General features: G+C 41.1%; 41 protein-coding genes, 1 tRNA gene and 1 pseudogene (1 of these 43 running past the window's edge). 20 read left to right on the top strand and 23 right to left on the bottom strand.

From position 1 onward, the window contains the following. The 5 genes from H6G08_RS24290 to H6G08_RS24270 all read right to left on the bottom strand — a co-directional run. Nucleotides 1–1,457: the 5' portion of an ABC transporter permease subunit gene (locus tag H6G08_RS24290; protein WP_190547603.1), read on the bottom strand. 31 nt of this gene lie to the left of the window's left edge; 1,457 of the gene's 1,488 nt are visible here — the first part of the coding sequence; the start codon lies at nucleotides 1,455–1,457; the stop codon falls past the left edge of the window. A 454-nt stretch (nucleotides 1,458–1,911) separates the two neighbouring features. Then, a complete protein-coding gene (locus tag H6G08_RS24285; protein WP_190547601.1) occupies nucleotides 1,912–2,523 on the bottom strand; it encodes a hypothetical protein in 612 nt (203 codons plus the stop codon). Nucleotides 2,524–2,611: 88 nt separating this feature from the next. Then, nucleotides 2,612–2,980 (bottom strand): DUF5615 family PIN-like protein, encoded by a 369-nt coding sequence (locus H6G08_RS24280; RefSeq protein ID WP_190547600.1) that lies wholly within the window; start codon nucleotides 2,978–2,980, stop codon nucleotides 2,612–2,614. Further along, nucleotides 2,977–3,207, bottom strand: a complete 231-nt coding sequence (locus H6G08_RS24275; RefSeq protein WP_190547598.1) for a DUF433 domain-containing protein — start codon at nucleotides 3,205–3,207, stop codon at nucleotides 2,977–2,979. The genes H6G08_RS24280 and H6G08_RS24275 overlap by 4 nt, the downstream gene beginning before the upstream one ends. Before the next feature lie 101 nt (nucleotides 3,208–3,308). Beyond that, the gene (locus H6G08_RS24270; protein WP_190547595.1) at nucleotides 3,309–5,906 is read right to left on the bottom strand and encodes a M1 family metallopeptidase; all 2,598 of its coding nucleotides are present in this window, start codon (nucleotides 5,904–5,906) and stop codon (nucleotides 3,309–3,311) included. Nucleotides 5,907–6,526: 620 nt separating this feature from the next. Between H6G08_RS24270 and H6G08_RS24265 the strand changes: the two genes are divergently transcribed. Next, nucleotides 6,527–8,221 carry a DUF3352 domain-containing protein gene (locus H6G08_RS24265; RefSeq protein WP_190547593.1) on the top strand — a complete coding sequence of 565 codons (1,695 nt, stop codon included), beginning with the start codon at nucleotides 6,527–6,529 and terminating at the stop codon, nucleotides 8,219–8,221. Between the two features lie 393 nt (nucleotides 8,222–8,614). Continuing rightward, nucleotides 8,615–9,402, top strand: a pseudogene (locus H6G08_RS38740) (Uma2 family endonuclease). A gap of 60 nt (nucleotides 9,403–9,462) precedes the next feature. On the opposite strand, the gene mscL reads toward H6G08_RS38740, so the two are convergent. Then, a complete protein-coding gene (gene mscL / locus H6G08_RS24250) occupies nucleotides 9,463–9,894 on the bottom strand; it encodes a large conductance mechanosensitive channel protein MscL (RefSeq protein WP_190547591.1) in 432 nt (143 codons plus the stop codon). A 353-nt stretch (nucleotides 9,895–10,247) separates the two neighbouring features. Between mscL and H6G08_RS24245 the strand changes: the two genes are divergently transcribed. Genes H6G08_RS24245 through H6G08_RS24235 form a run of 3 tightly spaced genes read left to right on the top strand, consistent with a single transcriptional unit; the run spans nucleotide 10,248 to nucleotide 12,712 of the window. Continuing rightward, nucleotides 10,248–11,168 carry a class I SAM-dependent methyltransferase gene (locus H6G08_RS24245; protein ID WP_190547589.1) on the top strand — a complete coding sequence of 307 codons (921 nt, stop codon included), beginning with the start codon at nucleotides 10,248–10,250 and terminating at the stop codon, nucleotides 11,166–11,168. Beyond that, complete coding sequence (locus H6G08_RS24240) at nucleotides 11,161–12,117, top strand: PrsW family intramembrane metalloprotease (RefSeq protein ID WP_190547587.1); 957 nt, start codon at nucleotides 11,161–11,163, stop codon at nucleotides 12,115–12,117. Before H6G08_RS24245 ends, H6G08_RS24240 begins: the two co-directional genes overlap by 8 nt. A 37-nt stretch (nucleotides 12,118–12,154) precedes the next feature. Beyond that, complete coding sequence (locus H6G08_RS24235; protein ID WP_190547585.1) at nucleotides 12,155–12,712, top strand: Uma2 family endonuclease; 558 nt, start codon at nucleotides 12,155–12,157, stop codon at nucleotides 12,710–12,712. A gap of 337 nt (nucleotides 12,713–13,049) precedes the next feature. On the opposite strand, the gene H6G08_RS24230 is transcribed toward H6G08_RS24235, so the two are convergent. From H6G08_RS24230 to psbD, 6 genes are all read right to left on the bottom strand, one after another. Then, nucleotides 13,050–13,736, bottom strand: a complete 687-nt coding sequence (locus H6G08_RS24230; RefSeq protein ID WP_190547583.1) for a J domain-containing protein — start codon at nucleotides 13,734–13,736, stop codon at nucleotides 13,050–13,052. Between the two features lie 16 nt (nucleotides 13,737–13,752). Continuing rightward, nucleotides 13,753–14,715 carry a cysteine synthase A gene (gene cysK, locus H6G08_RS24225; protein WP_190547581.1) on the bottom strand — a complete coding sequence of 321 codons (963 nt, stop codon included), beginning with the start codon at nucleotides 14,713–14,715 and terminating at the stop codon, nucleotides 13,753–13,755. A gap of 102 nt (nucleotides 14,716–14,817) precedes the next feature. Continuing rightward, nucleotides 14,818–15,255, bottom strand: coding sequence for an RrF2 family transcriptional regulator (locus tag H6G08_RS24220; RefSeq protein WP_190547579.1), 438 nt, complete (start codon nucleotides 15,253–15,255; stop codon nucleotides 14,818–14,820). A 409-nt stretch (nucleotides 15,256–15,664) separates the two neighbouring features. Continuing rightward, the gene (locus H6G08_RS24215) at nucleotides 15,665–17,401 is read right to left on the bottom strand and encodes an iron uptake porin (protein ID WP_190547577.1); all 1,737 of its coding nucleotides are present in this window, start codon (nucleotides 17,399–17,401) and stop codon (nucleotides 15,665–15,667) included. A 425-nt stretch (nucleotides 17,402–17,826) separates the two neighbouring features. Continuing rightward, complete coding sequence (locus H6G08_RS24210; protein ID WP_190547569.1) at nucleotides 17,827–18,108, bottom strand: 4a-hydroxytetrahydrobiopterin dehydratase; 282 nt, start codon at nucleotides 18,106–18,108, stop codon at nucleotides 17,827–17,829. Between the two features lie 733 nt (nucleotides 18,109–18,841). Continuing rightward, the gene (gene psbD / locus H6G08_RS24205; RefSeq protein WP_096643895.1) at nucleotides 18,842–19,897 is read right to left on the bottom strand and encodes a photosystem II reaction center subunit D2; all 1,056 of its coding nucleotides are present in this window, start codon (nucleotides 19,895–19,897) and stop codon (nucleotides 18,842–18,844) included. A 416-nt stretch (nucleotides 19,898–20,313) separates the two neighbouring features. On the opposite strand from psbD, the gene H6G08_RS24200 reads away from it, so the two are divergent. From H6G08_RS24200 to H6G08_RS24180, 5 genes are all read left to right on the top strand, one after another. Further along, a complete protein-coding gene (locus H6G08_RS24200; RefSeq protein WP_096646489.1) occupies nucleotides 20,314–20,586 on the top strand; it encodes a UPF0367 protein family in 273 nt (90 codons plus the stop codon). A 13-nt stretch (nucleotides 20,587–20,599) separates the two neighbouring features. Continuing rightward, nucleotides 20,600–21,277 carry an ABC transporter ATP-binding protein gene (locus H6G08_RS24195; protein WP_190547567.1) on the top strand — a complete coding sequence of 226 codons (678 nt, stop codon included), beginning with the start codon at nucleotides 20,600–20,602 and terminating at the stop codon, nucleotides 21,275–21,277. A gap of 361 nt (nucleotides 21,278–21,638) precedes the next feature. Further along, the gene (locus tag H6G08_RS24190; RefSeq protein ID WP_190547565.1) at nucleotides 21,639–22,190 is read left to right on the top strand and encodes an NYN domain-containing protein; all 552 of its coding nucleotides are present in this window, start codon (nucleotides 21,639–21,641) and stop codon (nucleotides 22,188–22,190) included. 152 nt (nucleotides 22,191–22,342) lie between these two features. Beyond that, a tRNA-Asn gene (locus H6G08_RS24185) sits at nucleotides 22,343–22,414 on the top strand. A gap of 23 nt (nucleotides 22,415–22,437) precedes the next feature. After that, the gene (locus tag H6G08_RS24180) at nucleotides 22,438–23,631 is read left to right on the top strand and encodes an aminotransferase class V-fold PLP-dependent enzyme (protein ID WP_190547623.1); all 1,194 of its coding nucleotides are present in this window, start codon (nucleotides 22,438–22,440) and stop codon (nucleotides 23,629–23,631) included. Between the two features lie 142 nt (nucleotides 23,632–23,773). Here the strand turns inward: H6G08_RS24180 and H6G08_RS24175 are convergent, their stop codons facing one another. Next, entirely contained in the window at nucleotides 23,774–25,969 is a 2,196-nt protein-coding gene (locus H6G08_RS24175) for a CHASE2 domain-containing serine/threonine-protein kinase (protein ID WP_190547563.1), read from the bottom strand. 525 nt (nucleotides 25,970–26,494) lie between these two features. Between H6G08_RS24175 and H6G08_RS24170 the strand changes: the two genes are divergently transcribed. From H6G08_RS24170 to truB, 3 genes are all read left to right on the top strand, one after another. After that, nucleotides 26,495–27,412, top strand: a complete 918-nt coding sequence (locus tag H6G08_RS24170) for a DMT family transporter (RefSeq protein WP_190547621.1) — start codon at nucleotides 26,495–26,497, stop codon at nucleotides 27,410–27,412. 332 nt (nucleotides 27,413–27,744) lie between these two features. After that, complete coding sequence (locus H6G08_RS24165) at nucleotides 27,745–29,499, top strand: alpha/beta hydrolase (protein ID WP_190547561.1); 1,755 nt, start codon at nucleotides 27,745–27,747, stop codon at nucleotides 29,497–29,499. 612 nt (nucleotides 29,500–30,111) lie between these two features. Continuing rightward, a complete protein-coding gene (gene truB, locus H6G08_RS24160; protein ID WP_190547559.1) occupies nucleotides 30,112–30,984 on the top strand; it encodes a tRNA pseudouridine(55) synthase TruB in 873 nt (290 codons plus the stop codon). A gap of 271 nt (nucleotides 30,985–31,255) precedes the next feature. Here the strand turns inward: truB and H6G08_RS24155 are convergent, their stop codons facing one another. The 8 genes from H6G08_RS24155 to priA form a co-directional block, all read right to left on the bottom strand. Beyond that, entirely contained in the window at nucleotides 31,256–31,552 is a 297-nt protein-coding gene (locus tag H6G08_RS24155; protein WP_096646497.1) for a hypothetical protein, read from the bottom strand. Between the two features lie 291 nt (nucleotides 31,553–31,843). Beyond that, on the bottom strand, nucleotides 31,844–33,973 hold the full coding sequence (locus tag H6G08_RS24150; RefSeq protein ID WP_190547557.1) for a TonB-dependent receptor plug domain-containing protein: 2,130 nt from the start codon (nucleotides 33,971–33,973) through the stop codon (nucleotides 31,844–31,846). Nucleotides 33,974–34,746: 773 nt separating this feature from the next. Next, entirely contained in the window at nucleotides 34,747–35,349 is a 603-nt protein-coding gene (gene kdpC, locus H6G08_RS24145) for a K(+)-transporting ATPase subunit C (protein ID WP_190547555.1), read from the bottom strand. 52 nt (nucleotides 35,350–35,401) lie between these two features. Beyond that, nucleotides 35,402–35,656, bottom strand: a complete 255-nt coding sequence (locus H6G08_RS24140) for a potassium-transporting ATPase subunit F (RefSeq protein WP_190547553.1) — start codon at nucleotides 35,654–35,656, stop codon at nucleotides 35,402–35,404. A gap of 37 nt (nucleotides 35,657–35,693) precedes the next feature. Then, nucleotides 35,694–37,799: a potassium-transporting ATPase subunit KdpB gene (gene kdpB, locus H6G08_RS24135; RefSeq protein WP_190547551.1), complete on the bottom strand. Its 2,106-nt coding sequence runs from the start codon at nucleotides 37,797–37,799 to the stop codon at nucleotides 35,694–35,696. A 172-nt stretch (nucleotides 37,800–37,971) separates the two neighbouring features. Further along, nucleotides 37,972–39,672, bottom strand: coding sequence for a potassium-transporting ATPase subunit KdpA (gene kdpA / locus H6G08_RS24130; protein WP_190547549.1), 1,701 nt, complete (start codon nucleotides 39,670–39,672; stop codon nucleotides 37,972–37,974). Between the two features lie 222 nt (nucleotides 39,673–39,894). Beyond that, nucleotides 39,895–40,026 carry a hypothetical protein gene (locus H6G08_RS38285; protein WP_277877851.1) on the bottom strand — a complete coding sequence of 44 codons (132 nt, stop codon included), beginning with the start codon at nucleotides 40,024–40,026 and terminating at the stop codon, nucleotides 39,895–39,897. A gap of 605 nt (nucleotides 40,027–40,631) precedes the next feature. Beyond that, nucleotides 40,632–43,181, bottom strand: coding sequence for a primosomal protein N' (priA, locus tag H6G08_RS24125; protein WP_190547547.1), 2,550 nt, complete (start codon nucleotides 43,179–43,181; stop codon nucleotides 40,632–40,634). Nucleotides 43,182–44,012: 831 nt separating this feature from the next. Here priA and H6G08_RS24120 point away from each other — a divergent pair. From H6G08_RS24120 to H6G08_RS24090, 7 genes are all read left to right on the top strand, one after another. Further along, a complete protein-coding gene (locus H6G08_RS24120) occupies nucleotides 44,013–45,149 on the top strand; it encodes an RpoD/SigA family RNA polymerase sigma factor (protein ID WP_190547545.1) in 1,137 nt (378 codons plus the stop codon). 156 nt (nucleotides 45,150–45,305) lie between these two features. Beyond that, nucleotides 45,306–45,797 carry a GNAT family N-acetyltransferase gene (locus H6G08_RS24115; protein WP_190547543.1) on the top strand — a complete coding sequence of 164 codons (492 nt, stop codon included), beginning with the start codon at nucleotides 45,306–45,308 and terminating at the stop codon, nucleotides 45,795–45,797. A gap of 303 nt (nucleotides 45,798–46,100) precedes the next feature. Beyond that, the gene (petJ, locus tag H6G08_RS24110) at nucleotides 46,101–46,439 is read left to right on the top strand and encodes a cytochrome c6 PetJ (protein ID WP_190547541.1); all 339 of its coding nucleotides are present in this window, start codon (nucleotides 46,101–46,103) and stop codon (nucleotides 46,437–46,439) included. 502 nt (nucleotides 46,440–46,941) lie between these two features. After that, nucleotides 46,942–47,871: a tetratricopeptide repeat protein gene (locus H6G08_RS24105; protein WP_190547540.1), complete on the top strand. Its 930-nt coding sequence runs from the start codon at nucleotides 46,942–46,944 to the stop codon at nucleotides 47,869–47,871. Between the two features lie 124 nt (nucleotides 47,872–47,995). Next, entirely contained in the window at nucleotides 47,996–49,162 is a 1,167-nt protein-coding gene (locus H6G08_RS24100; protein ID WP_190547538.1) for an anhydro-N-acetylmuramic acid kinase, read from the top strand. Nucleotides 49,163–49,365: 203 nt separating this feature from the next. Next, nucleotides 49,366–49,815, top strand: coding sequence for a hypothetical protein (locus H6G08_RS24095; protein WP_190547536.1), 450 nt, complete (start codon nucleotides 49,366–49,368; stop codon nucleotides 49,813–49,815). Nucleotides 49,816–50,238: 423 nt separating this feature from the next. Further along, entirely contained in the window at nucleotides 50,239–54,702 is a 4,464-nt protein-coding gene (locus tag H6G08_RS24090; RefSeq protein ID WP_190547533.1) for a condensation domain-containing protein, read from the top strand. Between the two features lie 177 nt (nucleotides 54,703–54,879). On the opposite strand, the gene H6G08_RS24085 is transcribed toward H6G08_RS24090, so the two are convergent. Next, a complete protein-coding gene (locus H6G08_RS24085; protein WP_190547532.1) occupies nucleotides 54,880–56,193 on the bottom strand; it encodes a TldD/PmbA family protein in 1,314 nt (437 codons plus the stop codon). 275 nt (nucleotides 56,194–56,468) lie between these two features. Next, on the bottom strand, nucleotides 56,469–57,332 hold the full coding sequence (locus H6G08_RS24080; RefSeq protein WP_190547530.1) for a Tab2/Atab2 family RNA-binding protein: 864 nt from the start codon (nucleotides 57,330–57,332) through the stop codon (nucleotides 56,469–56,471). Between the last annotated feature and the right edge of the window lie 339 nt (nucleotides 57,333–57,671).

Raw genomic sequence — 57,671 nt, 5'->3', positions numbered from 1 at the left:
ACCGATGCACTCCAAGTTAGACCCATAACTAAAACATAGTAGATTAACCCAGCAAATAGCAGTGGTTCAAAATAAATATATTTATTTGCGCCGACAATTTGGGCGCTGCGTAATATTTCCACTACACCAATTGTTGAGACTAAAGCCGAATCTTTCAATAGTCCAATAGTTTCATTTACTAAGGCGGGGAGAATATTTTTCAAGGCTTGGGGGAGAATAATATCCCACATCATTAATCGGTAAGGAACGCCCATCGACATCGCCGCTTCAGCTTGTCCTTTATCTACAGCTTGGATTCCCCCCCTGATGGTTTCCGACATATAAGCGCCGGAATTGAGTGTAAAAGTTAACACCCCTGCTTGTAATGCTGAGATATCATAGCCTGTCAGCTGGGGTGTGGCGTAGTAAACCAAAGCTAATTGTAATAATAAAGGTGTGCCGCGAAATACTGAGGTGTAAGCATTAGCTAGCCAAGTTAGGGGTTTGATTCCGGTAATTTTGCACAACGAGAGAACTGTACCCCAAATTAACCCAAGGAATACGGAGAAGAGTGTAAATAATAAAGTTAAGGGTATACCTTTGAGGATAAAGGGAATTTCCGGGAGAATGCGGGTAAAGTCGAGATTTAACCCAGTTTTAGCAGGTGAGGATAAAGTGGGGGCTGAGGTACTTTGGGTAAACCACTTGGTAACTAATTTTTCGAGTTCGCCATTATCTTTCATTTGTTGCAAACCTTGATTAAAAGGTTTTACCAACGCCGAACCCTTGGGAAATGCGATCGCGGAACCACTAGCTTCTTCGGAAGAAATGACGTTAAACTCTAATTCTGGGTTAGCTTGAGCGAATCCCCTAGCCACAGTATCCTCAATAATGGCTGCATCAATTCGCCCTGATTTAATTTCTTGAATAATTTCCGGGACTTTATTTAATTGTTTTAGTTGAATTCCTGTAACTTTTTCGGCGATTTTTTTCGCATTTTGTTCTTGAATAGTTCCCAATTGTACGCCAACTTTTTTGCCAGCTAAATCTGGCGGCTGTTTGAGATTGCTATTTTTAGGAGCGACAATGGTATCTTTAGCTTCGTAATAAATTAGAGAAAAATCGACATTTTTCTTGCGTTCTGGAGTTGGAGTCATCCCCGCCATGACAAAATCGGCGCGATTGGCTTGGAGTGCGGGAATTAAGCCATTAAAATCCGATTCCATGATTTTGAGTTTAAACCCCAGCTTTTGCGCCAGATTTTTGGCAATATCTACATCAAAGCCAACAATTTGCCTTTCACCGCCTTGAGTATCATAAAATTCATAAGGCGGATAATCGGGGGAAGTCACCATCGTTAGGGTATCTTTACCTAAAGGTGAAGCTGCTTTGAGAGAATGACTTTGACCTGCAATGATGGTGATCAATAGCATGGCTGCAAACAGCATCGTTAACAGCCGGAATTTTCTTCTTTGCATCAGAATTACTCTGGTAAACCTCTACATCAAACAATTTAGATGTTACTCATAAACATCGAACTAGATTTACTCAAGGTTTCCCAGACTCATAAATATTATTGAGTGCGGAATACACCGAAATGAGAACTCAATATCAGCTTTTGAGTGCGGAATACACCGAAATGAGAACTCAAACCCCAGTTTGAGAACTCAATATCAGCTTTTGAGTGCGGAATACACCGAAATGAGAACTCAAACCCCAGTTTGAGAACTAAATATCAACTTTTGAGTGCGGAATACACTGAAATGAGAACTCAAACCCCAGTTTGAGAACTAAATTTGCAGTTTGAGAACTCAAACCCCAGTTTGAGAACTAAATTCTACTATTGAGTAAACAAATCGCTTGATGAGAAAGCAAACTGTAGTTTGAGAATACTGACAGGTTAGGGAACTCTAAAAAATAAATTATGTTAATTTACCAACGCCCAACGTAGCGGGTAAGTGTCTCTTTCTCTTCAACCTTCGCACCCTCCCGTATCAGCATTTCTTCCGTCCATAAAGGTTCGCTATAGTACACGGCATTGGGATCATCTCCAGACCAAGGAGGAGGAGGCTCGTTTGTCTTACCATCTCTACAGTCTTCATGAGTAAACGGTTTTTCGTTCCACTTCATGCTCAGGACTTGGTAAAATGTAGAATCTGTTGCATCAACAAACTCACCTTGTTCGTTGAAAATTTCAACTAAGCTAGTATCGTTATCCCAAGCATCATCACTGATGCCTAAGTGAAATAAAAAAAAGAAACTTTGTTCATTAATGGGAACTTTTACAAGAAATAGATAAGCAAAATTCCACTGAGAATACCAGAGATGACGAGCAAAAGCATCAGAAACAGATTGAGGAACATTTTGGTTGATTCTCTCGATTTCTACTTCTAAAGGGCTGAGTTCACCTATTGTAACGCTTGCTATTCTCTCAAAAGGTGGAGAGAAGCCCTCGCGTTTGCTATACCAAACCATTTCAGATAAATTCTCATATTGTTCTTCGTAAAACTGCCGAACCATCAACCTTTGTGTGTCCAAATCCATTTCTATAAATCCTTAAGGACTAAGTTCAGTAATGTCACAATCAAGAGGTTAAGACATAAGATATAAATTAGGAACTACGCATTATAAATCAACGTCTGATTGGTAAAATCCTTACCCTAGATTGGGCTTGGTCAACGGTAACTAAAGCACCATTATTTAATTCAGATTCAAACTGGCGTAAGGCAGAAATTATCAGATTTTCCATACTCGTAGGTAAAATATCTTGAGTCCGTACTTGAATCACACTTGGTGTACCGACTCCTGTTGCTGCTAACAGAGAACCAAAATCTAAATCATGGGTAAAGATAATGTATCCTCTGATTCTCGCCCATTCCATAATTACCGTATCTTTTTCACGAGAGTCCCCGACATTAGACCAGTGAACAGCTTCAATATCGTATTTCTCAAAAACCCTTACCCAATCAGGGGAAAGGTTCATATCAATCAATATTTTCATGCACTTTTCAGGGGAACTTCAATTTCTTCAGACCGCCAAGCAGCATATGCAAGTGCTTCATATATATCTGCTTCTTCTAAGTAGGGATATGCTGCGAGGATATCACTGGGGGTATGTCCTGAAGCCATTAAACCAACGATCGCACCAACGGTGACACGCATCCCTCGAATACAAGGTTTACCACCCATGACTTCTGGATTGCGGGTAATTCTGGTGAGGTTTTGCATAACTATTACAGCAGATTACAACTTGGGGAGGTACAGATAATTATAAGGGCACAACAATGTTGTACCCCTATGTGTTTAATTGATGAATTGTGCAGATTTAATTACGATGCAGAACTCTTAGATTTAGCTTCTAAATTTTCTAAGCGGCTGCGCAATTCCTGATTTTGTTGCTTGACTTGATCGAGTTCTTCACGCAAATTCCGCAGCGCATTTTCTGTACCAATATTACCTTGGACTCGCGTAATCTCTTCATCAGCATAGCGCCGCACTCGCCCATCTGGGGTTTGATCGGCAAGCGATCGCAATATCCCAATCGCTTTAGGTGTCTCCATTTGTCCTAAGGCGATAACTACTGCTACTTGGGTTAAGAAGAAGCTTTCTTTAGCTAGTTCGCCTAATCTTTCTAAAATCCGTTCTAAATTGACGGGATTTTGCCCGACAGAGATTTTGCCTAAGGCGCGGATGGTGGCGAGGCGTAAGGCTTGGGGGACGCCGGGTTTGGTGTATTCTAAGAGCAAGTTTAAGGCTGCTTCTGAGGTTTTGAGTTCGGCTAAACCTGCGATCGCGCCACTGCGAACTACTTCATTCCAGCCTTGTCTTTCTTCTAAAACCGATTTCAGCAGTTTCAGGACTTTTTCTTCTCTGGGTTTTTCGTCTAGGTTAGCAGATGCGATCGCGCCAATTGCGCGACAAGCTGCTGATTCTACATAGTAACTGCGATCGCCATCTTGAACTAAGCCTTTGATAGCCTTATAGCTTTCCGCAGTTTTGGTTTTTGCTAGCGCATCAACTACAGCGCGGCGTACATAAGGACTTTTATCTTCCAACCCAACGACTAACCCATCAAAGGCTTGATCCAATTTAATTTCGGCTAATTGTTTGGCGACTTCAACCCGCACACCCCAAAATCCATCATTTTTTAACGCCGCAGATAAAGCTTTTGTGGCTTCTAAACCGCCTTTTTTGGCTAAGGCTTCAGCCGCATAAATCCGCGAAAGTGGATCGGGATCGAATTCTAATTGAGCTTTTAATTCGGGAATTGGATATTCTAAAGTAACAGTTTTGAGGTAATTATTTCCGACATCAAAGCTAATAAATTGGGGTTTGGTTTCGAGGGGGAAATAAAAACTTTGTTCCCGTTCGTTTACCCTAACTGTAAAGGTTTTGATTTGGGGAGATGTACCCGCTTCGCTATAACCAAAGCCAATGGGAATTTTTAAGTCAAATAACTCTTTACTTTGATTATTTTTGGCTTGGGTTTGAGTTACTGTCACTTTCGCTAAATTTGCATCGCCATCCCAAGAGTAAGCAACTTTAAAATCAGGATGACCGCCACGATAAACATATTGGTCAAAGAGGAAGGCTAAATTTCTGCCGGTGGCTTTTTCAATTGCTCTTAATAAGTCTACTGTTTCGACAGTTTTATGAGCATTATCTTGGACAAAAGTATGAATAGCAGACCAAAACAATTCTTCTCCTAATTCCGCCCGAATCATGTGATAAACACAAGAACCTTTTTCATAAATATGGCGGTCATAAAGTTCAATTGCTTCGCGATAAACGTGAGTTACCATTGGTCGGCGATAACGTCCGCTATCTTCACTAATGTAACTCCGCGCTTCTAATAAGCGATAATATGCTGCTTCTTGACTACCATATTCTTTTTCTGTCCACATTACCTCAGAATAAGAAGCCATTCCTTCTTTAATCCAAGCATGTGACCAATGTTTAATTACTAGTAAATCGCCAAACCATTGGTGTGCTAATTCGTGAACTACTAAGCTTTCGGTGTTGCGATTATCTAATGCAGCGCGTTCATCTATTAAACAGCGATCGGTTAATAAGGTTGTAGAAGTATTCTCCATCCCGCCGAAAATAAAATCATCGACGCAAACCTGCGCATATTTCGGAAAAGCATATTTATAACCATACTTTTCACTTAAAAATTCGATCATGCGGGGAGTTTTGCCCATGCTGCGTTTCGCATCTGCTTCTCTACCCTTTTCTACATAATAGGTGACGGGTTTACCTTGCCATTCATCGCGAATTTCGGCAAAGTCACCAATGGCTAATGTCATTAAATAGGTAGGATGGATTTCTTGCTGCGACCAATGGTAAATTTTATACTTATCATCATCCTTGGTTTCTATGAGTTCGCCGTTAGAAATCGCTATTAAATGTTTAGGAACGCGGACGCGAATTTCTGAGGTTGAAAGTTGTCCGGGATAGTCGAAGCAGGGAAACCAAAAACGAGAATCTTCGTCTTCTCCTTGTGTCCAGACTTGGGTAGGCTTGTTGGGGTAGTGTTTGTCTGGTTGAATAAAGTAGATACCGCGTTGGGGTTTTTCTACAGAATAGGCGATCGCAATTAATAATCGCTTACCCACCTCAGTCGGCGTTGCCAGCTTGATTACTAGCTTTTCGCCATCGTAGTCAAACTTTTGCTCTACCTCATCCACCTGCACAGATTGAATATTCAAGTTGACAGCATCCAAAGTCAGACTATCAATTCCATTGCGGATAGGCGACAAGCGAATGCTGCAACTGCCAGAATAACTTTGGTTAGGAATATCCAAACTTAGATCTAAAAAAATATGCTCTACTTGTCCAGGGCGATCGGGATTGTAATGAGGTTTTGCGCCTGGTAACTCAAAAGATCTGTGACCGTTATTTTCTGTATCGAAATAAAAATTGGACATTGATGCCTACTAACCTTATATCTTGATAAGTCTGTTGGATGTGGTGAAAAATAGCGAGATTGGGTAGCTTTCCCAAATCAACTCAGCAATGTGGAAGGATTATCCTTTAGGGTTTGAGCATCGGAATCGATTAAAAGCGGTGAAAAACTTCATCTCCTTGTGGGTAGTTCTCGTCCCACCGCTTTAGACATCGGATATGCAGCATTGGTTATTTCTTCCCCATGCCCCATGCCCCATGCCCCATGCCCTATTCCCATCCCTCTCCCACATTTGCTTGCCCTGATGTAAGCTGATAACCTGCACTTTGTTGACATCAGCACAAGAGTCTCTTCTTGCTTAATGCCATTTAAGTACAAATGCTCCCAAGTATTTTTATAGCTTAGGACAGTTTGCTAAATACTAGCAGTAGATTTTTTAAGTGGAACAATATACTATTTACGGATTTAGTTCTCATTCTGTTGTAGTAATTCTAGGAATGGTTTAAAACTGTTGGTGTATCGTAATACTAACTTTGTCAGTGAATACCGCCAAGCTAGTAAAACTTATAAATACTTCCAAAAACTCTACAATGACGTTTTTACAAGCCTTCAGCACGATTGAAGGAAGAGAGGATAATTACAATGCCTGCAAGTAAATCAAAGATTTTAATTCCTGTTATCAGTGCGGCTGTAGTCGTCACAGGGGGTATAGCTGCCTATATGTTTCTTAAAGGCGGCCCCATTGGCGATGGTGCGGGCGCTCTCGGCAGTGCTAAAGTAGTACCGTCTTCTGCGATCGTGGCTACTTACATTACCACCGACCCCCAAGCTTGGGCGAAGTTGCAACAGTTTGGTACTCCCGAAGCTCAACAGTTACTTAATAAAGGTTTAGAGTCTTTCAACAAAGATGTATTTAAAGATAGTAATATTTCTTATGAAAAAGATATAAAACCTTGGGTTGGTGGGGTGATGGTGGCGATGTTACCACCCAATCCAGTTAAACCCGCACAATTTAATCCGCCAACTGGGGCACCGACTCAACCCAGCAAGTTACAATCAGAACCTAAAGTTCTCTTTGTAGTTGGGATTAAAGATAAAATTGCTGCTTTAAATTTTGGTAACAAATTAAAAGCGCAAAAAGGAATTAAAATCCAAGAAACTGATTACAAAGGCGAAAAGATTACAGAAACCTCTGAATCAGAAAATAGTAAACCTACATATAGTGTAGTTTTAAATAATAGCCAAATAGTATTAGCGCCAGAAAAACAAACTATAGAACAGGCTATAGACACCTATAAAGGTCAGGCTTCTTTTGCGAGTAAAGAAGGTGCAAATAGCATTCTCAGCAAAGGAGTAGATGTTAAAAATACCCTAGCCCAAATTTATATCCCAGACTATGCGGGGATGGTAAAACAGTTAGCGGCGGCGAATCCCCAAGGAACCCAACTACCACCCCAAACCCTGAAGCAATTAGAGCAGGTAAAATCGATGGTGGCGGGTGTGGGTGTAGATGATGCAGGTTTGCGCCTAAAAGCGATCGCCAATTTAGATCCGCAACTCAACAAATTCCAGTATCAAAATACGCCAGCCAAGATAGTCGGACAATTTCCCGCCGATACCTTAGCTTTAGTTAGCGGACAAGGTATCAGCCGCGCTTGGACAACCGTACTCGAACAGTCAAAAGATTATCCCGAATTTAACCAAGCAGTCGCCCAAGTTCGCCAACAACTCAAATCCACCGTCGATTTAGATTTAGATAAAGAAGTTCTCGGCTGGATGGATGGAGAATTTGCTGTTGGTGCGATTCCCTCAAATCAAGGAATCTTAGCCAGCGTTGGTTTTGGCGGCGCGTTATTATTTGACACAAGCGATCGCAAAACCGCAGAAAGCACCCTCAGCAAACTCGACGATCTGATCAAAAAGCAAACCCTAACAGTTGCGCAAAAAGATATCGGCGGTAAAAAAGTCACCGAATGGCAAACCCCCCAAGGTGCTTTACTAGCACATGGATGGTTAGATCAAGATACAGTATTTGTAGCCCTTGGTAGTCCCATCGCCGATGCGATCGCTGGTAATAAAACTCAAACCCTAGAAAACAGCGACAATTTTAAAGCCGTCACAGGTTCCCTACAAAAACCCAATGGTGGATACTTCTACTTAGATATGGACAAAACCATGACCATATTTAATCGTTTTGCAGCATTTCAACCCGTACCACCAGAAGCCAACGCAATTTTAAATTCCATTCGTGGTTTAGGTGTAACTGCTACCAGCCCTGATAAATCTGTCAGCCAAGTAGAAATGTTATTAGCACTCAAACCAAAAACCACAAAATAGGAAATCGGGAATAGGGAATGACAAAGTCAATTTGTATTCGTTCATTCCCTAATACCTCCTTCCGGCACTAAAATTCTCTCTCTTTTCTTCCTTCGTGTCCTTCGTGTCTTCGCGGTTAATACATTTTGCTATTCTGCCATTGAGAAGAAAATGATACATCATAGGAAATCGGGAATAGGGAATGACAAAGTCAATTTGTATTCGTTCATTCCCTAATACCTCCTTCCGGCACTAAAATTCTCTCTCTTTTCTTCCTTCGTGTCCTTCGTGTCTTCGCGGTTAATACATTTTGCTATTCTGCCATTGAGAAGAAAATGATACATCTACAACATATGAGCGATCGCACCACCATCACAGCGTTAAAATAAACCCATAAATCGCAACGCCATCACCATGTCCCTCGCCAAAGAATTAGACACCGTTCAAGATAGGCAAGAAGATGTTATTCTTCCTCCAGGTGACTTATACAGCGATGAACCTCCCTTTGAAAGTGACTTACATCTAGAGCAAATAATTCTACTTTTCAAATGTCTGGAATGGTTATGGCGAGACAGAACAGATTTCTACGCCGCAGGAAATCTAACTATTTATTACAGCTTACAGCAGTTTTCACCTATTTGAACCACATCTGTGGTAGGGGCACGGCATCGAAAATCTTGTGGTACATACAATAATTTTACTGGTGCCGTGCCCCTACAGCGTGGTCTATTTACCTGAAAATTGCTGTAAATAAACTCAAAACCGAGAACTTCCGAGGCCCAGATTTCTTTGTTGTCCTAGACACCGAACGTAAAACCCGTAAAAGCTGGGTATTGTGGGAAGAAGACGGTAAATATCCTAACTTTATTCTCGAAATTCTTTCCGAATCAACAGCAAATACCGACAAAGATTTAAAGAAAAAGATTTATCAAAATACCTTTCGCACCCCTGATTATTTTTGGTTTGATCCCTACACCTTAGAATTTGCTGGGTTTCATTTAGTTGATTGTCAATATCAACCCCTAGAACCAAATCCTCAAGGACATTTGTGGAGTCAAAAGCTAGGTTTATATTTAGGAATTTATCAGGGACTATTACGATTTTTCACCACAGATGAAAAGCTAGTACCAACCCCAGAAGAAACCGCAGAGAAATTAGCCGCTAAACTGCGAGAATTAAATATAGATCCAGACACAATTTAACAATTAAAAAAATACAATATATGCATCTGTATGGGTGGGAAAATCCCACCCTTGACAATTTTAAACCTGCGGATAACGAGATTCTAAAGTCTCTGTTAACCTATCTAATGCCCCAGTCAGTCTTTCTTGCGCCATCAGGTTGGCATCTGGTGGTGGCGGTTCAGCCGCAACTTCTTCTTTTCTTTTGAATTTTTGTAAAGCTTGAATTGCTAAAAACAAGACAAAAGCAATAATTACAAAATCGACAATCGAGCCGAGAAACTTACCGATCGCAATTCCCGATCCAATAGTCATTGTTCTCCAATCTTTGCCAGCCACAGCAACTAAAGGATTAATTAATGGCATGATCACATCCTCAACAAAGGATGTAACAATTTTGCCAAAAGCACCACCGATAATTACCGCGATCGCTAAATCAACCACATTGCCTTTGAGGGCAAATTCTTGAAAATCTTTTAAAAAACCGCTAGCTCTTCTTCTTGTTCTTACCATAGTTTTCCTTGAAACTATTAGGAAGTAGCTTCTAGTTCTATAAAAATGGCATTGATATATGCCACATTAAATAAAACAGATTTTGCTAAATATTGAGTATTTTACCAAGCATAATATTCATATATTTACTAATGTCATCGCAAATAAAAAAAACTTTGCAACACATGAATCATCAGTATAAGTGCAAAATTTTACATTCCTAATTATGTATATATTTCATCCTGTTTTCAGACAGATATTATGTTGTTAATTGAACAGTCGCCATAGGTATTTATATAATTGCAGCTGCTGCTAGACTGGTGCACAGCAAGTATGTCATAAGTTAAAAAGGCTGTTGAGCATAAATTAATCCTATGACTGCTGCTGTAAATAACCCTCCTGGTTTAGCTTCCCGCTTGGTAAATGGCGTACTCGCAATTAAGCCTTTAGCCAACCTAGCCAAGCACCGCGCCAGACAGATGATGATTAAACGTGCCGAGAAAATGGGCGTACCTTGGACGCAGGAAGTAGCACAACTCCAAGCCCTTGATTGGACAAATGAATTAGCTAAAATCGAAAATCCCCAGCTTTCCTACCCAGACTACTACCTCACCTCATTTCACGCCTATGAAACCGGTAATATGAGTTGGCAAGCTGCATTTGAAGTAGAACCTGCGGCTTATGCTGTTCACGCGAAAATCTGGCAAGGTGCTGAGGCGCAAGGTGATGTCAAATTGCGCCAAAATTACCACAATATCTTGAAAAATCAAATCCCGAACCCACCGCAAGATATTTTAGATATCGGGTGCAGTGTGGGAATGAGTACCTTTGCTCTCCAAGAACTGTATCCCCAAGCCAAACTCACCGGTTTAGATTTATCGCCCTACTTCTTAGCTGTAGCCGAATATCGATCGCAACAACGTCACTCAAATATTAACTGGGTTCATGCACCAGCCGAAACCACAGGATTGCCAGATGCTTCCTTTGATTTAGTTTCCATTTTTCTAGTTTGTCACGAATTACCCCAGTCGCCCACCAAGCAAATTTTTGCCGAAGCGCGGCGGTTACTGCGTCCCGATGGACATATAGGAATTATGGATATGAATCCTCAATCAGAAGCCTTTGTGAAAATGCCACCTTATATTTTGACGCTACTGAAAAGTACTGAACCTTATTTAGATGAGTACTTCAACTTAGATATTGCCCAAGCCTTAGTGGAAGCTGGTTTCCAAACTCCCACAATTACCACTAACAGTCCCCGTCATCGTACAGTCATTGCTCAAGTAAGTGGTTGAGTTTTTAGTACTGCTGTCGTCAGCAGTCATTCCACCACTAATACTGCTTTTTTACTATCGCTACCGTATTTTTACTGCCCCACCATTCTTCAGATTACTGTTGTTATTTTTCTGTGGGGCAATATCTGGAATTATCGCTCTCAATTTACAAATAGGCTTTGAATATGTCGCCAATCTGGTTGTGAATTGGCGACGAATCACTTATTCAATTCCGGGTATTGCTTTACGGCAAATTATAGAAATTGGGCCGATTGAAGAAGGTTGTAAGTTTTTAGCAGTTATTATCCCTACCTACTATTTCCAACGTCGGTATAAATTACGCCCTAGCACTATTTTCCTCTTTACCATAGTTGTAGCTTTAGGATTCACCGCCCAAGAAAACTGGATTTACCTGTATTACAACACAGCATCAATTCTCGATCGCAGTATTGGTACACCAGTTCATGCGCTGTTCTCTGCGCCTTGGGGTTACGCCTTAGCCATGAGGTTGAATCATCGCAGAAATAGCTTGTTAACAGCTTGGCTAAATTCTGTGTTTTGTCACGCCCTAGTCAATGTTTTATCTAGTACGTGGCGCTATTTACCTCCTGTACAGTTCCTTAGCTATGGCTTTTTTCCCTTTCTGTTGTGGATGTTTTGGCGAATGGAACAATTACTGCGAAGAGTGGAAGGTAAATCGCCAATTCAACTTATATCCGCCCATACACCCCATATTCGTTACTGGCAGATGGGTTTAGCGGGATTTGCGCTAATTTTAGGGGGAAATGCCATTTTTGGGCTATTTCTTTTAGGGAGAAAACTCAGTCCCCTAAATTGGCAGGATTTTCTCGATCCGATAGTCCTGTGGTATACAGTAACCAGGTTATTCATCAATTTAAACTTTGCCGCGATCGCCTGGTTGATTTATCGTTATTTACGCCGACAAGCCCGACGACGATATTTATCATAATGCTTTTAAAATAGATGAAAATGGCTTAGGGGGTGATATGCAAACAACTCCAGTACGTTGGACAACTGCCGATCTAGAGTTATTTGCAGGCGATCGCAAAAATCGCTACGAGATTATTGATGGAGAATTATTCGTGACTAGATCGCCTCACTGGGAGCATCAAGCAGTATGTATTAACATTGGTACAGTTCTGAAAATTTGGTCAGATGAAACTGGTTTAGGACAACCTGCGATCGCACCTGGAATTATTTTCTCTGATGCTGACAATGTGATTCCTGATGTAGTTTGGGCGAGTAATGAACGCTTAGAAAGTTTGCTAGATGAAGCCGGACACCTCACAGGCGCACCAGAGTTAGTAGTAGAGGTTCTATCTCCTGGTGAGAAAAACGAGAAACGCGATCGAGAGTCAAAGCTAAAGCTTTATTCAGTACAGGGAGTTCAAGAATATTGGATTTGCGATCGCATCCAGAAAAAAGTAGAAGTTTATCGTCGCGAACAGGCAATTTTAAAGCTAGCATACACCTTATTTAGCGAAGATGAATTGACCAGTCCTTTACTACCAGGCTTTCGCTGCTTAGTAAGTAAATTCTTTTAATTCAATTTAATAGCCATAGCCAGATAAATTAGAACCTCAAACTAATACCAATTTGCCAAAAGAATGCGACAAAATGTAGGGGCATGGCACTGCCATGACCTCTAGAATATCTATATATTTCGCTAACATTATTTAACTTGATATAAATAAGGGAACTCCAGAAAATAAATTATCCCAAATTGTAGGGGCGGGGTTACCCCGCCCCTACGAGTTGCGGGCTTAGTAAGTTCATGATTGGGATGTTTTTTTATTTGGAAGTTCCTAAAACCTGACAATAAAAAGCTTTCAAATCTGTCAACAGTCAACAGTCAACAGTCAACAATCAACTATTGCTTATCTATTTCACAGCCGCTTGTGCTTCGTAATGTAATCTCCTCGCAATGCGGAAGAGTTCTTGCCCCGTGTGCAAATAATGCTCATCATAATTTAGGGGAAAATAAGCTAACTCTTCCAAACCATCAGCTACTTGATTCAAGCTGTAATAAAGATGCGCTGCTGTCCTCGCTAAACTCGGCGGATTCGGTAGAGAACGAAATGCTAATTGCGCTTGTTTGAGGTCATCTTTACAACTAGTTAAGTAATCTTGAAATTCTTCTAACAACTCATCATCAAAAGGATCTGCGGCTAGTTCATCAATTTGTTCTTCTAAAGAGTTAAGAATGTCAGAAAGTATATCGTTAACTGGTTGATAAACTAAGCGCAGCCACTCTTCAATTAATTCATCAGCATCTTTTCCAGCGTGTTTTGTCGCTTGGTAATGTCTTTGTGCGGATGCTGTACGCTGTTGGCGGCTATTTAATTTTTGCTCGCTATCTTTAAGCTGTTGGTCGTAATTTGAGCGGGTTTCCGTATCGCTTAAAACTTCATAAGCCGCATTAATTCGGATAATCTGCTCTTTATCTGCTGTTTCCTGATTACTGTCAGGATGAAATAATTTCACCTGGCGGCGATAAGCTTGCTTAATCTCCGCCAGGCTAGCATTGGGACTAACTTGAAGAATTTCGTAGTGGTTAGAATCGACCATTAATCCAAATTGATAGCTAGCTGATGCTAGCGGCTATTCTGTCCTCCAAATCTTGAAATAATGGCGTAGTTAAATACCTTTCTCCAAAACTTGGCTGAATGACGACAATTAAACGCCCTTCGTTTTCTTGGCGTTGGGCAACTTTGACTGCGGCACATAAGGCGGCACCACTGGAAATCCCAGATAGTAAGCCTTCTTCTCTAGCTAAACGCCGACCATAAGCGATCGCTTCTTCATCGGTGACTGTAATCACTTCATCAATCAATTCTAGCTTCAGCACTTGGGGAATAAAACCTGCACCAATTCCTTGAATTTTATGTGCCCCAGGTTTACCCCCAGATAATACTGGGCTATTACTTGGTTCAACTGCGATCGCCTGAAAACTCGGCTTACGGGCTTTGATTACTTCTGCTACACCTGTAATCGTACCACCTGTACCTACCCCCGCCACAATCATATCTACCTGACCATCAGTATCTTCCCAGATTTCCTCGGCGGTAGTTTCTCGATGTATTTTAGCATTCGCCGGATTGCGGAACTGCTGCAACATATAAGCATGGGGCGTTTTATTCACTATTTCCTGCGCCCGACGAATTGCTCCACTCATACCTTCAATTCCTGGTGTCAGTTCCAGTTCCGCCCCATAAGCGCGCAACATTGCCCGTCTTTCCCCACTCATAGTTTCGGGCATTGTCAAAATTAACCGATAACCCTTAGCCGCAGCTGCCATTGCCAATGCAATTCCTGTATTCCCGGAAGTAGGTTCCACTAATATAGTTTTTTGCGGAGTAATTAACCCTTCTTGTTCCGCAGCATTAATCATGCTGACTCCAATTCTGTCTTTCACCGATGCAGAAGGGTTCAGACTTTCTAACTTCACCACAATTTGCGCCACACACCCTTCCGCTTGGGGAATCCGGTTTAATTTGACTAAAGGTGTACGACCAACAAGTTCTGTAATGTTACTAACAATTCGCATAATTATTCCTTATTTAGTTATGAGTCAATGGTCAATTGTCAATGGTCAATAGTAAGAATTAATTATTCCTTGGACTATGGACTTTTGACTGTGGACTTTTGATTAAATGTAGTACATAATATCCAACTGCCGCCGGGAATCTCGTTTTTCACAAAGATCCTGCAGCGAATATTTTTGAAACACTGAGTTTGCCGCCTGACAAGCTTCTTGCCAGATTTCTGCGATTACGCCACTATCTACAGTCCTGGGATTAATGTCTATTTGAGTAGTCTGGACATCTAACCCTTCTAAACATTCTAAAATTTCAAAAATCGTGATTTTCTTAGGTTCTCGTGCCAAGAAATAGCCACCTTTAGAGCCTCGTTGACTTTTGATGATACCACCGCGTCTCAAGGTTGCTAGCAGCTGTTCCAAATAGCGATCGGGTATATTTTGTTGCGCAGCGATTTGCCGAATTTGCATTGGTTCGCCGCTCTGATAATGACTCGCCATCTCGATTAAGGCTAAGATTGCGTATTCAGACTTACAGGATATTTCCACAGGCAGCAATTAAGAATGAAGAATAAAGCATGAAGGATCAATAATTTTCATACTTCATACATTTCTAGTATACTCCGGTTCTTCACTGGGGTTTATGTAGACTATCCAGTTTTTGCAAAAAAGTCTTTGTGAAGTTGAAATTGGTCAATTCGGATGAAAGCAGCAAGGTATTTTAAAAAAGAAGGCGACAGATGGTAGGGGCATGGCTATGCCATGCCCTCTAAAATATCTTGATGTGCCGCAAACATTATTTAAATTGCTATAAACTTCACTTATCGTCGGATTTTAGCTGTGCTAAACCCTCATCGCACAAATGTCTGTAAGCATAAAAAACCCCACCTCATGGCGGGGTTTAATGAAATTCAAATTCTCATGTACACAGATGGAAATCAGAGCCAGACTCTAGATTCTAGAAAGTAAATGTGGTTCTGAGTGTACCGATGAATGCATTTTCTTCATCGCTGTTTTGACCAGGTGCTCTCAACCAGATAATACCGGGAGTAACGGAGATATTATCGGAAACGCGATATTTGTAGAAGCCTTCAACATGAATTGGGAGAGTACCAGGAGCACCAGCACGGCGAGCATAGGGTTCAGCACCCGCAAAAATACCTAGTACGTTACCTCTCTTACCGAAGTCAGGTAAGGATATACCACCACCATAGCTCCAAGCTTCAAAGTCGTTACCAGCACCTTGCTGGTTGATATCGTGGAACGAGACGAAACCACTAATGGACAATTTGTCACTAGGTCTGAATGCTGCAGAAATACCGTAAGAGTTACTGTTAGCAGCAGCATCTATCTGGTTGGCTTGACGAGTACCAACGACACCACCAATTGGTGAATCACCGCTAGCAGTATTGATACCACTATCAAATAATGCACTACCAGCAGAGTGATAACCGTGAACGTAGGTAGCAGCTAAGGCTAGGCGATCGCCTACAGCAAAGTTCAACTGTCCCAAAGCCGCATAGTTACCGTTGAATAAACCTGTATTCACACCAGGATTATTTGCATCAGAAGCCAAGTAACCTACAGTGATAGAACTGGGTTTGAAGATGGTACCACCACTGCTAAAAGGTATGTTCAGCGCTATACCTGCACCACCACCGATGCGATAAATTGGGCTTTCAGATGCAAAGGTAGACAATGCACCGTTACCACCATCGGTTTTGTCAAAGAAGTAGGGGTTGTTGACAGCAGCATAATGGCTATGACGACCACCAGCAGCCGCAATGTAAACTTGAGCAGGGCCAACGGGAGCTTCGTAGGTCAAGCGGTCAATTCTAACAGCGTTGTTACCAGTGCTACCTACTTGATAGGTTTGTGTACCTTCTCTTGTATTTACAGAAGCGTTATTTTGATCTCTGATATCAAAAAGTCCCGCATTACCAGCAGCCAAACGAGTTGTCAACTTGTCTCTACCAGTGAAGCTGGTTTCCAATCCTAAACGGACTCTATTTTGGAAGACTGTATTGTTGGCAGAGCCAGTGTTACCACCAAAAGCATCACTAACAGCGAACACAGCTTCACCAACTAGCTTGGTGGTTGTAGAGAACTGATTAGCTTCTAATTCAGCAGTACGCGCTTCTAAGGAATCAACGCGACCGCGTAAGGTTGCTAGTTCAGCAGAAAATTCTTCTTGCAACCGTTGTAAGGTGGCTAAATCTTGTTTGGTTACCAAGTCAGCTGTTGCTGTCGCAATTAGTTCGTTAACCCGATCCAAACAAGCATTCAAACCAGCTGCAAATTCGTAACGGGTTAAAGCACGGTTTCCGCGATAAGTACCATTGGGATAACCTGCGATACAACCGTAGCGCTCAACCAAGGACTGTAATGCTTGGAATGCCCAGTCAGTTGGTTGAACATCAGAAAATTGCGAAACTGATGTGACTTGAGCCTGATTGTTGCTAGCACCCTCTTTGCTGTAGCGGTTAACTTGCTCGAGAACTTTAGCATCATCGCTTGTAGGAGCGGCTTGAGCTATAATTTCTGCAGGCTTTTGGGCTAATTCAGGCGCAGCTTGCTTATCGGATGCTACTTCTGTTGTAGTAGCAGGAGCTGCTATGGCTGTTGTTGAAACGAGCAGTGTTGCTCCTAAAACTGCTGGACTAATAGCCAGGGATTTCCATAGAATATTAGACATTTTTTCTCTTCTCCTCACACCTTGTATAGATAATTGTGTTCGTTGCACCTATTTTCAATATGCGACATCTTAAATTGGGATTTTCGATGAGGCATAGTTGCCACTAATACAATTCTAGTTTTTGCGCAGCTAATAACTAAGTTAACTGATGTTAAATATTGATGTAATTAACTTATGCAAAAACACACCTCTATTAGCATATCATTATAAAACATTTCACACACATGGCAACATCAAAACGATCGCCTCAAAAACTGTCACACACACAAGCTAATACATGAAAACAGAAAGTAGGGATAGAAAATTTACTAAAATCCCGATTTACTTAAGTAATCCGTAGCAATTACGTACCTGAGAATGCATAAAAGCTATTGATTGTCTCCTATCTTTCGTATGTTTTTCACTCAACTTTCTCGCAAAAATTACTAATTTATTTGCGAAATTACTGCGGCTAAATCAAAGTCTTTTTGAGTTAGTCCACCAGCGTCGTGTGTAGTTACTTGGATTTTCACCCTGTTGTAAGAGATCTCTATATCTGGATGATGTCCTGCAGACTCAGAAGGTTCCACTAATTTATTAACAAATTCAATTGCCTGGATAAAATCCTGAAATTTACGGGTAATTTCTAATTTCTTGTCTGCCACTGTCCACCCTGACAGTAAGCTTGCTTGGGTTTCAATTTCTTTCTCAGTGAGTAGCTGCGCCATATTCAGCAATTCCTTTGGTAATATATATTACTTTTTATTTAGCAATTACTACTGGTACTTGTACAGCATCTTATATGAAGATTTTATCTATGCTGATGCGATCGCTTTGAGGATTTAATAATTTTACCCCCTTCTAAAAACTATCCGCTCTGATTTAGATCGGTAGATCTAAGTCAGAGCGGTCTAGTCGGGTCTTCAGGTTGCAACCAGACTGCCGGAAGGAACTCCGTGCATCAGCCTAGCTACTTGAGCTACACTTAGTATCTTTCAGATAACTAAGGCTAACTTTTAGAGAACAGCCCCGGCGCACAGCCGGCTAACTGCAACCTGATGACCCATGCGTTTACTACTTTCTATCATGGGCATCACCTCCTTGTTGCCTAAGCGGTCTTAGTTTCAATAAGGCAGAGCATTTTGCTCTGGGTTTTTACCTTTACTCAATATAGCACATAAATTTCTGGTGAAATATCTTCAGGCTACTTACAGAATAATTAATTTTGTTAGTTGCACAGACTACCAAGGGACTTCTTACTCAAAAAATATACTATTGCCTTCTTAGCAAGGGGGCAGGGAGCAGGGAGCAGGGGGAGAGAGAATATATTCTCGGAGTATGTTGGATAATTTATTTTCTGTAAATCCTTAAATCTGAATAACTCAAGGACATAAAAATCCCCCACCATTTATCAGGTGAGGGAGTATCAAGACTAATTAAAGCTTAATTAATCTCAGATGATTACAGAGCGTTACCACGAGGCAGTACTTCTTCAGGGAAGACAAATTGCTCATGGGGCTGGTCTTGAGGTGCCATCCAAGCACGGATACCCTCGTTCAGCAAAATGTTTTTGGTATAGAATGTTTCAAATTCTGGGTCTTCAGCAGCCCGTAATTCTTGGGATACGAAGTCGTAAGCTCGTAGGTTGAGGGCGATACCGACAATACCCACTGCTGCCATCCACAGTCCGGTTACTGGTACAAACAACATAAAGAAGTGTAACCAGCGTTTGTTGGAGAAAGCAATCCCGAAAATCTGTGACCAGAAGCGGTTTGCTGTCACCATTGAATAGGTTTCTTCTGATTGGGTGGGGTTGAAGGCGCGGAAGGTGTTTGCTGCTTCGCCGTCTTCAAATAGGGTATTTTCTACTGTTGCACCGTGAATCGCACAAAGTAATGCACCGCCCAACACACCTGCTACACCCATCATGTGGAAGGGGTTGAGGGTGAAGTTATGGAAACCTTGTACAAACAGGATGAAACGGAAAATTCCGGCTACACCAAAGCTGGGTGCAAAGAACCAGCTAGATTGTCCCAAGGGGTACATCAAGAAGACGCTGACGAATACCGCGATGGGTGCAGAGAATGCTAAAGCGTTATAAGGGCGAATTCCCACTAGACGGGCAATTTCAAATTGGCGTAACATGAAGCCGATTAAACCAAAGGCTCCGTGTAGCGCTACGAATGGCCATAAACCGCCAAGTTGACACCACCGGGTAAAGTTTCCTTGGGCTTCTGGGCCCCAGAGCAATAATAGGGAATGTCCCAAACTGTCTGCTGGAGTGGATACGGCTACGGTGATAAAGTTACAGCCTTCTAAATAAGAAGATGCTAAACCGTGGGTGTACCATGACGTGACGAAGGTTGTGCCTGTTAACCAACCACCTAGTGCTAGGAAAGCGCAGGGGAATAATAAAATCCCTGACCAACCTACAAACACGAAGCGATCGCGCTTCAACCAGTCGTCTAGAACGTCAAACCACCCTCTACTGGGGGCGCGTCCAACTGCGATGGTCATTAGAGGAAATCTCCAAAAATTTATAAGTACAGGTTTTTACTTCTGTATTATAGATCGCTATTATTCTTTAGCTTTCCATAGACAGAAAGTTTACTGGGTTGTCAATCCAGTTTACAATTTTTTACTGACTCTAATCATATTAAGTGCAAATCTCTAATTTTTCTAGGTTAAATTTAATTTTTTTTAACAATTCGTATCGGGCATTGGGCATGGGGCATTGGGCATTGGAGCCAGGGGGACAACTAAACAACTGTACAGATAAGGGTTATCGCGTCTCTGACCACTGACAATTGACAATTGTACAGACGCGATTAATCGCGTCTCTATTGACCATTGACTATTGACTTTGGACTCTACACCAGTATCCTGACAGCTAGCGCTAGAATGAGTCCTACAGTTAAATTGTTTAATGCTAAATGTTTACCATCGACTTAACCGTCAGAAACACTGCTTATCCATTATCAGTGCAACGTAAGTCAGCAGAGGATGCTGAGGCTGTTTACCAGTTAATTTTGGCAGCGATGCGGTCTGGTAACCCTGACATTGTGGAACTAATATGTGAGGGCAAAACAGAGAAGAAAATTGCTGTTCGTGCTAGTGAAATTTCTGGGGTGCAGATTCTTCAGAAAGATGGTGTCACCACTAGTAGTGGTAGACCACCAGGTTTTGTGGCTCTAACTAGTGAGTGAGCAGGTGAGATAAATGGCGGAAGTGGGTATTGCGGTTCGCGATCTACAGTTCAATTGGCCTAGTGGTGCAAAAGCCATTAAATCTTGCTCTTTAGAAGTGCCTAGAGGCGAATTTTGGATGCTTTTGGGTACTAATGGTAGCGGGAAATCAACATTACTCAGATTGTTAGCAGGATTATTAGCTCCCACTTCGGGCGAAATTCGGGTGTTGCATCCCGTTGGCTTTGTGTTCCAAAATCCCGATCATCAATTGGTAATGCCAACAGTTGGTGCAGATGTGGCTTTTGGATTAGTGGAAGAAAAATTACCGCCTGCTACAGTCAGAGCCAGAGTAGAGGAGGCTTTAGGTGCAGTTAATTTACAATCGCTGCAACGCCGTCCTATCTATGCTTTGAGTGGAGGACAGAAACAACGGGTAGCAATTGCTGGTGCGATCGCTCGCCAATGTGAAATCCTGTTATTAGATGAACCCACTGCTTTATTAGATCCCGATAGTCAACTGGATTTAGTTGCTAGCGTGCATCGCTTGGTCAAAACGCGGGGAATCACGGCTTTGTGGGTAACCCATCGCCTTGATGAGTTGAATTATTGTGACGGAGCTTTTTTATTAGACAATGGTTCTTTAGTAGATCGAGGTGAACCACTACGCCTAAAACAACGGTTAATGGAAGTAGACAAAGCCGCTTCATAAACTACCCAAACCTTCGCTGCATTTTGTGTTAGCTGAAGGTGTGAACTTCTGCATTTCGGGAAAAATCTCTATTTTTTGACAAGACTCATTCATGTCCAAATTGCACATTTTCGCCAGTTGTAATTTGCCAACATGAAACCCGGAAATTGCCTAGCAGCCTAGTTCTTTGTCGAAAACTCATAATTCAACACCAACAATTTAAACAACTCAAAAGCGCCGACAAAAGGCGCTTTTCCAGTTTTTAGATAATTCAATCCCACAACTTTAGATTTCTGTAACATAGTGTTACAAGCAATGCTTCAAGTACTATATAGAGTTATGAACGAATTTTGCCAACTCTATATAACTGTGATTAAAAACCATGTCTCGTCCCTCATCCCCAGCCGTTTTATTAGTAGACGGCTACAATATAATTGGTGCTTGGTCTTGTCTCAAGAGAACCCGTGATAGTGCTGGACTAGAAGCAGCACGGGGAGAATTAGTGGAAACGATGACTAGTTATAGCTCGTTTCAAGGTTACGACACCCAAATCGTTTTTGATGCCCAATATCAAAACGCTTCTAGTAACAAAGAGATTATTACAGAGCTTTTATCAGTTCATTACACTGATTTTGGGCAAACAGCAGATACATACATCGAAAAACTTTGTGCTTCTTTACGCTACGAAATAGCACAATCGCGGATTTCGCGCGTGATTGTCGCCACCTCAGATAGGGCACAGCAATTGATGGTACAGGGGTATGGTGCTGAATGGTTGTCTGCACAACAACTCTGTGGCGAGGTGGAAATGACAGTTTGTCGGATGCGACATAAGTATCAATCACGCAAAAAATCTAATAGCAGGTTTTTAGCTAATTCTATAGATGCCAAATCTCGCGAGCGTTTAGCTGAATTGCGGATGGGCTTGAAATAGGGCTTGCTAGATGGTCTCTGCTCTAAATCCAGAATCTGTGTTTGCCAGCCAAAATCAATAACTTCAGCTATCGAGTTGAGAATTTAAAAAAAATTTGGCTGCGGTACTTGCCAAAACCTATTTATTACTTTACTATTATAAATCGTGAGCAATCCTCAGTAGCTCAGCGGTAGAGCGATCGACTGTTAATCGATTGGTCGCTGGTTCGAATCCGGCCTGGGGAGTTTAAAAGGATAAAAGGTGAATGATGAAGGATGAAAAAGCAAATTTCAAACTTCATCATTCTCATTTTCGGGATCTGTGGACTCTCGATCCAGAGATTACATTTTTAAATCATGGGTCTTTTGGTGCTTGTCCGAAAGCGGTGTTAGCAGTTCAGCAAAAATTGCGATCGCAACTTGAACAAGAACCATTACGTTTTTTTGGGAGAGAATGGGAACCACTAATAGATAATGCGAGAAATCAACTAGCAGAATTTGTTGGTGCAGATAGTGAAGATTTGGTATTTGTAAATAATGCCACCACTGGTGTGAATTCTGTATTGCGCTCTCTCACATTTTCTAGCAACGACGAAATTCTCACCACTAACCACGAGTATAACGCTTGCCGTAATGCCCTAGATTTTATCGCTAGTCGTACAGGTGCGCGGGTAGTTATAGCCAAGATTCCCTTTCCCATTGAATCGCCACAGCAAGTAATTGCAGCAGTCATGGAGCGAATTTCACCAAATACGCGATTAGCGCTGTTAGATCATGTTACTAGCCAAACTGGGTTAATTTTCCCGATTCAGCAATTAGTGCAAGAATTACAGCAGCTTGGGATAGATACTCTCATAGATGGCGCTCATGCTCCGGGAATGATATCGCTAAATTTGCGAGAAATTGGCGCAACTTATTACACTGGGAATTGCCATAAATGGCTATGTGCGCCGAAGGGAGCCGCATTTTTGTATGTGCGACGAGATAGACAGTCTCAGATTCGTCCGTTGACAATTAGCCACGGTGCAAATTCACCGAGAACCGATAAAAGCCGCTTTCAATTAGAATTCGATTGGACGGGTACAGACGATCCTACCGCGTATATGTGCGTCCCGGATGCGATCGCTTTTATGGGTTCATTGCTACCCGGCGGTTGGAATGAGTTAAGACAGCGAAATCATCAGCTAGTGTTAGAAGCCAGACAGTTACTCTGTCAAGCTTTAGAAGTTTTACCGCCTTGTCCGGAAGAAATGATTGGTTCTATGGCAGTTATACCAATGTTGGGTGCATTAGAAAACCGCCATTTTATGACCGTACATGATGAATTATTTGATAAATTTGGTATTCAAGCACAAATAGTACCTTGGCATGAATCGCCAAAATTATTGCTGCGGATATCAGCACAAATTTACAATACCCTGGAACAGTATGTATATTTGGCGAAAGCACTGAGGGAGTTGTGATTTGATTTGACGGTTGACGGTTGACTGTTGACGGTTGACTGTCACTATGAGTAGTTATGCAATTTAGATGCGTATTAGCTGAGTATAGAGTTTCCCCAAAATTATACTCCCATGCCCAATGCCCAATGCCCAATGCCCAACTCTACAAACTTTCCAAATTATTCAAAACTTCGCTGGCTGACTGATATCTTTGTGTAAAGTCCATGTGTACCATTTTATCTAGAACTTTGGCAAAATCTTTGGTAGTTTCTGCTATTTCCCACCAATACTGCCAAACTTGCTCGCCAGTTTGAGATTCAACTTGGATAATGACTGTACCTGAATTCACATCTCTGCGAAATACTTTAGGATATATACCAGTTAAAGCTTGAATAGCAATCATCCCTAATGCATAAATATCACTATTCATTGTTGGTTGACCGCTCATTTGTTCTGCGGGTGCAAAACCAGGAGTACCAATGGCGATAGTTTGGCTATCTTGTTCTTGGGGTTGAATCTGCTTGACTGCACCAAAGTCAATTAAAACAATTTTGCCATCAGCTTTGCGCCTAATTAAATTACTCGGTTTGAGATCCCGATGAATCACGCCGTAACCGTGGATAAATACCAGCACTTGCAAAATTTCTTTGAGGATGGCTATAACTTCAGCTTGTGAAAATCGCTTACCGGGGGTGAGTTCATCAGAAAGCGGATTCCCAGAAATAAATTCTTGTACTATATAGAACTGCTGATTTTCTTCTAAGAAAGCTAATAGATATGGTATTTGTGGATGTTTACCTAAAACTTCTAAAATTTCAGCTTCTGTCTTAAATAAACGTCCCAGGATAGTTAAATATTCTGCCTCTTGGTTAGCAGGATGTAACTGTTTCACCACACATTGCGGATTACCAGGACGCTTGATATCTTCTGCTAAATAAGTATAGCTAAAGCCACCAGCACCTAAATTATTGACAATTTTATAACGCTTATTCAGGACAATACTTGGCGCTAATTCTTGAGTTTGTGCATATACAGTATTGGCAAGTGTTGTTGGTTGTTGTGTATTGTACTGATTATTTGTTGTTAGAGCTTGCAATTGGGCAATTAATTCTTTTTGCTCTTGTACTCGTTGCAAGATGATTGCTTGCTGTTGCTTAGTTTGATAGGCGATATATGCTAAAACGCTACCAGTTGCCAAGATTAACCCCAAACTAGGAGATACGACAGGAAACCAACCAGCTTGGGTAAAAATCGCAAAATTGCTGCCAAATAAGACTAACAGAGTTGTTCCTGTTGCTAATCCTAAGCCTAGCGGATGCTGAATGCGCCAAGCGATTAACCCACCGATTAAAGTCCATCCCCAAATCCAGAAAACTTCTCCCCAACCAGGTAAAAACCAAAATAACGGCTGTTTGTTGAGAACGACGCTCAAAATTTGACTGACGCTGTGAGCATGAATTTCTACTCCTGACATTTTGCCAGAAATATCTGACCTGCCACTAGTGTATGGTGTATTGAAAATATCATTTAAACTAGGTGCAGTGGAACCAATTAAGACGATGCGGTCTTTGACTAATTCTGGTTTTACTTGATTTTCTAGCAGTTCTGTAATTGTTACCTGTTTGGCAATTGCGCGGGAAGAACGATAATTAAGCAGAATTTGATAGCCATTGGTATCTGCTTTTTTATAACCACCAACGTGAGGTTGTAAAGGTTTAAAAACAATATCACGTAGTTTTAGTTCTCGGTTCGGGGTAAATTCTGGCTGAATTCCTCCTACTGCCAGATATTTCAGCGCTAATTGTAAACTTAAAGAAGATACGCTTTGACAAGGATCGCTTGCATCTGTACTTACAGATAAAAGATTGCGGCGAATGACGCCATCGGTATCTTCGACAACATCGCTAAATCCAACTCTTTCGGCTTCTACTCCTGTGGGGGGTGGCGTTCCGGGATTTCCAGAACTTGAGGTGTCTGAATGTTTGCAGACAGGAACGATAATATCGCTTTCTTGTAGGCGTTGAAGTAATTTTTCGTGACCTGGTTCTACAGGTAAGTCGCGGAAAATATCTAGACCAATGGCGCGTGGTTCATATTCCTCAAGTTTACCTAGTGCTTGGTCTAATATTTGACTAGAAAGCGGCCAGTTCCATTTTTGTAGGTCTTTTTCACCAACAGCGACAATTAATAAACGCGGATCTTCCCCAGGATCGCTGCGCATTTGCATCATTTGGTCGTAGATTTTCAGTTCTAGCGGTTCTAAAACTCCAATTTTTTGAATTCCTAGCAGTAAAAGTGTGATGACTGCGCTAGAAATTAGCGCTGGCTGTGTGAATAAATTTTTGAAATTTACAAACATATTTATTATTGATTAGAGATAAGTATTTTTTATACTAATTTTTGTTAATGGAATTTATTCCATGTCATTTACAACTTGTAAGAAATTGCTCAAAAATTGTAGTCAGTCCTTACTTCTGCCTTCTAGCCTTATATGTGGTGAGTATTAACTAGCATATAAGGTTTTTGCTGGGTATTATCTCTGTGTTCTCTGTGTTCTCTGTGGTTAAATAATACCAATTCAAATAGTATTGGCGACAGATTAGTACATTCTAGAGGTCATGGCAATGCCATGCCCCTACTGTCGCATTCCTTTTTTAAATTGGTATAAATTATTTTTGAACCGCAGAGGACGCAGAGGCGCAGAGAATATAAGAGATTTTGATGATTGAGAGAATATTTTTCCCTAGTCCCTATTTTTAAGCTAGTCCCTCATGGGAAAACTCCACAACCAAACATGAAAATCTCTCTTCCCATGCCCAATGCCCAATGCCCAATGCCCATTTTTCAGCTAGATAAAACCTATAATTTTATCTTTAGCTTAACTATGCATCAAAGTTCTGGTCGCTGGCAGTTAGGGCTAGCTTTATCACTGTTAACAGTGTTTTTGTGGGGAATTCTACCGATCGCACTTACTGTCGCACTCCAAGCACTTGATGTCTATACAGTAATTTGGTTTCGGTTTTTGGTGGCGTTCAGTTTGCTGGCTATATATTTAGGGTTTCAGGGAAAGTTACCAACTTTAGCACAACTGCGTTCTGCTTCTGGGCTATTATTAGCGATCGCGACAATTTTTTTAGCGCTGAATTATTTTTTGTTTTTGCAAGGTTTAGCACTCACATCACCTGCAAATGCGCAAGTAATTATTCAATTTTCTTCAATTTTTTTAAGTTTAGGCGGTTTAGTAATTTTTAAAGAACGCTATCAGATTTATCAATGGCTAGGAGTAAGTATATTCACGATTGGTTATGTTTTGTTTTTCCATGAGCAACTTACCAATTTAATTACATCTCACAACAAATATCTTTATGGTAGTGGCTTAATTGTCTTAGGTGCAGCTGCATGGGCGGTTTATGCTTTGGCGCAGAAACAGTTATTACAATCGTTATCTTCTGCACAAATTATGCTCATTGTCTACGGTGGATGTGCTTTTTTATTCACACCTTTTTGTAAAGCGCAAGCCGTTTTAACGCTGAGTAATTTGCATTTCTACACATTACTTTTTTGTGGTTTAAATACTCTCATTGCCTATGGTGCTTTTGCAGAATCATTGGCACATTGGGAAGCATCAAGGGTGAGTGCCGTATTAACAATAACGCCGATTGTGACTTTAATTGCAGTCTGGGCTGTCTCTGTAATTGCGCCTGGGCTAATGCTACCAGAAAAGTTTACATTATTAGGAATTACAGGCGCTGTTTTAGTTGTTACTGGTGCGGCAACAATTGCTTTAGTAAAAACTGATTAATCGCAAATTTTTCAGAGTTTTTACTAGCTATTAATTGTAATAGATGAATCATTAATTCAAAGCTACATTAGAAATACTGAGGCAAGGTATTTTTTTCTTTGTTATGATTTCACAGTAAGCGTCAGCCACTTGAGTAAATCTCTTGCTAAATTGATATTTTGCGTATCAGTAAGGCCTTGTTACATTTAATTGTTGGCATTGTAACAAAGAGATTCAAACTCATAAAAAATACATAATCTTGAGGCGATTAATATTAAATAACCTTACCAGGGTGTCTAAATAACTACCAAAGCCAACGCCTCGTGCAACAACATCACCGAAACAGTTGAGCGATGATTAGTTTGTTTGGTAATTGGGCCAGCACCCTGGTAAAAATTTTGCTATTGCTGGTTCTATCAATAGTGCTGCCAATATTTGGAATGAGTCATTCTGTATTGGCAGCAGAACAAGTTTATGGCTCTTATTCAGCCATAAAATTAGCGATTCCCATCGCGTCTTTGGAAAACTATGCCCAAACTGGTGTAATCGATGACAAGTTAACTATCTATCAACAGTATCTACCTGCAAAACAATTCCAAGAATTACGGCGAATTTTATTGACGCCGGTGAAGGTAAATCCGGTTGTGGTGTCTCAATTTCTCTATACGCCACAAGGAGAATTTCTTCTCCAACGGTTAGCAACCGCGATTAAATCGCGATCGCCTCAACCGCAACTGGAATATCAAACTTTGCGATCGGCGTTTATTTCTGCTGCTGGGGAACCGGGAGGACTCACCCTCCTAAATTTGTTACGAAAGTATCCCACTAGCAGCATTAATATTGATTTAGTCCACAGCATGGGGATAGCTGGAGAATTAGAGCAACTCATTGGTGAAACCAGTCGCGCGATCGCGGAAGTTAGCAGAAAGTCCTATCTCGAAGCGACTACCCAAGAACCAGTAAATTTCTCACAATTACCAGATTTACGACAACAAGGACAATTTATCGTGCAGCAATACACCCTAAATTATTCCGACTTGTCACGGCGGAGGGAATTGTTAACTGATTTATATGTTCCCCATGTCGAAAGTCCTGCACCTGTAATTGTTATTTCTCACGGCTTGGGTACGGATAGCAGCAATTTTCGCTATCTCGCCAATCATTTAGCTTCCTATGGATTTGCTGTAGTTGTCCCCAATCATTCCGGCAATGATACGGCTAATAGCAGCACAGTAGCAGATGAATTTATCGACAGGCCATTGGATGTAAAATACATCCTCAATGAACTGGAGAAGGCGAATAAATCCGATTCCCGGTTTGGAGGTTTGTTAAATCTGCAACAAGTGGGAGTATTAGGTCAATCTTTAGGTGGTTACACGGCTTTAGCTTTAGCTGGTGCAGAGATTAACTTTGCCCAACTACGCAAAGATTGTCAGCCAGAGATACTGCAAGATACTTGGAATATCTCGTTACTGCTGCAATGTCGTGCATTGTCCTTAAATCAACAGTCAGTCTCGCCAATTAATTTACGAGATGAGAGAGTCAAAGCTGCGATCGCAATTAACCCAATCACTAGTTCGATTTTTGGTAAAGCAGGTTTGAGCCACATTCAAACTCCCGTAATGCTGGTTGGTAGCAGTGATGATACCGTTGCACCAGCTTTATTTGAGCAAATTTTACCTTTCTCCTGGTTTGCTAATTCATCCAAATATCTAGTGATGCTTGTCGGTGGAACCCACTTTTCCACCATTGGGAATGGGAATAGAGGAAACGAATTATTTGGAGATATTTCTCCGGTAATTGGCGATAACCCGGCGGTTGCGCGTCGCTACATGAATGCTTTGAGTTTACCTTTCTTTCAAACCTACGTTGCCGGTACATCCCAATACTCTCCCTACCTCAACGCCGCCTATGCTCAAGCTATCTCCAGTCAACCTCTCAGTGTCAGTTTTGTGCAGTCTCTCACTACAACAGAATTAGCACAAGCTGTAGACACCGAAACCAGAGTTGCAAAGTTAGCTTTCAAAAAATCCCCCAACTCCATAGTTAAATTTGGGTTTTGGATGTTGGATGTGGGGGTTACACTACTGCATGTGGTGATTTTCTAGCGAATCTCGGCAAAATCTGTTTATAGAGAAGATTTTGTTCGTAAATCTCATCTTTATTCCAATTTATTCCATGATTACTGATTACAGATTGTCTTCAAGGGTGGTAAATTCACCCTGACAGACGTATCTGTTATTGGTCATTGGTCATTTGTCATTGGTCATTGGTCATTGGTAATAATTTCAAACCTATTTACGTGTTGTAATATACTTATTTTGATTATTATAAATAGTCTCTAAATTCAGGTTTTTGGTAATTTTTGCTTAGGGATTTCCAAATCAAAAAATATTCCAATTATTAACTTACCAAACCCGCAACTTGTAGGGGCGGGGTGACCCCGCCCCTACAATTTGGCATAATTTATGACATTTTCAGTATTTAAACCTTATACCAAATGAAGATGCATATAATCTAGCCTGCGCAGGCAGGCTTTGTTTATATAGCCCCAGGCTTCTAGCCTGAGGGCGTTAATGCGCAGCTTCACAGAGAATTGCTATAAATAAGTCGGTTGACACTCCCCTACCAATGACAAATGACCAATGACAAATGACAAATAACAGCCCTTGCCAGTTATATTTAATTACGCCGACCTACTTATCCTCAAATTTTCTATTGTGCAAGGTTTTTTAAACTTAAACAAACCATTTGATTGGACTTCTCATGATTGTGTGGCGCGGGTGCGAAAACTCCTGCGCCTCAAACGTGTGGGACATGCGGGAACTTTAGATCCAGCAGCTACGGGAGTATTACCCATCGCTTTTGGTACAGCCACGAGATTATTGCAGTATTTGCCAGGTAATAAAGCTTATCAAGCTACGATTAGGTTTGGCGTGCAGACGACAACTGACGATTTACAAGGCGAGATAATTACCTCTACACCTTGTCCGGGCTTAGATTTATCAGAAATAAAACCTATATTACCGCAATTTATCGGGGAAATCCAACAGATTCCGCCAAGTTACAGCGCCATTCAAGTTGATGGTAAACGCCTCTATGATTTAGCACGGCGCGGTGAACAGGTAGAAGTTCCCGTGAGGACTGTGGAAGTATTTGAGATAGAAATATTGGCTTGGCGAGAAGGGGAATTTCCGGAGTTAGATATTGCGATCGCCTGTGGTAGTGGTACATATATTAGAGCGATCGCTCGTGATTTAGGCGCAGCTTTACAAACTGGTGGTACTCTCGCCGCTTTAACACGCACTGCTAGTAGTGGTTTTGAGTTAGCAAATAGTTTAACTTTGAGCGATTTAGAAACTCAACTGCAAACAGGAACCTTTCAAGCGATCGCCCCTGATACAGCTTTACTACATCTATCTACAGTAATTTTACCCGCATTATCTGCAAAAAAATGGTGTCAAGGACAGCGAATTCCCGTAGACCTGGATATAACTGGTATAGTTCGAGTTTATGAGCCAGAAAATCGCTTTTTGGGAATTGGACAAATCAACGATCAATTGTTAATTCCCTCGACAGTTTTAACTAATTAAAAATCCTCACTCGCAAGTCGGGTGAGGATGTTTTAAGAAGTAAAAAGTAAAAAGATAATCCCCATAAATAAAGTACAGATGATCGTTGATTGTAGGGGCACTGGCACTGCCATGCCCCGAAGCGCGTACCTCATTTACCTGAAATATGCTGTAAATACGGGGGTGGGTATTTCTGAAGATATTTACCCTCATTTGTTTAACACTTTTTTATTACTAAACCTGTAGGTCAAGGTACAGATTTAGTAATACTAATTATTAAAAAATAAACCGATCATTCCCATGTGGCGACATCTCGGAGTAGAGGCGGAATTTGCTCTTGAGATTGAGGAAATTCTAATAGAGTTTCTCGATAACCTAAATACCCAGACTCTGCAAAAGATAACAGCATTCGCCCTAAAGCTAGCCAGACTTCGGGTTCGTATTCCCAATCACGATAACGCCCATATTTCCCAGCAATTGAGCGTAAAGCCCAAAAATAGGAATTTCTCACCACGGAACCGCCCTTTTTAAACTCAGGTAAGTCCTCGTGGTTGATGATTAGCACTTCATTTTCGATTCTGGCTCTCATTGGTCATTAGTCATTAGTCATTGGTCATTTGTCATTGGTCATTTGTCATTATTTTAATTGATGGATTGGTAGATACAATGCGTAGACACAGAGCAGCGTAGATATCGCACATCTCTACCCTATAGAGCATTAGTAACTACTGGTTCATCGCAAAAATTTCGAGGGGTAAGTTTCTTCTTCTTGTCTCTTCCTTCGCGGACTTCGCGTCTTCGCGGTTCGTTTTTTATTCCTCAGAATTAATGAGACAAAGCACTACTCCCCATGCCCAATGCCCAATGCCCAATGCCCAATTTACAAATCTGAACTTAAGCCTACGCGGAAGGTAAAGCCAGGACTGTAAATTCGGTTCACTCGTTCGTATTGTTCGCCTAGTAAATTTTCTAAGTAAACTCTCAATCCCAAAGTTCTGGTGATGGGAATGCGACCGCTAAAGTCTAAATTGAGGAATGAGGGTGCAAAATCTGTAGGACTGTCACCAGCTCGATTAAAAATAGCTCGCCGCGCCCCACTATTGTAGGTAACATACAAATTAGCTTGCCAGCCTGAGTTTTGATAGCCAATTCCTGTTTGCAATACAGAATAAGGAATTAAGCCTAATTGCAAGCCTTGTTCGCTTCCAGTTTTGATTTTGGCATCTGTATAAGTGTAATTGACAAAGCTTGACCAATTATTAGTAAATTTTAACTGTAAGGCTGCCTCTAAACCATTGGTATCGACTAAGCCAATATTTTGCCATTTACCGGCGACTACTCCCAGGCGATTATCTAAACTACTACCGAAGTAGGTAAACTGTCCGGTGAGATTTTGAGAAAAATTGATATCTATTCCCGCAGTCCAAGAGGAGCCGGTTTCTGGTTTTAAATCGGCATTGGGTTCCCAACCATGAACTGTATCGTATACATATAACTGGTCTAAACCTGGGTTACGTTGTCCGCCAGCCCAACTACCACGGACGGCAATTGTCGGTGCGATCGCATAACGTAAACCAACGCTAGGATTGAGATAATTGCCAAATTGTCCGTCAAAATTTTGTCTTAGCCCTAAATCAATCTGAAAATCTTCGTTAAATTTAAAGGTGTTAACTGCAAATAATGCTGTAGCGAAAATGCTGCGATTTTCTGTTTCGTTATTGGCAATTCTATTCGGGCTAGTACTTAAGGTATCACCATATAAATCAGTATTTTTTAAATCTAAACCCCAACGTAATTGATTATTCTGGCTAAATTTCCATTCATGATCTACTCTGGCTGATAATTGTTGAGTATCTAACACACCAGTACGATAAAATTCCCTACCTTGAAAAACTGTCGGGCCATAGGTGCTAAAGTAATCTTGGTTATAACCAAATGTAGTTGTCAGAGTAGAATTATCGCCACTACCTAAGCGAGTTTTCCAAGATAAACCAGCATTTAATCCATCATGGTCTAATCTATCTCGTTGTAGAGGAAAACCAAAATAAATTAAACCCCGACGGCTACTTAATTTCGTAATATCAAAAGTCAAAGAATTGTTAGGATCTAAATCGACAGCAATATTGCCAAAATAAGTACTAGTTGCTGTATCTGCATTAAAGAAAAATCCTTGTGCATCGCGGTTAGCTGCACCAACAGGAACGCGATAACGGTTATCTGTAAAGTATCTTTCAAAGCTAAAGTTATACTTTAAAGCACCCGCAGCCCCACCATAACTAAATTGTTGATTATTTTGGCTTAAGGAACCAAATTCGATACTACTAGATAATTTTGGCTGACTATAACCTTCTTTGGTGATGATATTCACAACTCCGCCAAAGGCTGAGGAACCATATAAAGCAGAAGCCGCACCGCTATATAGTTCTACTCGGTCAATCGCCTCTACGGGAATACTATTTAAATCTGTTCCCCCATGATAAAGGTTAATATTAGTATTAATTGGTCTACCATTAATCAAAAATACAGATTGATTAATCGAAGCACCTCGGTAATATGTACCTGTGTGAATATCTGCACCATGACCAGCATCATTAATGGCAAAACCTGGCATTCTTTTTAATACATCAGCCAGACTATTTGCACCTTGTTTTTTAATTTCTTCTTGGTCAACTACATAAGTTGGTGTGGATTGCGGTAGAGTATCTTGTTCTCCAATTGCTTCAATGGTGATATCTGCATCATCGGCTGGAGCATCAGGAGAACTTGGTTCTGTTGTTGGCTCTTGTGGAGGTTGTGTATCTTGACTAATTTGATTGTTCAGCGATTTTGGTGTTAATAATTCAGCATTTGTAGAGGGTAGCTGAATATCACTTAAATCGGGAATATTAGAAATTATTTGCGGTAATTTATCGGTAGATTCTTGCTTGATATCAACATCAGCACCCCAGCTAGGAGCCGCTATCAGTAAAGTTTGCACAACAACTGATAGCAGAAAAATATTCTTGTTCACTTCACTCACACCCGGTAAAAACAGTCACTAAATTTTATTTTTCGGGCTATTGATATTAGATGTCAAAAGACAAGCTGTCATAGTTGGATTGATGATTTTATGCTGTTAATTTTAATTGTTTAGTGAATTGTAGCAATGCTTACAAAAAATTGGTCACAGGGGATTTCCTACCCTACATAGCGCAATCTTGTATTGAGTTGTGAAAATATAGGAATCCGCTTTGATTCCTGAAATTATTTGCGCGGGGAGGGAACAAGGAACAGGGAACAGGGAAAAGAGAACAGGAAAGAAAGAATCAAAGTATACTGAGTTTTTTGCAAAAATCAAATATGAATCCTATATTTGTTAATGAACCGCCAAGTACGCCAAGTACGCCAAGGATAAGAGAAAAAAGTGAGAGACAAGGAAGACAAGGAAGATATGCGTTTGTCAATCATTTAGGATTGCTATAGGAATCCGATTTGATTTCTGAAAAAATCTAAGTATATGTAGGGTGCGTTATCACGAAGTGTAACGCACCGTATTATGGGAGTTGGTGCGTTGCGCTGCGCGACAACACACCCTACGTATTGGTTCAAAAATCAAATATGAATCCTATATATACTAATACCAATTAAAAAAACCGAAATATTGTAGGGGCAAGGCATTGCCTTGCCCTCTAGAATATATTGATGTATCGCAGTCCAGAATACGGTGCGTTACACTTCGTGATAACGCACCCTACATAATTTTGAATTTTGAATTTTGAATTTTGAATTTTGAATTTTGAATTGTTATTGATTTGGCTGGCGGTTAATTTCTTGCAAATCTAGCGCATAATTTAAGCGCAAAATATTGACCCCTGGCTCGCCAAAAATCCATAAAAATCTGCCATCGGTATATTTATTAATTAAGGGTAATATTTCATCTTCTTGAATATTTCGGGCACGGGCTACTCTTTCTACCTGTTCTCTGGCTGTTTTCAAAGAAATATGTGGATCTAAACCAGAAGCAGATGTGTAAATTAAATCTGCTGTTGGTTGAATACTTTCTTCTTGAAATTGATTAGCTTGTTCTACTATTCGCTCAAGTAGTAGCGGATTAGTGGGAGCTAAATTACTCGCTCCCGATATGCCATTTGGTCTGGCTCTTTTACCTTGGCTATATCTTACTGTACTGGGGCGACCATGAAAATATTTCTCGGATGTAAATACTTGACCAATTAAAGCTGAACCAATAGGGTTATTATCTATATTCACCATGATGCTACCGTTAGCTTGTGATGGGAATAAGCCTTGACCAACTACTAAAATTAGTAAGGGATAGATAATTGCTGTGAGTAACCACAATACCAGAGTTACCCGAATAGCCCTGATGATTTCGCGAATAATAGACATATAATTTAGGCGTTCGTTGTGAGAATTGAATTTTGAATAAAATTAAGAATTTTTAGAAGCGTTCTGGCTGAAAAATGACGACAAATAGGTAAATAACAATGGCAATTGTGATGAAACTTAAAATACCAATTGCCCAAGCCGAACGCCTTTCTAATTCACCATCAGCAGCAGCATAAACTACGGGTGCAATTGCCAAGTTTAAGCACAACACAATAAAAATTGCTAGTGGTAACTTTTGTTTACGGCTTTGCGATCGCAAAAATGATAATAGCTGTAATAGCTCCAGATTTTCAATTTTATTTTTCATTTTCGGTTGGATTTTGTGCGTCCCTGGAGTAATTTGTTTAGAATAATCCTGTAGCAGTAATCAGCAAATCTATCAATTTAATCGCAATAAAGGGTAAAATTAATCCGCCTAAACCATAAATTAATATATGGCGTTGCAAAAGTTTATTAGCTGTTACTGGTTTAAATTGGACTCCCTTTAAAGCTAAAGGAATTAAGGCAGGGATCGCCAAAGCATTGTAAGTCAAGACAGCAAGTATGGCTGTATTTGTATTAGTCAATTGCATAACATTGAGACTTTGCAAGTTAGCAGCAGCAAAAATGACGGGAATCAGTGCAAAGTATTTGGCAATATCATTAGCTAAGGAAAATGTAGTTAAAGCTCCCCGCGTCATTAACAATTGTTTACCAATACTGACAATATCAATGAGTTTGGTGGGATCGGAGTCTAAATCGACCATGTTAGCAGCTTCTTTGGCAGCTTGAGTACCTGTGTTCATAGCTAAACCAATATTCGCTTGGGCTAAGGCTGGTGCATCATTATTTCCGTCTCCTGTCATCGCTACTAGTCTGCCTTCTTGTTGTTCTTGTTGAATGACAAGAATTTTATCTTCTGGGGAAGCTTCGGCAATAAAGTCATCAACTCCGGCTTCTTTGGCAATTACAGCAGCAGTAATCTGATTATCTCCAGTTAGCATGATTATACGTACTCCCATGCGACGTAACTGGTCAAATCGTTCGCGAATTCCTGGTTTAACTATATCTTTAAGATGAATGACACCATAAATTTCCCTATCTAAGCAAACGGCTAGGGGTGTACCTCCTTGTTGGGAAACTCGCTCATAAGCAAGATCTAATTCTGGGGTTTCTCGCCCATGACGCGATCGCACAAAGCCTTTAATTGCTAAAACTGCACCTTTACGTACCTCCCTCCCACCAGGTAGGTTAGTACCACTCATGCGGGTGGTAGCAGAAAAATCTACTGGTTCGGCGTGGTTGGGATCGAAGTCTACTCTAGCCCCAAATCTTTCTGCTAGACGGAGAATCGATTTACCTTCTGGTGTATTATCAAATACACTAGCAATCCAAGCGACATTGGCAATTTCTTCCATGGAATGTCCGTTGATGGGGATGAAATCTTCTGCCAAGCGGTTACCTAAGGTAATTGTTCCTGTCTTGTCTAAAAGTAGAGTATTAACATCTCCACTCGCTTCAACTGCTCGTCCGGAAGTCGCAATAACGTTAAATTGGGCAATGCGATCCATCCCCGCAATGCTAATGGTGCTGAGTAAACCGCCGATGGTGGTGGGGATTAGTGCGACTAACAGGGCAATTAAAATGGGGACGTTGATGGGGGTTTTAACGGTGTAGGCAAATGCAGGTAGAGTGGCGACGACAAATAAACAGATTAAGCACAGAACTGCTAATAAAACTGTTAAGGCAATTTCGTTCGGGGTTTTGTGGCGTTCTCTACCTTCTACCAAAGCAATCATGCGATCGACAAAGCCTTTACCGGCATCAGCTGTGATGCGGATAATCAATTCATCGGAGATGATTCTGGTACCGCCAGTTACAGAACTGGCAACATCTGAGCCTGATTCTTTAAGTACGGGTGCAGATTCTCCGGTAATTGCCGATTCATCAACAGAGGCGACACCCATGACTACTTCCCCATCGGCGGGAATAAAATCGCCGGCGACGACGTAAACTGTATCACCTTGTTTGAGGCTGGTAGATGATACTTCGGTAATTGCGCCATCAGCAGAGAGTTTTTTAGCGGTTATCTCTGATTTGCTAGAGCGTAAAGTATCAGCTTGGGCTTTACCACGCCCTTCTGCTAAAGCTTCCGCAAAGTTAGCAAACCAAACAGTGAAAAACAAAATTCCGCTGACTATACCGTTGAACAGTTGGGGATTATTTTGTTCAACTGGGCCAAATAAGGCGGGATCGATGGTGACTGCTATGGTGATTAATGTAGCAATCCAGACTAAAAACATCACTGGATTTTTAATTGCCTTCCCTGGACTGAGCTTAATAAAGGCATCGCCAATAGCCCGTAAGTATATGCCCGTAGCACCTATTTTCTTTTTTTTACTAACTTGACGGCGATCGCGTTGGCGAGAACGTGGGGGTTTGGTTTTGGAGGTAGTTGCAACTGAATTCATAAGATTTGGTGAGTGAGGATGGAGGGGCTAGGGGCTAGGGGGCAGGGGGCAGGGGGCAGGGGGAATATTTTTATGCTTGTTTGTGCTAAAAGCTGGATTGAATGGCTACCTTGTCTCCCTTGTCCTCCTTGTCTCCCTTGTCTCCCTGTGACCGGATATTTCCGTAATTTTACTAATTGCCAGAGGCTAGTTTAAAACCTTCGGCTATGGGGCCTAAGGCTAAAACGGGGAAGAAGGTGAGGACGGCTAAAACTAGAGTGATACCAGCTGTGACGCTGGTAAATAGCAGGGAATCGGTTTTTAATGTTCCGGGGGTGGCGGGGATTGTTTGTTTACGAGACATATTATCAGCTAGTAGCAAAATGGCAATAATGGGAATGTAGCGTCCTGCTAATAGGGGAAATAAACAACTCAGGTTCCACCATAATGCTGTGGGTGCTGGCTGAGAGTTAGCTAAACCTGCCAAGCTAGAACCGTTGTTAGCTGCGGCGGAAGCATATTCGTAAACTACTTGGGAAATGCCGTGAAACCCAGGATTAGTGATCCCCGATAGAGAAAAGGGATAAGCTAGAGCGATCGCACTGGGAATTAATACCGCAATTGGATGTATGAGTAATACTATACTGGCGAGAACAATTTCCCGTTTTTCAATTTTGCGTCCTAAAAATTCTGGGCTACGTCCTACCATTAATCCAGTCAGAAAAACGGTAATAATTACATAAATTAATAGATAAGCTATTCCCGTGCCTTGTCCTCCCCAGATAATCTGGAGAAATAAGTTAAATAAAGTGGAAAATAATCCTTGCGGCATTAAGGAATCATGCATTCCATTGACAGCGCCATTCATGGTAGCGGTAGTCATTACCGCCCACATTGCGGTTTGCGCCCAACCGAAGCGCAGTTCTTTACCTTCTAAATTCGGATATTCAATCCCCAATGTGCCATTGACTAGGGGATTACCTTGTAATTCAGCAGTGGCGGTTATTCCCACTAAAACGACAAAAATCCCCAATACCATCCAGAATAATAGCCAAGCTTGTTTGGTATTATTGGCAAACAAGCCGTAGACGTAAATCATGGCGGCGGGAATGGAAATCATGGCGATCGCTTCGATTAAATTAGTAGCGCCATTGGGATTTTCAAAGGGATGGGCGGAGTTAACGCCAAAAAAGCCGCCGCCGTTATCGCCTAGCATTTTAATCATCTCAAAGGATGCTACCGGGCCTCTAGCTAGATATTGCGTGCTACCTTCTAAGGTTTTGACGCTGAGAGTTCCGGCTAAGGTTTGGGGTACACCTAATATTAGTAAGGCGATCGCGCCAATTACCGATATAGGTAATAATATGCGTGTAATAGCGCGAATCAGATCGACATAAAAGTTGCCCAGTTTTCTCCCTGTTAATCCCCGAATAAACGCAATTCCTACGGCTAAACCCGTCGCAGCTGAGGTAAACATCACGAAACCTAAAGCCGCTACTTGGCTAAAATAGCTTAATGTATTTTCGCCTGCGTAGTGCTGTTGGTCGGTGTTGGTAATAAAAGAAACTGTGGTGTGTAATACTGTATCCCAGGTTGGCGTACCTAAGCCATTGGGATTCCAAGGTAAAAACTTCTGAAAATATATCAGCGAATACACTACAATACCCATGAACAGGTTGCTGCATAGTACTGCTCTGATATACTGCCAACCAGTCATATTTTCTTTTCTTCTGACACCCACGAGAACGTAAATGCTTCGTTCTAGAGGATTCATCAGAGAATCAAGCACTGTTCTTTCTTCTTGAAAGACATTGGCTATGTATCTGCCGAATATAGGCGTAATTAGTATAACTATACACAGCGTTAACCCTATTTGGAGTAAACCTTGTCCCATTTATTTCGCACTCAATTAAAGTTAAGTTTTAGACAGATAACTATGACAACTGAAACATTTACCAATCAGCTATGTTTTAGATCGGGTAAATCCAAAAAGTAAATTATTCCCGTTTAAGTCGTTGACTGTTGACTGTTGACTGTTGACAGTAAACAAGAACAAGGGAATAGTTTTTTAATTGGAAGTTCCTATAGTTTATTCATAAAGTTAGATTTACAGATTTTATTTCTGACTGTTTGCACAATCACGATTGAGGCGTTGAGCAATAGCGTTTAAATTTTCCTGTTGAGCGTTAATTGTTATCCTATCTATTGTTTGTTTATACAATACATTTTCTGTTGCTGCTACTTTCATATCTTTATATATAAGGTAGGTGATGCTATTTTTATTACACTATCTTCTTGTTGTAAAGTATCACTGGACACAGTTTCTCCTAGCTAGCTGTGACAAAAACAGAAGTTAGCAAAAAATTATATGGCATATTTAAATTTTTGGCGAAAAATTTTTATTTGTGATTTCTCTTTTATCCTGGTGACAAAGCGATCGGGGGAGAAAACCAGCCTTTAGGTTTTGGGCTTTGTCATGGGGAAGAGTTTACAATTTATTTACATTTAGTAATCTAGTTTGGTTTTTTTCGTCTACTTAGTTATATGTAGCAATGAAGAGATTTTTTTTATGAACCGCCCTTCGGGTTCAGCAGTGACGCTCCTACGTCGCTACCGCTTCGCTAACGCAATCGACGCAAAGCGCCAAGACTGCGACTGCTTCACCAAGTACGCCAAGTACGCCAAGGATAAGAGGAAAAAACTGAGAGTTTGTAAATTTTACAAATGATTTAGTCTTGCTATAAGACTGATATTTTATTTCTCATACAAATTTGAAAAAAGAATAGGACAGATGGTAGGGGTATGGCACTGCCATGCCCTCTAGAATATATTGATGTGCTGCAAAAACTAGTTTCACATAATATTTAATGGATCGACATCGATTGTCAAGCTCACAGATTGGGGACAGAGCGATCGCACTTCTTCCCAATCTGGTAAATTCGGTAAATCATCAGCAGCAAATTTAATTAATATCTGCCAGCGATAACGATTTGCTACTCTTAAAATACTAGCTGGTGCTGGCCCTAAAATTTCCCATCCTGTGCCTGTATTTAATTTTGTGGCGATGATTTGTGCTGTATTTTGCACTTGAATCGGATCTAAACTGCTTAATCGTAATAAAATTAACCTACCGTAAGGCGGATAATCAAGGGCTTGTCTTTGTTCTAATTCAGCAGTAGAAAAAGATTGATAATCGTGATTTGTGACTGATTCAATTACCTGATGTTCTGTGTTGTAAGTTTGGATAATGACTCTACCGGGATCTTCGCCTCTACCCGCACGCCCAGCAACTTGGGTTAAAGTTTGAAATGCTCGCTCGCTGGCACGATAATCAGATAAATGCAACAAACCATCAGCCGCAACTACCCCGACTAATGTTACTTGGGGTAAGTCTAAACCTTTGGTGAGCATTTGCGTACCCACTAATAAATGTGCTTCTCCGTTAGCAAATCGGGTGAGAAGGGTACGATGTGCGCCTTTGTTGCGGGTGGTGTCGCTATCAAAACGAATGTATTTGAGTTCGGGAAACTGACGGGATAATTCTTGGGCGACTCGCTGTGTACCGCTACCGAAGAATTTCAGGTAAGGGGAAGCGCAATCGGGACAAAATTTGGGATGCGATCGCGCATAATTACAGTAATGGCAACGCAAAAGTTGCGGCGCGCCGTCTTCGGTGTGGTGATAGGCTAACGATACGTCACAGTGCGGACATTCCAATACATAGCCACAACTGCGACAAGACACAAAAGTACTGTGTCCCCGACGATGGATAAATAATATTCCCTGTTGTTGTCTTTCTTGCAGCTGGTGTAAAGCTTCTTGTAGAGATCTACTAAATATGGAACGATTTCCTTCCTGTAACTCTCGCCGCATATCTACTATCTCTACTGGTGGTAAAGGGCGCGAGTTGATGCGTTGCGGTAGGGAGAGATAGAGAGATGAACTGGAAGGATTTTCTTCTCCTAGATTTCCCAAACTCACCAAAGTTTCTAACGAAGGTGTGGCTGAACCTAAAATTAAAGGACAATTTTCGATTTCAGCACGCCATTGCGCCACTGTACGCGCATGGTAGGTGGGGATGGGGGAGTCTTGCTTAAAACTGCTGTCGTGTTCTTCGTCTAAGATAATTAAACCCAAGTTAGGTAAGGGCGCAAAAATGGCGCTGCGCGTACCAATGACTACTTGCGGTTCCCCTGTCAGCATTTGTCGCCAGGTGTCGTAACGTTCGCCATCGGAGAGAGCGCTATGATAGACGCTAACTTTACTACCAAAACGGGCGCGAAAGCGATCGGTTAGCTGGGGTGTGAGTCCGATTTCAGGGACTAAAACTAAAGCGGATTTACCTTGAGATAATAAAGGTGCGATCGCTTGTAAGTAAACTTCAGTTTTCCCCGAACCTGTGACGCCATGTAACAACACTTGAGTATAGCCATTAAGCGCTTGAATCTTAGCTAAAGCGTTAGATTGATCCGCAGTTAAGGATTTAGGGCGATCGCTACTAACTACAGGCCCCTGTTCTGCTCGTAATACTTCCCTTTCTTCAATTACAAGACAGCCTTTATTTGCCAACGTCTTCAAGACAGAGGCGCTAGTATGACAAATCTGCAATAATTCATTGTGCCATAACTCACCCCCACGCCTGCGCAAGACTTCAATAATTTCTCGTTGGCGAGGAGTTAAATCAGCGTCAATTGTGTCTATGAGCGTAACTGCTTTCTGTAATTTAGGGCGAGTTAATTTTGGCGGTTCTAAGTAACTTTCTACTAAACCAAATCGTTTTAACTCTCGCACTCCCCGATAAGCCGATTTGATTTTTTGTTGTAGGTAGATAAAACTATAATCGCCTAATGGATGAGCTTGCAAAAGTTGGAGAATTTGCTGGGCTGTAGAACTAATAAATGTAGCCGCAGGAGATAGGGACTGAGTTAGTAAATTATTACTTTCACTATCATGTTTCGTAATTTGCTTTCCCAGAGTAGTTAACCGAATCCGGCGCTGCGATCGCCCTAATAATCCTGGTGGTAAAGCTACCCTAATCGCCTGCATCAACGGAGTGTAATAATATGTCGCTACTTTATTCAACAATTCCCAATAACCAACAGGAAAAAATCCTTCACTAACCACATCTTCGACATCTCGGATTTTTTCTATGGGAATATCGCTATTAGGCTGCGTCAATAAGCGAATGGCAATCCCGCCAATTTGTTGCGTACCAAAAGGTACAGTTAAAATATCACCTGGTTTTATTTCTAACTGGGGTGGTAATCGATAGGTAAATAACCCCAAATTTCCCGGACAATCTACCAACACTTCAACCCATTGATTGATTTTTGCTTGTGATTGATAAGACTCTCCAGGTTCATGTACTACCAAACGGGATAAATTTACGCCATCAATATACATAAGTTCTAATTTAATAAATAAATTTTTCTTTGGCTATTCTCAGGTTCGTCAACTAGCAAATTTTGCCTAATAATTTAACTTTTTGCGCCCCATGACATAAACTGTAATTCGCAATACTTTTATCCCTTATAATACTTGATAAGTTTCCTCTTATATCTTCCACATCACCAAATTGCACTCAACTATACATGCAGTAAGTAATTAATAACCCCGATACACAGCAAAAGCATTTTCTCTACTATCCTCAAAACAATTGGTATATCTACTAGGTAGGGTATCAGATTTTCACCCTATCGATAGATATTCAATGGTTTATGTATATGAGATGCTTTTATACAAATAAACAATTTATTCCCATTTTTAAATTGCTAATTTTGTGTCTGTCATCAAACTTAATCAACCCCAATCAACTCAGCAGTAAGCTATGATTTTTAACATCACTGCCAACCAAAACAGTCTAAAAAAGTTTGAAAAATTAAATAAAAATTTAATCTTTTCGGCAGTTTAGCTGAAACTTTTATCTGAGTTAAGGTTGAGAAAGTTTGAGGAAATTTGACATATTTAGCAATCGAGAAAAGAATGAGGAATATATATAGGGGAGCTGAGGAGATATTTGGTGGGTGCATAGGCCAGTATTGTTATGAGTTGATCTAGCAAGAACCAAGCATTGACAGCTAGACATTGATTTTAACTTCTAATGAGAAATTAGCATAAACTTTTGTTTTGCTACCGGACACGTGCATTTCTCCCTTAGGGAAACTACCAAGCCTCAAGCAAGCAGCTGTCACTGAATTATGTACCAAACAAAGCAACAATCCCTAAAGGAACGTTATGAATATTGCTGAATTGGGAACACTGGAAATATTAGTAGAAAGTGCTGCTGAAATTGAAGAACAATCATTTGAGAGTTTAGAAGCAGTGGCGGATGACGATTCTGCGATTCCCGAAACTGTGGAATCAGAAGAACGTGATGGTGATGAAATGGCAGCCGCTCGTCCATCGGGATACAATAAAACCGAGCATGACGATGCTGTAGGCGCGTTTTTTAAAGAAATGGCGCGTTATCCCTTGCTAAAACCAGACGAAGAAGTGGAATTAGCAAGGCGAGTCAGATTTTTAGAAGAATTCAGAAATATCCAAGAATCTTTACAATCTAGCTTAGAGCAGCAACCGACCAAAGCACAAATCGCTGCCGAGTTAGATATGACAGAAAAGCAGCTAGAAAGCCGATTGTATCAAGGTCGAGTGGCGAAACGCAAAATGATTCGCTCTAACCTGCGCTTAGTTGTCTCCATTGCGAAACGCTATCTCAATCGCGGAGTACCTTTTCTAGATTTAATTCAAGAAGGCGCAATGGGTTTAAATCGCGCTACAGAAAAATTCGATCCAGATAAAGGATATAAATTTTCGACATACGCTTATTGGTGGATTAGACAAGCGATTACCAGAGCGATCGCTAATGATGCGCGAACAATCCGCCTACCTATTCATATTGTTGAAAAACTTAACAAACTTAAAAAAGCGCAACGGGAACTCAAACAAAAATTTTCTCGCAATCCTTCCGAAGCCGAAATGGCAGAAGCTTTGGAAATGAATGTACAGCAATTACGCCAATTACAACAACTCAGGCGTCAAGCACTATCCTTAAATCACCGTGTGGGGAAAGAAGAAGACACGGAATTAATGGATTTATTAGAGGATGAAGATAACCAATCTCCAGAAGCAAAAATGAACGAACACATGATGCGTCAGGAGATTTGGGAAGTGTTGGGAGATGTGTTAACCCCAAGAGAAAAAGATGTCATTTCTTTACGCTATGGGTTAACCACCAGCGAACCCTGCACTTTAGAGGAAGTTGGTAATATGTTTAATCTCTCTCGCGAACGAGTGCGCCAAATTCAAAGTAAAGCTATGCGCAAATTGCGCCGTCCCCATATTGCCAAACGCTTAAAAGGGTGGTTAATTTAATTAGTCATTGGTCATTAGTCATTGGTCATTAGTCATTAGTCATTGGTCAGTTTTCATCATTTTGAATTTTGAATTTTGAATTTTGAATTCCCGCTAGGGGTTGACTTTGAACTCTTGACTGTTGACTATTGACTATGGACTTTTGACTATAACCTCATGACTGCGCGTAGCGATTTGACTTTGCGTTTTGCTGAACCGGAAGATTCCAGTGTTTTATTTGACCTAATTCAGCAATTAGCCGAGTATGAGAAATTATCTCATGCGGTAATTGGTGATGCTATGGCTCTCAAAGAGCATCTATTTGGTTCGCCTAGATATATTGAGGCAATATTAGCCGAGTATGCAGGGCAAGCTGTAGGTTTTGCGCTGTTTTTTCATAATTATTCTACTTTTTTGACCAAGCCTGGGATTTATTTAGAAGATTTGTTCGTTGTGCCTGAATATCGCCGTCAAGGTATTGGTAAGGCACTTTTAACCAAATTAGCCCAAATCGCTGTTGAGCGTAATTGCGGGCGCTTAGAGTGGAGCGTTTTAGATTGGAATGAGCCTGCGCAAAATTTCTATCGCAGCATGGGCGCATCTATTTTGGATGATTGGCGAATTTGCCGCGTTACAGAAGAGGCGCTGACGCAATTGGCAAAGAAATAGGGCATTGGGCATTTATTTAAAGACGCGATGAATCGCGTCTCTACAATTATCCTCCTTGTCCCTCTGCCTCTAGTTCTTTAGGTTTTTTTAATTATTGAGTGTTAACTTTTACAAAAGTTAATATTTGAAAAATAGACACAAATTATGATATGAAGTAGCTGAAAAGCAAAAACCCGAAAACCCAGTTCAGGCAAGCATTTGCACGAAGTTTGACAGCCTGTCTTTTGACGAAGGTGAACGCCTCAACTGACAATTATGGAGGATAGATCACCGATCACGCTTTTGTTTCACAGAGAACACGCAATGAAGAAAATTATTTCCGTATTACTGTTGGGCATTACCATCTTCACCTTTGCCTTCAGTAGTCCCGCTTTAGCAGCAGATGCTGCTAGTGGCGCTAAAGTATTTTCAGCCAATTGTGCTTCTTGTCATGCAGGTGGCAAGAATTTAGTTAAAGCTGAAAAAAGCCTGAAAAAAGATGCATTGGATAAGTTTGACATGAACTCAGCAGAAGCAATTATTGCTCAAGTAACAAAGGGTAAAGGTGCTATGCCTGCTTTTGGAGGTCGCTTAAAGCCTGCTCAAATTGAAGATGTAGCAGCTTATGTTCTCCAACAAGCTAATGAGAAAAACTGGAAATAAAACCAAGTAATTCACTCATTGTTTGCTGCACAAATTATGATTAGCGGGGCTGATTGTCCCGCTAATTGTATTAGTGTAAGTAGGGTGTGTAATTACAGCAATTTTCAGGTAAATAGACCACGCTGTAGGGGCACGGCACCAGTAAAATTATTGTATGTACCACAAGATTTTCGATGCCGTGCCCCTACCACAGATGTGGTTCAAATAGGTGAAAACTGCTGTAAAGATAGCTAGTTGTTATTTGTCAGAGACGCGATGAATCGCGTCTGTACAATTGTCCTTGGTAAGGGTTTCAAGTCGGTTTAAGTTTCGTAAAATAGTTGTGGTGATTTCCGCCTACTTACTGAGTAGGAAATTCATAGTTAAAATCTGTGCTGGCTCCGAAACCTCTGAAGCAAATATGGAAATTTAATTGAGGTTTGTACCGATTTAATTACGAATTACGTAGGCGTTAGCCTTCCCGTAGGGTATTACGAATTACGAATTAGTAAATATATTGCTTATGACTGATTTTTGGCGATTATTTCTCAGTGCGATCGCAATTTTGACCTTCACTTTTTGCACACACGCTGCCAATGCGGCACCATTATCTCACACCCAAGCTACAACCCAAACTACAGCCAGGGAATTTTTTGAGTTAGGGGTAAATGAGATTCAGCACGGCGATTATCAACAAGCGATCGCGAATTTAAACCAAGCAATTCAACTGCAAAGCGATTTTCATCAAGCTTATAGCGATCGCTGTTTGGCATATCTCCACTTACAACAATACCATCAGGCGATCGCAGATTGTACGGTAGCCATAAATTTATCACCGACAAACGCCCAAGCTTATCTCAATCGGGGATTAGCAAACTACAGACAACAAGATTATCCCGCAGCCATAGCCGATTACGAGCAAGCGATCGCACTTCAGCCTCATGAATTTCGTGCGTACTATAATCTAGCTTTAGCCTATGCAGCTACAGGTAATTATTCCCAGTCCATAACTGATTATAATTTAGCCCTGAGTCAAATTCCTACTTCAACCCCTGTAGTACTTGCAGATATCTATAATGACAGAGGTTTAGCGCAGTTAGAGTTGCAAGATATTGAAGGAGCGATGGCTGATTTTACTATGGCAATTAAGCTTGATGCTAAAGATGACAGAGCTTACTTTAATCGGGGTTGCGCTTGCGGGAGAAAAGGAGATAACTTTGGTGCGTTGCGAGATTTTTCCCACGTTATTCGCCTCAATCCCAACAATGGTATGGCTTATGTAAATCGCGGTGTAGCTCGCTATCAACTAGGGTATTATCAAGGAGCGATCGCGGATTTACAAACAGCATCAGATTTCTTTGATAATCGGGGAGAGAAGCAAGCTTATGAAAAAGCTTTAACTCTACTCAAAACCATGCAAAAACAAATGCCATCAGTCACAGAAGTCGCCTAATTCAGAAGGCTGCACTTCACCAAGGTAAATAGTCAATAAATTGTAGACTTTGGACTGTTGACCATTGACTATTGACAACCCTAACCTTGATTTATCCTGCCAAATTGCGTAAGTCCTAATATTTATGACTAAAGTTATCGGTTTAATTAGCGGCACATCTGTAGATGGGATAGACGCTGCTTTAGTAGAAATTACTGGACGAGAGTTAGATTTAAAAATTGAGTTACTTGCTGGTGCAACATATCCCTATCCGGCAGAACTGCGGGAGAAAATCTTGGCATTGTGTGCGGGAGAAGCCGTTTCAATGGCAGAATTAGCAGAAATCGATGATGCGATCGCTTTTGCTTTTGCACAAGCTGCCGAAAATATTCAAATTGGTCATCAACCAGCTAGTTTAATTGGTTCTCACGGTCAAACAGTTTACCACCGACCACCCCAAGGATCTAGAGAAAAAGGGAAAAATTCCGGTTTGGGTTACACTTTGCAACTCGGACGCGGGGCATTAATTGCCCATGTAACTGGAATCACAACGGTAAGTAACTTTCGCGTTGCGGATATTGCCATTGGTGGACATGGCGCGCCTTTAGTGCCGCGAGTTGATGCTTATTTGCTCAGTCATCCCCAAGAAGCGAGGTGTATCCAAAATATCGGTGGGATTGGTAATGTTGCTTATATACCACCGCGCCGCGATAATTGGTTAGAAAAAATGCGTGGCTGGGATACAGGCCCGGGAAATAGCCTATTAGATTTAGCTGTAGAACATTTAACGAATGGTGCTAAAACTTACGATGAAAATGGGCAGTTAGCAGCAATTGGTACACCTTGTCAGCCTTTAGTAGAACAATGGCTAGCCCAAGATTACTTTCAATTACCACCGCCTAAATCAACTGGTAGAGAATTATTTGGTGTTGCTTATTTGCAGCAGTGTTTACAAGATGCAGAAGTTTACCAACTTAGTGCAGCCGATATTATGGCAACTCTAACAGAACTCACAGCCGCTTCAATAGTTCATAGTTATCGCACCTTTTTACCCCAACTACCCGATCGCGTTTTGTTATGTGGTGGTGGTAGCCGCAACCTTTATTTAAAACAGCGCTTACAGTTTTTATTACCATCTATAGCCGTAGAAACCACAGATGAAGCTGGTGTGAGTGCAGATTTTAAAGAAGCGATCGCCTTTGCAGTGTTAGCTTATTGGCGACAATTAAACATTCCCGGAAACCTCCCTAGCGCTACAGGCGCACCCAAAGAAGTACTTTTAGGAGAAATTAATATTGGGCATGAGGCATAGGGCATGGGGCATGGGGAATTGGGCATAATGTAGGGGCGGGGTTTCCCCGCCCATTGCTAGGCATTGCCTAAATGCTGAGTTAAGATTAGCACTGCAAATTGCTGAAGGCTATACTTGGATTTATTGACCGCCTGACATTTGCGCCTGTCACATATATATTTAGTGTCTTGGCGGTATTCGAGCGAGACAAGGAACATAACAAGGTGGCTCATACTTTTTTAATGCAACCCGGACGTTGGACATTACAAGGAAGTTGGCTAGAACGCAATAGTATGCCGATTAATGTCAAAGGTATGATTTTGGTGGCTTGGAATCGGGATAATTGGTTTACGATGGCGACAAAGCTAATATTTCCAAATAGCGATCGCTCAGACATTTCTTTGCAGTATAAAGGACGCTTAGATAATGGAGAGCGCCAATACACTTTTTTACTGCAACACAATATGTTAGGACAGGTAGAAGGCGAAGGTTTAATTGGAGTATCAACCATTGTGCAGCGTTATTGGGCACTAAACGATCGCCAACGTCGTAGCGGATTTGAAACCCTGCATCAGTTATCAGATGATTCCTACTATTTAAGTAGCGCTATTCTCGCCGGTCATTTTCTCAACAGTACAATCGAAGCCAGTCTAGAACGACAGGCAGCAAAATGATATTGCATCAATTGTAGAGACGCGATTCATCGCGTCTGTTGAGTGCCAGATTCATCGCGTCTGTTGAGTGCCAGATTCATCGCGTCTGTTAACTGCCAAATACGAAATATTTGATAATTCCCTATTTTTACGTAAAAAAACTGAGTAAAAACACACATACAGGAAAAAACTGGTACTTATACTGACGATTTTCTCCCAATAGGTTTTTATATTGTGGCAACAGCCATTTTTTGGCTAATTTTCAATTTTTGCTCTGCCCTGTACTATACGTAAAAATACAAATAGTACAAGGAAATTTTGGTGCGTTAGGCTACGCCATAACAAGCCATAACCATACTGCAGATACTAATACACATACTAATTTCATAACTTAAATAGGATTACTAGGTCTGTGGGTTCCGTAAAGGAAGGAAAATCGTATTCATGAAAACAGTTGATGAGTTGTTGTTAGAGCTACGGTATCTTGACGTAAAGCTCTGGACGGAGGGCAACAGCCTACGCTATGAAGCCGTTAGAGAGAATCTCTCTCCTAAGCTGTTAGCTCAACTGCGAGAGCAAGAAGCAGAAATAGTCGCCATCCTGCAGCAGTCAGAGAGTGATTCGCACAATTTATTAGCAGCAACCACATGTTTTTATGGACTATCTCACGGACAGTTAGCTCTATGGTTTATCTCCCAAATAGCACCAGACAGTGTTGCTAACAATATTTATCTTGTAGCACGAATTAACTCAGATGTAGATTTAGTAGCTTGGAGAAAAGTATGGCAAAAAATTATCAATCGCCATACAATTCTGCGGACTACTTATACAATTCGTAATGGTCAACCAGTACAACAAATTAACTCTCATCAAGAAGTTAATGTAGAGGTAATCAATGCTTCTACTTGGTGTGAAGCAGATTTAAAAGCACAAATTAATTTAGCTACAAATGTTATTTTTGACCTAGAATCCGGGCCAGTATTAAAGGTCAAGTTATTTAACAATAATCCCCAAGGAAATATTCAATTAATTATCATGCACCACATAGCCGGGGATATGTGGTCTTTAGATTTGCTACTCGAAGAATTTGAGATTTTATACTCTGCTGAAACTAATCCTGAAGCATTAGATTCTGTGAGTCTACCTTTTCCCAAATATCAATATACAGATTACGTGCGCTGGCAAAATGAGATGCTAGCAAATAATCAAGATAAACTTTGGGCATATTGGCAAGAACAGCTAGCAGGTGAATTACCGAATTTAAATTGGCCTGGTATTCATTCTCATCCCCGCAAACAAACTTATCGGGGAGATAGCATCATCTTTAAATTAGATGCAGAATTAATTAACCAAATCAAACAGCTAGCAAAAACTCAAAGAGCCTCCCTTTATACCATTACACTGGCAGCATTTGTTGCTTTACTTTACCGCTATACAGGTGAAGAAGAAATTCTGTTAGGAACGCCGATGGTAGGTAGGACTGTCAGGAAAGATTTTCAGAAAGTTGTAGGTCACTTTACTAACATCTCTGTCTTACGCTGTTATTTACCTAATAACCCGACTTTTAAAGAATTACTTAACCAAATACGTAGTCTAGTAATTGGTGCAATTAAGCATCAAGAAGCGCCTTTTTCGTTGTTGGTAGACAAAATAAATAATAAGCGCGATCGCACTCGCTTTCCTCTGATTTGTACCTGCTTTACTTGGCATAAACATTGTCGCTTTTATGATGCCAAATATCCCAGAAAATTAGACCTGAATATAGAAGTATTATCCGAGTTAGGAGTGCAAAGAGGCGGAATATTTGACATTAATTTAAAAATTATTGAATCAGGAAGTGATTTTTATTTGTCTTGGGAATATAGCACTGATTTATTTGACTCAGCGATGATGACTAACATGCACAGTCATTATCAAAATTTATTAGGAGAAATTTTCACCAATCCAGAGCAAAAACTCAGAGATTTACCTTTATTAACAGCCTGGGAAAGACATAAATTATTAGCAGAATGTACTCCTCACTCTACAGAATATCCTCAAGATAAGTGCATTCATGAACTATTTACCCAGCAGGTAGAACTGACACCTGATGCTGTAGCTATAGTTTTTGCAGAACAACAACTCACATATCAACAATTAAATCAACTAGCCAATCAACTAGCCCATTACTTAAAATCTCTGGGTGTACAGTCAGGAACGCTAGTAGGTATTTGTGTAGAATCTTCTCTGTGGAAAGTTATCGGACTTTTGGGAATTCTCAAAGCTGGGGGTGCTTATGTACCTCTAGATCCCACCGCTTCTCAAGAAAATTTGGGATTAATTTTAGAAGCAACTCAAATATCATTTCTTCTCACACAAACACATTTACTAGCAAATATACCCCCACAAATAGCAGATTTAATTTGCTTAGTCACAGAAGCGGATATTATCGATCAATCGCCCCAGGAAAATCCTCCAGTATCAGTAACATCAGCAAATCTGGCTTATGTGAGCTATCAAACTGGTGCTAACAGTCAGCTAAAAGGTGTGAGCATTACTCATCGTAGTGTAGTCAATTTAGTCATTGGGAATAATTACGCTAACTTCAGTAACGCAGAAGTTATTCTCCAATTAGCTCCCATCACTGCTGATGAAGCAACTCTAGAAATTTGGGGTAGCTTACTTAATGGCGGGCGTTTAATTATGCTCCCTAATCATAAACCTAGCTTGCTAGAGTTAGCCCAAATTCTCAGCCAAAATCAGGTAACAACTATATGGCTGAGAGGCGAATTATTTCAGTTAATGGTAGATAAAAACCTAGCAGAATTAACCCAGTTAAAGCAAGTTTTAATTACAAATGTCATATCTGTTGCTCATGTTAAAAAACTGCTGCAAGCTGCGCCAAAATTAAAGCTGATTAATGTTTATTCTGTCAGTGAAAATACAACTGTAACTTGTTATTATCCCATCATAGATACATCTGAGATTGATCTAAATATCCCTATTGGTCGCCCGATTGGTAATACACAAATCTATTTGCTTGATGCTCAATTACAACCAGTACCGATGGGTATCCCAGGGGAACTATACATTGGTGGTGATGGGCTAGCAACAGGTTACTACCAAAACCCAGAGTTAACAGCAACAGTTTTTATTCCCCATCCATTTAACTCTCACGCTGGTGCAACTTTATATAAAACTGGTGAATTCGCCCGTTATTTAGCTAATGGCAATATTGAGTTATTACCACCAATTAATCAACAAGGGAAAATTCGCAGTTATCAGAGTCAAAATGCCAAAGCAAATCTTAATTTAGAGCCGGAACATCAAGAGCATAAATTTATTCCCCCAAGAACGCCAACTGAAGCTGTAATTGCTGATATTATTGCCAGCATTTTAGGTAAAGAAGAGATTGGCGTTCACGACAACTTTTTTGTTATGGGTGGTAATTCTCTGTTGGCGATGCAAGTTATTTTCCGATTGCGCCAAGCTTATCAGGTGACACTTCCTTGGCGATGTATGTTTGAAGCGCCTACAGTAGCTGAACTAGAAAAGTTAATTACCAGTTATCGCCAAACTGATTTAGGACAAACAGTACCGACAATTACTCCCGTTTCACCCGGACAAACAGAGTTTCCTTTATCTTTTGCCCAATCTAGACTGTGGCTGTTCGATCAGTTGCTAGGCAAAAATGCTATTTACAATATGCCTTTGGCAATGCGCATCGCTGGTAATTTAAATATTCCGGCTCTAGAGTCCAGTATCCGCGAAATTGTTCAACGTCACGCCAGCTTGCGGACTAACTTTCAGGTAGTTAAGGGTTTAACAGTACAGGTAATTAATCTGACTCCCACTGTCAACCTGCATATTATCAATTTACAGAATTCTCCAGACCCAGAAAACGCAGCACACCAACTCGCGAAAATCGAAGCCCATATACCTTTTGACTTAGCTGGCGATGCATTGATTCGCGCTAAATTGTTACAATTACCGCAACAAGAATATGTACTATTACTGACTCTACATCATATTGTCTGCGATCGCTGGTCACTAGCAATTCTTCGCCAAGAATTGTCTAGTTTGTATGCAGCTTACTGTGCAGGCGATGCATCACCATTACCAGATTTGCCAATTCAGTATGTAGACTATACTTTATGGCAGTGGGAGTTATTGACCACACCAGTATTACAACGACAAATTAAGTACTGGAATCGACAATTAGCCAGCGTGCGCAAGTTACAAGAAATACCTACAGACAAACCCCGAAAATTACCGCCAAAATTCAAGGGTAGTAGCTTGCATTGTGATATTGATGTCGAGTTGTGGGAAAAATTAAAAACCCTGAGTCAGACAGCAGATGTGACAATGTTTATGACATTGCTGACAGCATTTGTGACTTTACTATATCGCTACAGCGATCGCGAAGATATTCTCATTGGTTCTACCGTTCCTAACCGCCAGCAAAATACGCAAAACCTGATTGGCTTATTCGCTAATATTTTGGTATTGCGGTTTCACATTCAAGAACATCTCAGTTTTAGCGAACTACTCAAGCAAGTCAAGCAAGTCGTGACTGGTGCTGACGCGAATCAAGAGGTTCCCTTTGAGCAACTATTAAATAATGTACTGCCCGAAAATTCTCTCAGCCAAAATCCCTTGCAAGTCATGTTTAATTTAGAAACTGCGCCGCAAATTTGGCAACTACCGGGACTAACTGTAACCCCTATAATTACAGAGTCAACAACAGCCAAGTGCGATTTAACTTTATCCATCGCAGAAACTGCAACCGAACTGAAAACTACTTGGGAATACAACAGCGATTTATTTGAGCGTCAGACGATTGTAGCGATGATGGACAACTTTCAAAGTATTTTAGCGAATATGGCGATCGCACCACAGCAGACAGTAGGAGAAATTCCCAGGATTTAGAGCAGAGGAGGGAGGCAGGGGGCAGGGAGCAGGGGGCAGGGAGACAAGGAAAAGGGGACAAGGGAGACAAGGAGGACAAGGAGGAAAATCAATGACCATTGACCATTGACTCTTGACTCTTGACTCTTGACTCTTGACTCTTGACCAATGCCCCATGCCCCATGCCCCATGCCCAATTTATTTATTTCTACTCGTAATTGACAGCCCTTCTACTATGAGGGAGGGAGTATAACAAGAGCCATTCCAATCAGCATCGCTACCTAAAGAGACTAATTGTTTTAGGGCTGAATAGATATTGCCGGCAACCATTGTATCTTTAATGCGACCAATTACTTGACCATTTTGGACTCGGTAGCCTAAGTCAATATTGATAGAAAAGTCACCAGAAATGCCACTACCACCGCCCAACATTTGATCGACAATTAAGCCATCATCCATTTGCTGAATTAAATTTGGTAGTGATGCAGAACCGGGCTGAATAAGGAAATTAAATAACCCAGGAGAGGGATAACTACCTAAGCTGGCGCGAAAACCGTTACCTGTGCTACCAGTACCTAGTTGACGCCCAGTAGTGCGATCGCTATAAAAATTCTGCAATACTCCATCTTGAATAAATACTAAAGAATTAGTCGGGCAACCTTCATCATCAAAAGGACAACTGTAAGGCCCGGCTTGCGGATCTTGGTAGAGTGAGAGGCTGGGTGCAACGACAAGTTGCCCCAAACGATCGGCCCAAGGGGAAGCTTTATCGAGAACCCGTTTGCCATTGAGAGCTGCTTGTACTGTACCCCAAAGCATATCAGCAGCTTTTGAAGTAAACAACACGGGTACCCGACCGCTAGGGGCTGGGACGTTGTTTCTCGCCCAAATTAACCTTTGTAAAATTTGATAGGCTAATTTTTCCGGGTCTAATTCGTCCCGTTGAGTTTGACCGTCAGAAACGCTGAGAAAATCGTCACCGCGTACCCATTCTGCGGACATGTAACAGCTAAGTGTGGTATCTGTGTAGTAACAATCTAGACCTGCTGTATTCACAAGTCTAGTATTTTCCACATCACATTCCCAATCGCTATTGCAAAGTACGTCTGGATATGCATCTCGCACCAAAGCGATCGCTTGTTTACCCCAGTTAACCAAAACCTCGATGGGTACGGTGTGACCTAAATCTGGGTAGGATACCCCAGAGTTAGCAACCAGTTCCACGGGTTCTGGCTGGTTTAACTGACTCAAGGCCAGAGAGCGTTCTACCATCGCTTGTGGTTCTATATTCCCATAAGCGACAGTTAGGCCGGGGCGACCATTGCGCCACAACCGCAGTGCTGTACCTTCAGATTGGCTCGTTTCTAGCTGTTTGAGACGGTTAGCCTCAAAAAATATGGGGCGAGAAAGCGATCGCGATTGATAAACTTCCGCAGCTTCTGCTCCCGACTTCATAGCTAGTTCTAGCAGATGTTCCGCTAGATTATCCTGTAAGAAATTTTCAGAACCCATGACCCTTGGTAAATTGTGGATTGTGGATTTTGAATCGCAGATGAACGCAGATCATTATCCCAAATCATCGACATATATCAGTTCTTATTCTTTGGATGATTAAGTGAGTAATTTAGTCAAGACCATCATTACCCTGAATGTTGTTCTTCATGCCAATTCCCCCCATAATCTGCCACTAATTTACAGCGCTTTGGGCGTCAGTTGTCAGTTATTTGTTACAGGCTGGCTGACTACTGACTGCTGACTTCATCCCTAATCCTTGTAGGTAGGGATTTTTAAGGCAAATTCACCTCCTGCAACAGCCAAAAGCCGGCAAAAGATTCTGCTTGCGGATTTGATTGTACGCCAATAAAATGCACGCCATTAGCTTCTTTTTTGGCAGTTTCAAAACCTTTGGCTTCTACTAAAGTTTGGGGATTTTTGATATTTGCCAAAATCCAGCTTTCTGTGACTCCAGTTTCTAACACTAATCTTGAGCCGACACTCGTGTCAAATCTTAAGTAAGCTAAATCTAAACCAGACATCCAGCCTGCGATCGGTAAGGCTCTAGGTGAAAAAATTAATACACCGGGAATCCTGGTTTCTGGAGATACCTTCGCCAATTCTAAGGGAAAAGCTTCGCCAAAACCAATTTCCCAGTCTGGCATCTCCATTAAATCCCCTGCTTGTAAGGAAACAAATACCCATTTATTACCTTCTAAAGCATCTGGTAAGCGCTGTGGTAAAGGACTTTCTAAGCGCACTGAAGGATTAGTTCCTGGTTGATATCCTGATTCACTGGGATATACCTCCTCCATTCTTTGTTGTAGCCATTGATTCAGTAGTAAAGTGTGCCGGCTAGCTTGAGCCGGAATCCCTACATCTTGACAAGCTTTTGTAATCATATTGTTCATTTGGCGACGGAAGAAGCGAATTTTAATTGGCGCTTCTTGTGCTTGGTCAATGGCCTCCTGCAATGCAGTCCGCAACCAAACTGAATTTACCTGAGTACTGGGGCAATATTTAGCATACCGAAACATTGCATCTGTTTTGGCGCGGACATCCAAGGGACTTTCGCAAACTAAGACTTCCCAAACTTTTTTTTGATTTTCGTCCAAAATCGGACGGGAGTAAAAATCGAGTTCCCAAATACTGCCCATGTTTTACAGTAAAGATCTGGCTGTTATGACGTTTCTGATATTCTGATCATACGAGTCTTGGGGCAGCAAAGAGCATTAATCCCCAAACAGGGCTAAAAGAAGGGAACAGATAACAGAAAACAAAGAACAAAGCAACCCCTGGAAACTCACAATTCTGACATTACCCTGACGGCAATAAAATTTTGATATTTTTTTCTATTTCAGAAAATATTAGCCCTTGACTTGAATCTAGTCTAAGAGGGTGTTTGAAAAGTTTTTAGGGGTCAAATTTTATGCTAGCCGCCTCACCATAATACGGATCATAGCAAGGTAGATAAAGGTTTCTGAAGTTTCGGGTAA

It is taken from the genome of Calothrix anomala FACHB-343 (assembly GCF_014696435.1).
Taxonomy (GTDB): domain Bacteria; phylum Cyanobacteriota; class Cyanobacteriia; order Cyanobacteriales; family Nostocaceae; genus Aulosira; species Aulosira anomala_A.
The sequence above is the reverse complement of the archived record's forward strand: the minus strand, read 5'-3'. Positions and strand labels throughout refer to the sequence as shown.

Excerpts from the sequence above, each read along its gene's own strand:
- H6G08_RS38285 (WP_277877851.1), bottom strand. The coding sequence starts at position 40,026 with ATGAAAGTAGCAGCAACAGAAAATGTATTGTATAAACAAACAATAGAT.
- H6G08_RS24215 (WP_190547577.1), bottom strand. The coding sequence starts at position 17,401 with ATGTCTAATATTCTATGGAAATCCCTGGCTATTAGTCCAGCAGTTTTA.
- H6G08_RS24235 (WP_190547585.1), top strand. The coding sequence starts at position 12,155 with ATGCAAACAACTCCAGTACGTTGGACAACTGCCGATCTAGAGTTATTT.
- H6G08_RS24230 (WP_190547583.1), bottom strand. The coding sequence starts at position 13,736 with ATGGTCGATTCTAACCACTACGAAATTCTTCAAGTTAGTCCCAATGCT.
- H6G08_RS24100 (WP_190547538.1), top strand. The coding sequence starts at position 47,996 with ATGACTAAAGTTATCGGTTTAATTAGCGGCACATCTGTAGATGGGATA.
- H6G08_RS24285 (WP_190547601.1), bottom strand. The coding sequence starts at position 2,523 with ATGGATTTGGACACACAAAGGTTGATGGTTCGGCAGTTTTACGAAGAA.
- petJ (WP_190547541.1), top strand. The coding sequence starts at position 46,101 with ATGAAGAAAATTATTTCCGTATTACTGTTGGGCATTACCATCTTCACC.
- H6G08_RS24180 (WP_190547623.1), top strand. The coding sequence starts at position 22,438 with ATGAAGGATGAAAAAGCAAATTTCAAACTTCATCATTCTCATTTTCGG.
- cysK (WP_190547581.1), bottom strand. The coding sequence starts at position 14,715 with ATGCGAATTGTTAGTAACATTACAGAACTTGTTGGTCGTACACCTTTA.
- H6G08_RS24115 (WP_190547543.1), top strand. The coding sequence starts at position 45,306 with ATGACTGCGCGTAGCGATTTGACTTTGCGTTTTGCTGAACCGGAAGAT.
- H6G08_RS24175 (WP_190547563.1), bottom strand. The coding sequence starts at position 25,969 with ATGTTTGTAAATTTCAAAAATTTATTCACACAGCCAGCGCTAATTTCT.
- kdpA (WP_190547549.1), bottom strand. The coding sequence starts at position 39,672 with ATGGGACAAGGTTTACTCCAAATAGGGTTAACGCTGTGTATAGTTATA.
- H6G08_RS24120 (WP_190547545.1), top strand. The coding sequence starts at position 44,013 with ATGAATATTGCTGAATTGGGAACACTGGAAATATTAGTAGAAAGTGCT.
- H6G08_RS24085 (WP_190547532.1), bottom strand. The coding sequence starts at position 56,193 with ATGGGTTCTGAAAATTTCTTACAGGATAATCTAGCGGAACATCTGCTA.
- H6G08_RS24090 (WP_190547533.1), top strand. The coding sequence starts at position 50,239 with ATGAAAACAGTTGATGAGTTGTTGTTAGAGCTACGGTATCTTGACGTA.
- H6G08_RS24275 (WP_190547598.1), bottom strand. The coding sequence starts at position 3,207 with ATGCAAAACCTCACCAGAATTACCCGCAATCCAGAAGTCATGGGTGGT.
- H6G08_RS24190 (WP_190547565.1), top strand. The coding sequence starts at position 21,639 with ATGTCTCGTCCCTCATCCCCAGCCGTTTTATTAGTAGACGGCTACAAT.
- H6G08_RS24265 (WP_190547593.1), top strand. The coding sequence starts at position 6,527 with ATGCCTGCAAGTAAATCAAAGATTTTAATTCCTGTTATCAGTGCGGCT.
- H6G08_RS24210 (WP_190547569.1), bottom strand. The coding sequence starts at position 18,108 with ATGGCGCAGCTACTCACTGAGAAAGAAATTGAAACCCAAGCAAGCTTA.
- kdpC (WP_190547555.1), bottom strand. The coding sequence starts at position 35,349 with ATGTCTATTATTCGCGAAATCATCAGGGCTATTCGGGTAACTCTGGTA.
- H6G08_RS24195 (WP_190547567.1), top strand. The coding sequence starts at position 20,600 with ATGGCGGAAGTGGGTATTGCGGTTCGCGATCTACAGTTCAATTGGCCT.
- H6G08_RS24245 (WP_190547589.1), top strand. The coding sequence starts at position 10,248 with ATGACTGCTGCTGTAAATAACCCTCCTGGTTTAGCTTCCCGCTTGGTA.
- H6G08_RS24280 (WP_190547600.1), bottom strand. The coding sequence starts at position 2,980 with ATGAAAATATTGATTGATATGAACCTTTCCCCTGATTGGGTAAGGGTT.
- H6G08_RS24105 (WP_190547540.1), top strand. The coding sequence starts at position 46,942 with ATGACTGATTTTTGGCGATTATTTCTCAGTGCGATCGCAATTTTGACC.
- H6G08_RS24165 (WP_190547561.1), top strand. The coding sequence starts at position 27,745 with ATGATTAGTTTGTTTGGTAATTGGGCCAGCACCCTGGTAAAAATTTTG.
- priA (WP_190547547.1), bottom strand. The coding sequence starts at position 43,181 with ATGTATATTGATGGCGTAAATTTATCCCGTTTGGTAGTACATGAACCT.
- H6G08_RS24200 (WP_096646489.1), top strand. The coding sequence starts at position 20,314 with ATGTTTACCATCGACTTAACCGTCAGAAACACTGCTTATCCATTATCA.
- psbD (WP_096643895.1), bottom strand. The coding sequence starts at position 19,897 with ATGACCATCGCAGTTGGACGCGCCCCCAGTAGAGGGTGGTTTGACGTT.
- H6G08_RS24270 (WP_190547595.1), bottom strand. The coding sequence starts at position 5,906 with ATGTCCAATTTTTATTTCGATACAGAAAATAACGGTCACAGATCTTTT.
- mscL (WP_190547591.1), bottom strand. The coding sequence starts at position 9,894 with ATGGTAAGAACAAGAAGAAGAGCTAGCGGTTTTTTAAAAGATTTTCAA.
- H6G08_RS24140 (WP_190547553.1), bottom strand. The coding sequence starts at position 35,656 with ATGAAAAATAAAATTGAAAATCTGGAGCTATTACAGCTATTATCATTT.
- kdpB (WP_190547551.1), bottom strand. The coding sequence starts at position 37,799 with ATGAATTCAGTTGCAACTACCTCCAAAACCAAACCCCCACGTTCTCGC.
- H6G08_RS24170 (WP_190547621.1), top strand. The coding sequence starts at position 26,495 with ATGCATCAAAGTTCTGGTCGCTGGCAGTTAGGGCTAGCTTTATCACTG.
- H6G08_RS24080 (WP_190547530.1), bottom strand. The coding sequence starts at position 57,332 with ATGGGCAGTATTTGGGAACTCGATTTTTACTCCCGTCCGATTTTGGAC.
- H6G08_RS24155 (WP_096646497.1), bottom strand. The coding sequence starts at position 31,552 with ATGAGAGCCAGAATCGAAAATGAAGTGCTAATCATCAACCACGAGGAC.